Here is a 57671-nt window from a genome sequence, read left to right as displayed (position 1 = left end):
ACGATCGAGGCGTCGGAACCGTGCGGAGAGGCCCGGTGACATGCGCAGGCCGGTCACGAGCGCGATCGGCGCCGCTATGAACACCACGACGAAGTAACTGAGCAGTTGGAGGGCGTTGTAGTGCACCCAGCCGCCGTCGGTCGGCCAATTGAGCGAGGCATACTGCAAGCCGGCCGACACTGCGTTAGGAAAGACGTCCCAGTTGGTCGGGACCAGGCGCAGCCATTGACCGGTCGCAAACAGCAGAACGTAGAACAGGATGCCGTTGACGACCCAAAGGGAGTCAAAGACGATGTGCTGCCAGAGGTTGAGTGTGATTCGAATCGGGGGATTCTTCGTGCGGAACAAACCGGTGTTTGTGCGCGTCCAAAACACGGATGGACGTTTGGTTGTGCGCACCTGCCAGCCGGTACGAATCACGAACAGAATAAAGAAGGCATTCAGGCCGTGCTGCCAGGCCAGCCAGGCCGGTATTCCAACCGGGGTTGCGGCGGGATGCGTCGAGACACCGGCGTAGCCACGTGTGAACGATTCGACCGGCGGAAGGCCACGAATACCATTCGCCGCGAGCACCAGGAGTGCCAGCGCAACGAGCACGGCAGGCACAACCCAGGCCAGCCGAAACCACCGGTTCGGACGGCTCGGACGAAACAAGCTCAGCCGGGAGGAACCCGTCGTCATCGTGATCCGATCTCGTCCGGGCAAATTGCCGGAGCGTCACCGCAAGGCTACTTGCCACCCCGCCACGCGATGTCGATCACTGACGCGGTAGGTCACATTGCTTGCGCCAAGCACTCTCCACAGACAGGCCGATGGCTACTTAATGACACAGGGCCTTCGATTTCGCGGAGGGCCCTGACTGTTCGCATGGATTGTGCGGCTATCCGCACCCATCCGCAGTGGGTGTTTCAACAGTGCATCTGATGTTCCGGTACGCCCCTGCAGTACTTTCCATAGCGATCGTCCTGCCGAGTGAACAGCTGGCCCACACAGTAGGGAAACACGGAGATAATCTCGCGGTGGTGCACGCCGATGTGTGGCTGACGTGGAGCCAGGTTGAGGAACCAAGTTGTCGCATCGCCAAGGCGTTCCTCGAGTCGCGCCCACCCCGCGCTGTCCGAAAAAACCACCCGGCACCGACTTTCCCGTGCCGGAGATTGCGCTCCTCAACTCTGCCATCTTCACGTTGCTCTGGTGCGCAGGGCGACCGGCCAGCGCACGAAGGGCTACGACTCGCGCGACTATAACTCAACTTTCCACAGTTGGCTAGTCACCAGAAATGCCGACTTATGAGTCCACCCCTTTTGCGGGGAACCTGTAAAGCGTTGAGCACACGATCGATGCGGGGGGGGCTATGAGTTTGATTCGAGACCTGCTGTTGGAGAGCTTCGGCCTCCCGGGGAAGCACGATTCTAGGCGGTGCCAACGCAAAGCACGAGCTGTCGAAAACTGCGGGATATGGTCCGATTTCACTGGTGCTGATGCTCGTGATTCGCAACTGTGTGCTGGGCGGTTTCGTTCACCTCATAATCGTCATCGCCAAGTGCATGAACCTGCGGAATTCAAGCATCATCACCATGCCTACCGTAGGCAGATAGTCAGGACAATAACTGCCTGGAGACGTCAGCCCCGCCATCGGGTGAGTACCGCTCTGACCAGAAACAGTAGGGCTCCACCCATGGCCTTGCCGGTCCCAACGACCGCGTCGTTGGGACCCTGCACCTGTGAAACGAGATCATCGCAAAATCTGAGAATCGGTGTAGAAATGTGGACCGCGAGGAGCAGCTTCGTCCCACGACACGCACCCGAATTTCCTCTGCACATGTGTCAATAATCGTGAACTGGAGTAGTTGATGAAAAAGAAATCATCCATGTATATGGGCCTCTTGTCCGTCCTGATCCTCACAATCACCACGGGCGTCGGTGCTTCCGCAATAGCTGCCAGCGGGGAGCCACCCAGTGGTCTCCCCCTCTCGGCCAAGTCGACGTCAGTCGCTGCCCCCGTCTATATGGAAGGCACGGGCGCACGATTAGGTGCTGCGTCGCCGTACACCCTGAAGCAGCTTGATCAGATGGGCGGAGATCCACGAGTCGATGCGTATTGGACTGAGGAACGGATGGCAAATGCAATCCCGGTCGAAACGCCAGCTATTGATGCCGATATCGAAACCGATGCGCGTCAATACTTTGAGCAAGAGTCCGCCAATGGCAGCCCGGAAGTTGTGACGGAGTCGGCCGGCGCAGTCGATGAATCCGTGTCACCAACTGCGGTGACTCCGGTAACCAACTTCTCAAAGACCAACGGAAAGGTCTTTTTCCACGACCAATCGGACGGCAGGGACTACATCTGCTCCGGTGCCGCCGTCAACAGCAGCTCAAAGAGACTCGTGGCTACAGCGGGACATTGTGTTCACGGTGGGCCTGGAGCGACCTGGCATGCCAATTGGGTTTTTGTACCTGAATACAACAATGGCTCCCGGCCCAACGGCACCTTTCCCGCCTATACCTTTCGAACAATGAACGACTGGATCACCTACGGAGCGACTGGCCGTGGATTCAACTCTGATGTCGCCTTCGTCACGACCACGACCAACGAAGGTGGATCGGCTGTTGTCAACGCTGTAGGCGGTCATGGGCTTATCACTGGGGGTGCTGAGTACGTCTTTGATGCCACCCTTTTTGGATACCCAGCAAATCTCGACGGCGGCGAGGTCATGTGGGCGTGCTGGGGGACCACTGGAACCCGCAGCGTGGACAACTATAAATTTCATTCAATCAGCGGATGCGACTTTGGTGGCGGAGCCTCGGGAGGTCCTTGGCTCAAGGACTACAGCAACGATTCCGGGCTCGGTAATCTAAAGTCTGTCAGTTCGTTTGGCCCATCGGGCAGCACTACTTATATCAGCGGCCCGTTCTTCAGAAGTGACATTCGGACTATGTATGTATCGGCAGATGCAGATTGGTAGGGGACAGATTTGTTGGGATCGACACGACTCGTGGCGGGAGCGTTTTTAGCTGTGTGCATGTTGGGAGCATCTGCGTGCTCAACAAACACCTCTGGTGACTCGCTCGGGGTCGAAGAGGGCGGTTCCACTGCAGTGCCAGCTCCCTCTACAAGTGGAAGTCCAGCACCTAAAGATGAAATTCCACGCGATGATCTCGTCGAGGAAAGAGTCCTGCCCTGGACGGATTCGGTGAACGTCTCGGACACGCAGGTTCGTGTGTTCTTCGTTGGAGGAAATCCCGCGTGCTACGGAACGCGCGCAATCACTGAGCAAACCGGCACGGAAGTCGCTGTGGCGCTCATCCAAGGCACCTTGCCGGAAGCGCCGGAAGCGTGCACTGCCCTGGCGTTTCAGGGCTCGTTGCTCATCGATCTCGACGCACCTCTCGGGGACAGGCCTGTAGTCAAACTTTCGATCGACGGCGCCATTCCACCATCGAAATAATGCAAAGTGCCCAGATCTGTCAGGAATGTCACCATTACGAGCGGTGCTGAAAGTACAGGCCGGGGCAAGATAGCGGAGTAAACACCAACATGCTGTTACATCCCGTCTTTTAGTGGCCCACGAGAACTACTGCCAGTGAGTGCCGCACACACCGTTAAAAACCGAAGGCCGGTCGAGTATTTCTACTCAACCGGCCTGTTCGCTTGGATTTCATGAAAACGAAACTTCAATTTCCTGAAACACCCGCAGTGCGCGAGAGGGGACTTGAACCCCTACGTCCTTTCGAACACTGGCACCTGAAGCCAGCGCGTCTGCCAATTCCGCCACTCGCGCGAACTTAGGAATGCTAACACTGCGAGGGGGGTCAGCGCCATTCGGCGGCGCGTCGCGAGAGCCTGCCCCCGCTTTCGAGCGCGGGCGCGCCCACAACGGATGCCGTCGCCGGGCCCGGCCGCACCGCATCCGCTTGCCGCCACCACCACCGAAAAAGTCCCACGGAATGGCCATAATGGGTGCGGAATTCGGTCAGGGACCCTCCGCAGGTAGTATGGCTGTTCGTGCCGTTTGCGCCCTCAAGGTGGGTTGTCACCCGAGACAAGTAACATGCTCATAGCCAAACGGACCGGATCGGGAGACCTGTGGGCATACTGGATAACTTTGAAAAGGGCTTAGAACGCGCCGTCAACGGAGCGTTCGCCAAGACCTTTCGATCGGGCTTGCAGCCGGTGGAGATCACCTCCGCGCTGCGTCGTGAGCTCGACACCAAGGCCGCTGTAGTCTCGCGGGATCGCATCCTTGCGCCCAATCGCTTCACCGTGCGCATGTCCCACGCTGACTACGCCCGCATGAGCGCGCTCGGCGTCACCCTCATCGATGAGCTCACCGCCCTCGTGCAAAAACACGGCGCCGAACAGCGCTACCAGTTCACCGGCGGCATCACGATCACCCTGCAAGACGACCGCGGCCTCAGTGAGGGCATGGTGCAGATCGACTCCAGCTCGGCCAAGAGCACCGTGTCCTGGACGCCGGTGCTCGACATCAACGGCACCAGGCACCCGCTGATCAAGGCCCGAACCGTGATTGGGCGCGGTTCTGACGCCGACATCACCGTCGACGACACCGGCACCTCACGCCGTCACGTCGAAATCCTCTGGGACGGCGCCCGAGCCCAGGTGCGCGACCTCGGCTCCACCAACGGGTCCCAGCTCAACGGTGCCCCCGTAACCCAGGCCATTCTCGAGCCCGACTCGATCGTCACGATCGGCCGCACCCGCATCGTATTCCGCGTGCTTGCCCAGGCCTCGCCAGACTCCCGCGAGTACCCGCGCGCCGCACCATCGGTCGATCCGGCCACTGAACGCCACGACATGGGCGGATTCTGGGGGCCGAACGCATGAACGTCAGCGAACTGACCCTGCTGGTGCTGCGCATCGGCTTCCTCCTCCTACTCTGGATGTTCATCTTCGGCATCGTCTATGCCCTGCGCAGCGACCTGTTTGGGCAGCGCGTGCGCAAGATGACAGCGGATGCAGCCCCCGCGCCGGCCTCCGCCGTTCCCGCCGCAGTCCCCGCCCCCGCCCCCTCCGCCGAGGCCTTCACGGCACCGGTAGCGCGCGCCAGTCCGGCCACCGACGCTGGAATGGCGACGAGTCAGAACACCACCCGTCTGGTCATCACGAGCGGCCCGAAAGCCGGCACGGAGTTCCCGCTGGGCACCGACACCATCACGATCGGACGTTCGAGCGACTCCAGCCTCGTCATCCGCGATGACTACACCTCCACGCACCACGCTCGCCTCATGCTCTGGAACGACGAGTGGATGCTGCAAGACCTCGACTCCACCAATGGCACGTTTCTGGCCGGCTCCCGCGTCACCGTGCCGACCAAAATTCCCCTGAACGCCACCGTGAAGATCGGCGCCACCAGCTTCGAGCTTCGGCGGTAGGTCATGGCGACGGTAAGTCACAGCGCAGCCACGTCCCACGTCGGCAGGGTTCGCTCCAACAACCAGGACTCCGGTTACGCCGGACGTTCACTGTTTGTGGTCGCCGACGGCATGGGTGGCCACGCCGGCGGTGACGTCGCGTCATCGATCGCGACCAAGCGCATCATCGAGGCCGACAAGCCCTACGCGAGCGCCCAAGACGCCGAATTCGCCCTGCAGGCCGCGCTCATCGGCGCCAACGCCCAGCTGGCCGAGACCGTGTTCGAGCACGCCGAGCTCACCGGCATGGGCACCACCGTCAGCGCTATCGTGGTGCTCGAGAACGAGGTCGCGATCGCGCACATCGGCGACTCGCGCATTTATTTGTTGCGCGACAACGAGTTGTCCCAGATCACCATTGACCACACCTTCGTGCAACGTCTGGTCGACAGCGGCCGCATCACCGAGGCTGAAGCCATGGTGCATCCGCGCCGCTCCGTGCTCATGCGCGTTCTCGGCGACGTCGAGGCGAGCCCCGAGATCGACACGTCCATCCTCGCCACGATCGCCGGCGACCGCTGGCTGCTCTGCTCCGACGGTCTCACCGGCGTCGTCTCACACAACGCCATGGCCTCAGCCCTGGCGAGCGGGGCGAACGCGCAGGATGTCGCCGACCTTCTCGTCAAGGAGAGCCTCGACGGCGGCGCTCCCGACAATGTGACCGTCGTCATCGTCGATATCGGCGAAGGCGTCGCCCGCACCGACAGTCCGGTCATCGTCGGTTCCGCGGCGAATCCGCTCGCGTTCGGTGAAGAGCCCAGCCGCAATCGGGCCCTGCGCATCCCGGCCCTCCGCCTGCATCCGGTGCGCGAAACGCATTTCGAGCCCGATTCCCAGGACTACCTGTCCGAGCTGATCGAAGAGGATGCCCGCCGCGCCCGCCGCCGCAAGGTCACCTGGCTGGTCGGAGTCATTCTGCTCGTGCTCAGCATCGTCACGACCACTATTCTCGGCTACCAATGGACCCAGACCCGCTACTTCGTGGGCGTTGACGGTTCTAACGTCGCTATTTATCAGGGCGTGCAGCAGGACATCGGCCCGATCAAACTGTCTAGTGTCTACGAAGATACCGACCTCAATCTCTCCGACCTGCGCGTCTACGACCGTCAGCAGGTGGAGCAAACCATCAACGCCGGCTCCCTCGCCGACGCCCTGGCCATCATCGAGCGGCTGAAGGGGGCAATCGTTGAGTAAGACATCCGCTCAAACAGCGCGCCCGGCGGTGACCGAGCCGGTACGTCGCCTGCACCTGCCTCAGAAGCTGCGCAACCTCGAACTTTTCCTGCTGCTGATCGCCTGCTTCATCAATGCCAGCGCGGTCGTGCTGGTGCAGCTGGGCGCGCTCGGCGAACTCGACCCGACCCTCGTGCTGCTCGGCGCCGGCCTGTCGGCCCTCGTGATCAGCCTGCACGTCGTGCTGCGGTTCGTCGCCCGCGATGCCGACCCGTTCATTCTGCCGATCGCTACCGTGCTCAATGGCATCGGCATCGCCATGATCTACCGCATCGATATCGCCGACCAGCAGAGCGGCTGGGCCAGTGCCGCCGTGCGCCAGACGGTCTGGAGCGCCCTGGCCATTTTCAGTGCCATCGTCGTGCTCCTGGTCATTCGCAACCACCGCGTACTGTTCCGCTACACCTACATCGCCGGTCTCGTCGGCGTGCTGCTGCTCTTCCTACCGCTCGTTCCCGGCCTGGGCAAAGAGGTCAGCGGCGCGAGGGTCTGGATCAGTGTTGGTAGTTTCGGTACCTTCCAGCCCGGTGAAATCGCCAAAATTGCTCTCGCAGTATTCTTCGCCGGCTATCTTGTGCGTAACCGCGACAGTCTCTCCATGGTCGGCAAGAAGTTTCTCGGCGCCCGTTTTCCCCGCTTTCGCGACCTTGGCCCGATTCTCGTCGTCTGGGCCCTGTCGATGTCCGTCATCATCTTTCAGCGCGACCTTGGTACCGCCCTGCTCTACTTCGGCCTGTTCCTGGTCATGCTCTACCTCGCCACTGGCCGCCTCAGCTGGGTCATCCTGGGCATGGGCCTATTCCTCGGCGGAGCCCTGATAGCCAGCCAAACCCTGAACTACGTCAATGGACGCTTCACCAACTGGCTCGATGCGCTCAATCCAGATGTCTACAATGCCAAGGGCGGCAGTTTCCAGCTGGTGCAGGGCCTGTTTGGCCTCGCGAAGGGAGGCCTGCTCGGCACCGGCTGGGGCCAGGGGCGCCCGGAGATCACCCCGGTGCCGCAGAGCGACTACATCATCGCAAGCCTCGGCGAGGAGCTCGGGCTCGCCGGAATCTTCGCCATTCTCGCCCTGTACCTTCTGTTCGTTGCCCGCGGGTTTCGCATCGGCTTCGCCGGGCAGGATGACTTCGGCAAGCTGCTCGCTGTCGGCCTCGCCTTCGTCGTGGCTTTGCAGTGCTTCATTGTGATCGGCGGTGTCACCCGGGTCATTCCCCTCACCGGCCTGACCACCCCGTTCCTGGCCGCGGGCGGCTCATCGCTCGTAGCTAACTGGATCATCGCGGCCCTGTTGCTGCGGCTCTCCGACACCGTGCGCAATCAACCCAGGCTGGTGGTCTAAGTGAACCGCGAACTCAAGCGCGTCAGTATCGTCGTGATGCTGATGTTCGTCGCCCTACTCGGCTCCACCTCGGTCGTGCAGGCTTTCCAAGCCGACAACCTGTCGGCCGACCCGCGCAACACCCGCACGCTCTACGACAGCTACCAGGTCGAACGCGGTGCCATCCTCGTCAACGGCGAGCCGATCGCGCAGTCGATGCCGGCCGACGACGAATTCAAGTTTCTCCGCACCTACACCAACCCCGAGCTCTACGCGCCGATCACCGGCTATATCCCAATCAACGGCGAACCGACCGGGCTGGAGTTCGCTCTCAACGCCGAACTCACCGGCACGTCAAACTCCCAATTCTTCGACAAGATCAGCGCCCTCGTCACGGGCCAGGACCCGAAGGGTGCCGCCGTCGAGGTCACCATCGATCCGGTCGCCCAGCAGGCCGCGTGGGATGCCCTCGGCGATTACACCGGATCCGTCGTCGTTACGGAGCCCGCCACCGGCCGCATCCTGGCCATGGTCTCCAAACCAGGTTTCAACCCGAATCTGCTCACCGTGCACAACAACTCCGAGGTCATTGCGAGCTACGACGCCCTCCTGGCCGACCCGAACGACCCCCTGGTCAACCGGGCGATCAATTCGCTCAACCCTCCCGGGTCGATCTTCAAGCTGGTCGTCACCACGGCCGCGCTCGAATCGGGCAACTACACCCCGGAAAGCACTTTTCCAAACCCTTCCGTCTACACGGCGCCCGGCACGACGAGTGAGATCGAAAACTCCAGCGGAGGACCCTGCGGCGCCGGCGAGACGGTCACCCTCGCGACCGCACTGCGACTCTCCTGCAACATCCCATTCGCTGAACTCGGCGTAGAGCTCGGCGACACGGCCATTCGTGAGACGGCCGAGAAATTCGGTTTCAACAGCAACTACAGCATTCCGATGAACGTCTCCGAGAGCATCTACCCGCGCGGGCTCGACGACCCGCAGACGGCGCAGTCGGCGTTCGGCCAGTTCGACGTTCAGGCGACGCCGCTGCAGATGGCCATGGTCAGCGGTGCCATCGCCAACGGCGGGGTCGTGATGGCGCCCAACCTGGTGCAGGAAATTCTCGCGCCCAATCTCAGTGCCATCCAAACCTTTGAACCGGCCGAACTTGGGCGCGTGATGAGTGAAGAAACCGCCGCGACGATCACCGCGATGATGATCAACGGCGTTCAGGATGGTGCGGCAAGCAATGCAAGAATAGACGGGGTTGACGTGGCGGGAAAAACAGGCACGGCGCAAAACGGGTCAACAGATCCGTTCACACTGTGGTTCACCGGTTTCGCACCGGCGAACGACCCGCAGTATGCCGTCACCGTTCTCGTAGAGGACGGCGGGGGAGAAGGACAAACCGGGTTCGGCAACAAACTTGCCGCACCTGTCGCAAAGAAAGTACTAGAGGCGGTGCTTAACAAATGAGACCCACAGCAGGCCTCACCTTCGGGGGACGATACGAGCTGCAGTCGCGCATTGCGATTGGCGGCATGGGCGAGGTGTGGAAGTCCACCGACCTCGTCATCGGACGAAGCGTCGCTATCAAGATTTTGAAAGACGAGTACCTCGGCGACCCGGGCTTTCTCGAGCGCTTCCGCGCCGAAGCCCGCCACGCCGCGCTCGTCAACCACGAAGGCATCGCGAATGTCTTTGACTACGGCGAAGAAGACGGCAGCGCCTTCCTGGTCATGGAACTCGTTCCCGGCGAAGCCCTGTCCACCATTCTCGAACGCGAACACGTCTTGCCGACCGACAAAGTGCTCGACATTGTCGCGCAGACCTCTGCAGCCTTGCACGCCGCTCACGCCGCGGGCCTCGTGCACCGCGATATCAAGCCCGGCAACCTGCTCATCACGCCAGAGGGCCGGGTGAAGATCACCGACTTCGGCATCGCCCGCATCGCAGACCAGGTGCCACTCACCGCCACCGGCCAGGTCATGGGTACCGTGCAGTACCTCTCACCCGAGCAGGCCAGCGGCCACCCGGCCTCACCGACCACCGACATCTACTCGATCGGCATCGTCGCCTACGAGTCCCTCGCCGGCCGACGTCCGTTCACGGGCGAATCGCAGGTGGCCATCGCCATGGCGCAGATCAACGAGATCGCGCCCGATCTGCCGGTAACCGTGTCCGAACCGGTGCGCAACCTCGTCTTCGCCTGCCTCGCCAAGAACCCGGCCGACCGGCCGGCATCGGCGGCACACCTGGCGCGCGCGGCATCCGCTCTGCGTCGCGGCGACGTGGCCGCAGCCGCGGTGGCCGTGCCCTCGGTTTTGGGCGGTCTCACGGCCACCAGTGCCACTATGCTCATGCCCGGTGCTGGCTCTGACCAGGCCACGACCATTCTTCCGGCCAGCGGTGCCCCCATCACCCGCTCATCCGCTGCTGCAGCAGAGGCGGAGAAGAAGAAGCGCAGCAAGTGGACCTGGCCGCTCATCGCCCTCGTCATACTGCTCGTGATCGTGCTGACCGGCACGCTCATCGCCCTGGTCACCCAGAACAACGAGACCCCGGTTCCTGCCGAGACGTCGGCGGCGCCGTCGCCGACACCGACACCGAGCCCAACGCCGACACCAACACCGAGCCCAACGCCGACACCAACACCAACCAATACGTCGGTCAATCCCGATGACTTCATTGGAAAGCCAAGCGCCGAGGCCGCCGCTTTGCTCGTTGAAATGGGATTTGTCGCTGACGTCGAACCCGGTAATGCGGCTGCGACCGGGGAGGATGTTGATCGGGTGTATCTGGTCAACCCCAGGGGCCCGGTTCCGGCCGGCGCAACGATCACCCTCACCACCTACGGGCCGGTTGCGACGCCGAGCACGCCAACAGCGCCTCCGACCGCGACACCGTCACCGGCCGCTCCGGCCGGTACAGTCACTGTGAGCTGGAACGCCCAGACCTGCCCGACCGGCCAAACTCTGGCCGGCTATGAGATCGTCACGGAGGGCGGTGCCGCCGCAATCACCTCGGCAAACCCGACCAACGCTCAAACCACTACGGCTACGATCACCGCTGGTACAGAAAACTTCACGGTAAAGTTCCGCTATTTCTGCGGTCAGATCGGTTCTGAATTCTCCCCGGCTGCCGAAGTGCTCGTCACTGGTGACGCTGCTCTCGGAGAGTAATTCCCCAATTCCGTGCGGTAAAGTAGCGGTCACTGTGTCCAACCCGAATACGGTGTCTGATTGTGGGGGAGTGCGTACGTGGCTGACTCTGGTCGTTTGATCGCCGGTCGCTATCGTGTCGGGGCCCTGCTGGGCCGTGGTGGCATGTCCGATGTGCACATCGGCACCGATGCCCGGCTCGGTCGCACGGTAGCAATCAAGCTGCTCAAGTCGACCCTCGCGGCCGACCCCGCGTTTCGCACCCGCTTCCGCCAGGAAGCGCAAGCCGCCGCGCGGATGGCGCACCCCACGATCGTGCGCGTGTTCGATGCCGGTGAGGAGACCGTCACCGACGAGTCGGGCCACGACTCGCAGATTCCGTTCATCGTCATGGAACACGTTGACGGCCGACTGCTCAAGGACATCATTCGTGAGGGCCCGATCGAAGCCGCAGAGGCTGTACGCATCATCGACGGGGTTCTGACCGCACTCGAGTACTCGCACCGGGCGGGCGTCGTACACCGCGACATCAAGCCAGGCAATATCATGATCACCAAGTCCGGCCAGGTGAAGGTGATGGACTTCGGCATCGCCCGCGCGATCTCCGACTCGGCCACCACTGTCGCCCAAACCACGGCAATCCTCGGCACCGCTGCCTACTTCTCCCCCGAGCAGGCCAAGGGTGAATCCGTCGATGCGCGCACCGACCTCTATTCGACCGGTGTGGTGCTGTTCGAAATGCTCACCGGGCGAGCGCCGTTTCGCGGGGACACACCCGTGGCAGTTGCCTATCAGCACGTCAGTGAGATGCCGGTTAAACCGTCGGAGCTCAACCCCCGGGTGTCACCCGCCCTCGACTCGGTCGTGCTACGCGCCCTGTCCAAGGACAGATTCGCTCGATACCAGAGCGCCGTCGAGTTTCGGGGTGATGTCGAGACCGCCGGATCCGGCCAGATTCCCATCCATCATGCCGGCGAAGAGGTTGGCGCCGGACTCTTCGGCGCTGCGCCCACCGCCGTCACCGGTTCAGCCCTGGCCCTCAAGCAGCTCTCCGAAGATACGACAATGGTGCGCACACAGCGACGCCCTCCGGTGATCTGGGTCTGGGCTGGAATCGTCTGCGTCGTCGTCATCGTCGTGGCGGTCATGATCTGGGTCGCGAACCTGCAACCCTCGGTGGAACTGCCCGACAGCTCACGCCAGGTGCCCTCACTCACCGGCCAGAGTTACGACGAGGCCCAAAACATGCTCCTCGACCTGGATCTCGCGGCCACCCGTGCCGAGGAGTCGAGTACCACGGTGCCCGCCGACCAAGTCATTCGCACCGACCCTCCGGCCGACACCATCGTCAACCCCTCAGACGTGATCAAGGTCTTCGTCTCCACCGGCCCCGTGCCCGTTGTGGTTCCCGACGTCACGAACCAACCCATAACGGATGCCCAGGCCGCGATCGAAGCGCTCGGTTTCGTTTCCGGATCGGTCACCGCCGAAAACTCGCCCACAGTGGCAGCCGACGTCGTTATGCGCACCGATCCGGCCGCGGCAGCATCCGAGTTTGCCGGAGTCACCGTGAACTACACCGTCTCAAGTGGGCTCGTCACCATCGGGGACCTGACCGGCCAGTCCCTGGTGGCCGCGATCGACCTCGTCAGCAATGACAGCCTCACGCCGGTTTCCCAGGCGGATTACACCTGCGCCCAGGCGTCCGGTTCTCCGATCAAGACTCAGTCACTGGCGCCCGGCGACGTCCCCCAACGTTCCGAGATCATCCTGACCTACTGCGCCGGCTCCTAGCTAGCACCACACGGACGGGGCCCGGGCCCCGTCCGTGGGCCCAGTTTATAAACTGGGCCCACGGTCACAAGGTGGGCCCAGCGCTGCTCAGCGCGGAGTGGATTCAAGTGAGGCGCAACAACGGATGCAGCGTCTTCGCGGTCTCCTGGGCACCCTCCAGACCGGCCAGGGCCAGCCAGTTACCGAGCATGAGGTAGCCGCCCTCGGTGAGCACAGACTCCGGGTGAAATTGCACGCCCAGAATGGGAGCGGATGCGTGCCGCAGCCCCATAATGACGCCGCCCTGCGTGCGTGACGTCACGATGAGGTCACTTGGAACGGTCGACGCGACGACGGCGAGCGAGTGGTACCGAGTGGCCGTGAACGGCTGCGGTACGCCGTCGTAGAAGTCGCTGCCATCATGCGTGATGACCGACGTTTTGCCGTGCATGAGTTCTTCGGCATTGGTCACCGTAGCCCCAAAGGCCTCAGCGATGGCCTGATGGCCCAGGCATACGCCGAATAGGGGCAGGTCGGTGGCCAGGGCCGCCTCGACCACGGCAATAGACACGCCGGCATCTGAGGGCTTACCGGGACCCGGCGAGATCAGAACGCCGTCGTAGTCGGCGATGCGGGAGACGGCATCCGCTTTGTCGAAGGAGTCGTTGCGCACAACCTCGGTATCCGCGCCGAGCTCCATCAGGTAGCCGTTGAGCGTATAAACAAAACTGTCGTAGTTGTCGATCACGAGAATACGGGTCATGAGCCGCCCACTGTCGCTTCCTGGTTGTTGATAATGCCGTCGATCCACGGGTACACCCAGGTGGCGAGCACGGCGAGCACCGCCACCAGCAGGATCAGTACAAGAATAATACGCGCCCAGACGGGCCCGGGAAGAACACGCCACAGCGCTGCGTACATGGAGCCTCCTAGCCCTGTGCTGCGATGATCGGTGCCAGTTCGGCTGGAGCGCCGGCCGAGAGCGGCTGCCACGCTTCGAGCACGCCGTAAGCGATGATGCGTTCCGCGGTGGAATAGAGCGGATTGCAGCTGGTCAGGGTGATGATGCGGTCGACCGCGCTTGCCTCGGGATGGTTCGGCACGGATGCCAGCACCTGCACCTGTGAGGGCGCCACATACTCGGTATCGCGATACCGATACGAGTAGTAGCCGTCCGCAGTCTGAACGTAAATGGCATCCCCGAGCTGAAGTTCGTTGATCAGATGCATCCCACCGCCGAAAGCGCTGCGGTGGGCGGCTACGGCGAAGTTGCCCACCTCCCCTGGCATCTGCGTACCCGTATAGTGCCCAATGCCCAATCGGTTGCTGTTCAAGACGTCATGGCCGGTGCCCTCGGCAATGGTGCGGCGGTAGTCAGCGCCGAAACGGGGAACGTACAGCACCGCGAAAGCTGTGGCCTTCGCCGGAACGTCAGCCACGATCGGCGCTCCGTAGTCGACGGCGACCGGTACGGCGCTCGGCTCGGCCGAACCAACACTTGGAACGAGTTCCGGTGTTAGCGTGTTCGAATCGATCCAGTCCTGGCTGATCTGACTTGCAGCTGAGGACTGCGAGTTGGCCATAAGCAAGTCATTCCACCAGAGCTGCCAGCCCAGAAAGAGCAACACGAGGGTGGCCGCGGTGATGAGGAGTTCGCCCAGCACGCCGACCACGCTGAATTTGCCCGATTGCGCCCGGCGCGGGCGCTTGCTGACGATCACGATGAGATCGTCTGCCTGAGGACACATACCGCGATTCTACCGACCTGATTGGCAGCCAGAACCCGCGCCAAATCCACTAAAACAGGCGGAGACGCTAGGATCGCAGAATGGCACGTAAGAATCCCCGCACCCGGTCCGCCCGCACCGACGTTGCCCGCTCGAACGAGGACGCGCCCAACGCCGTCTGGTTCAAACCGGTCATGTTCGGTTTCATGCTGCTCGGTCTGGCCTGGATCATCGTGTTCTACGTCAGTGGCAGCCAGCTTCCCATCGCGGGGCTCGGTGCCATGAACATTCTGGTCGGCTTCGGAATCGCCTTCATCGGCTTTCTCATGACCACCCGCTGGCGTTAACTCTTCACCACGACCGATCACCGGTCTCAGACTGTTCATGGAACGCTAATCTCCCGGTCACCTGGGCCCTGTATTGAGGGTAATGACACCGGTGTAATTATCCCCATGTGGATAGACCTGTGGATAACTCGAGATGCGAATGGCGAACGAGCCCGCCGCCGGCTATCCCACCGGTGCGAGCAGGCTCAAAATCCGGAGTACGGCAATAGCCACAAAGAGAACGGCAACGGCGGCGATCAGAAGGATTTGCAAACCCTTTTGGTTTGGTCGACGGGTACGCATGAGCACGAATCCGATCAACGCGCCCCCGACGATGCCGCCGAGGTGGGCTTGCCACGCGATCCCGGGAATAAAGCTCACCACGACGTTGATTCCGAGGAGCAGCAGCAGTTGCCTGGAGTTTCCACCCAGACCTCGTTGAATAATCAGGAACGCACCCATGAGCCCGAACAGTGCCCCTGATGCCCCAACGACGGAGGTGAACGGGGCCAGAACCAGAACGCCGACCGAACCCGCGAACCCGCTGATCAGATACAGTGCCAAAAAACGCCCGCGACCGAGCAGTCCCTCCAACATTGGTCCGAATATCCAGAGCGCGTACATGTTCAGTAGCAGGTGAAACGGCAGTCCGCCCGGCGAATGCAGAAAGACACTGGTCAGCATTCGCCAGGGCTCAATGATGGTCAGGGCTGGCACGTATGCGAATCGCTGGGTGATCCCCAAACCCGGGATCCATTGCAGGACGAACACGAATACGGTGAGCGCGATAAGCGCATAGGTCACCGTCGGCTGGCCGCTCCCGGTCAATCTAGTGAAGACGGCTGGTTTGGTACGGGGAGCGTTCTTACGCTGGATTTTCATGCACTCGGGGCAGATAACCCCGACAGCGGCCTGGGTTTGGCACTCGGCGCAGATGGTTCGGCCACAACGCTGACACAGAATGAAGCTCTGCCGCCCCGGATGGCGGTAACAAAAATTCGCCGCCGAGACCGGCAGATCACTCATTCTCTGTAGAGGGGGTATTGGTTAGACGGACTCGACAGAGACACTCTGAATGGAAACGTCTTCGAGGGGACGGTCGCGACCATCCGTGGCGACGGTGGCGAGCTTGGCAACGATTGCGCGACTGTCTTCGTCTTCGACGGCACCAAAGATGGTGTGCTTGCCCTGCAGCCAGGTGGTCGGAACGACGGTGATGAAGAACTGCGAGCCGTTTGTGCCGTGGCCACCCTGGATTCCAGCGTTTGCCATGGCGAGCACGTAGGGCTGGGTAAAGTCGAGGTCGGGGCTGATTTCGTCATCGAACTGGTAGCCCGGGCCACCGGTACCCTGGCCGAGCGGGTCGCCGGCCTGGATCATAAAGTCTTTGATAATGCGGTGAAAGATCGTGCCGTCGTAGAGCGGCGTAGAGGAGGCGACGCCCGTTGCGGGGTGCTTCCACTCGATATCGCCGGTCGCGAGGCCGACGAAATTCTTGACCGTCTTCGGCGCGTGATTGCCGAAGAGGTTGACCTTGATAGGTCCGAGGGTTGTGTTTAGGGTGGCGACAGCGGTGTGCTTAGACATACACCGATTCTTGCACAGCAATCTCCACCGACTCTGACTACCGGCACGCGCTCCCAGTGCATTCGCTGGCAACACGGAGATTGAGTGGCAAGATGGGCACTCAGTGCCAAGATAGATACACATTCGCCACACGACATCGATGGAGGGTCCAGATGAGCCTGTCACGCAAGCGCCGCAAGGAACTCACTCGGCTGCGCAAAAGCGCAGACGAACTATGGAGCCACCAACAAGAGGTTCTGGAGCGGGCCAATGTTCTCGCTCGCCAAGCCGGTCATCAGGCCAGCGTTCTCGCGCGCGAAGAAGTAGGTCCGCGCGTTCGCGAGGGTTATGACCACTACGTTCGCCCGAGCGTAAACGCCACCCACGACGCCGCTGACGGTGTGCGACGCCGCGTGGTCAACGACGTCCTTCCCGGTATCGGAACGGCCATTGGAACGGTCATGTCCGTCGGGGACGTCGCGCGCGACGCCCGCGTTCGGGCAGCGATCGGCCGCATCCGCTTTCAAAAGCCCGTTGTGGTCGAACCGAAGGGCCCCGGGGCAGGTACCTACTTCGCCCTCGGCCTGGCCGTCGTCGCCGCCGTAGGCGTCGCGTACGCCGTCTGGCAGACTTTTCGCGCTGACGACGAGCTCTGGGTCACCGACGATGAGGTCGAACCGACCACGGCGCAGGAAGACTAGGGCAAACGCCCACCAGCTCGAGCAGAGCCCGCATCCATGGGATGCGGGCTCTGCTGCGTTAAGCGCTCCGCTGGCCACCACGGCTCTATTGAGGGCGTAAGAGAAGTGCTAAAAGTGGATGCCCACCGTTGGCGAACGATATCGCCGCACCCCGATACCGCACGGATACACGAAAGGCCCGTCCGAAGACGGGCCTTGTTCCTGAACTGTGGAGCCACGGGGAATCGAACCCCGGACCTCCTGCTTGCAAAGCAGGCGCTCTACCAATTGAGCTATGGCCCCGCGCGCTGGAGCTATGAGAAACGCGCCAGCGTTTCTGCGACGCCAGCGCCGATGAAGCTGTGCTTCATCGGTACAAACTTCGCAAAGTGGGGATACCGGGATTTGAACCTGGGACCTCTTCATTATCAGTGAAGCGCTCTAACCAACTGAGCTATATCCCCCTCTTGGGCAGATTGAAGACTACCGGAATCTGGCCGGAACCTGAAATCGAGTCACCCTCCAAAAGGAGAAACAACGTGAATTCGACTTGCGAGGGCTGTTTTTTTGGGCAAAAACAGCCCTCAATCGCGCAAAAGGACGATTAGTTATTGGTGAAGCCGACGAGCAGACCACCGGTGATTTTGACGCTCAGGTTATATAGCACGGCGTAGATAGCACCGAGGGCGGTGATCACGACCATGTTCAGCACGGCCACGACGACCGCAAAGCCCATGACATTGCCAATCGAAAGGATGGCTGTCAGATCGGCCGATTCTCCCGCTACGGTCGCGTACAGCTCGTCGACCGTAGTCAACACCTCAGTCTGCACCAGAACTGTATAAGTGAAGAATGTGGCCACGATCGTGACGATAGCGAGGCAGATCGCAATCAGAAATGACAGTTTTACGCTCGACCAGAAGTCGACGTAGACCAACTTGAGACGAACCTGCTTACTCGCGGTCTTGCGAGTGGACTTCTTGGCGAGTTTTTCGGCAACGCTACTCATTCGGTGTCTCTACTTTCTCTGAATCCGCGTGCGTAACAGCCTCTTCCGCAGCAGTGGTGTCGATGGCACCAGCTGGTGCGTCGGCATCCGTCACGCCTTCTTCGTCGGCGGCGACCAGATTACGTTCGATGTTTTTCGCGATGGAAATGATTCGGTCTTCATCCGCGAACTTCGCGAACACAACGCCCATCGTGTCCCGACCCTTGGCGGGAACCTCAGCGACGTCAGAGCGTACCACCTTGCCACTGGCAAGAACCACAAGTACTTCATCCTCGGGGTTCACGATCAACGATCCAACCAGGTCGCCACGGTCATCGTTGAGCTTTGCCACCTTGATCCCCAGACCGCCGCGATTTTGCAGCCGGTACTGGTCAGCGGCGGTGCGCTTGGCGTAACCACCCTCTGTCACCACGAAGACATAGCCGTCGTTGTTGATAACGGATGCGTCCAGCAGGGTGTCCTCGCCGCGGAAGTGCATTCCGATCACGCCGGACGTGCTCCGTCCCATCGGGCGCAACGCCTCATCGGTCGCGGTGAAGCGAATCGACATGCCCTTGCGAGAGACCAACAGCAGGTCGGAATCATCTTCAACCAGCAGAGCGGAAACGAGCTCGTCGCCCTCTCGCAGCTTGATCGCGATGATGCCGCCGGTACGGTTGGTGTCGTACTCACTGAGTGCGGTCTTCTTGATCAATCCGTCGCGGGTAGCGAGGGTCAGATACTGGGCCACCTCGTAGTCGCGAATATCGAGGATCTGCGCGATTTCCTCCCCCGGCTGCAGCGCGAGCAGATTGGCCACGTGCTGACCTTTAGCGTCGCGGCCCGATTCCTGGGCTTCGTAGGCCTTCGCCCGGTAAACCCGACCGGTGTTGGTGAAGAACAGCAGCCAGTGGTGCGTCGTGGTGACGAAGAAGTGTTCGACCACGTCGTCTGCGCGCAGTTGGGCACCCTTTACTCCCTTGCCGCCGCGGTGCTGGTTGCGGTAGTTGTCACTGCGGGTGCGCTTGATGTAGCCGCCGCGCGTGACGGTGACCACCATCTCCTCTTCGGGGATGAGGTCTTCGACCGACATATCGCCGTCGAAACCGAACATGATCTCGGTGCGGCGGTCGTCACCGAACTTTGTGGTGATCTCGGCGAGTTCTTCGCTGATGATCGTTCGCTGCCGCTCGGGGCTGGCCAGAATCGATTTGAATTCCGCGATCTGCAGTTCGAGTTCGGCAGCCTGGTCGATGATCTTCTGGCGCTCCAGGGCAGCGAGGCGACGTAGCTGCATGGTGAGAATCGCATCGGCCTGCAACTTGTCGACGTCGAGTAGGGCCATAAGGCCTTCACGAGCGTCGTCGACCGTGTTTGAGCGACGGATGAGCGCGATCACTTCATCGAGGGCGTCCAGGGCCTTGAGGTAGCCGCGCAGAATGTGGGCATCCGCTTCGGCCTTGTTCAGGCGGAACTGGGTGCGCCGAACGATGACCTCGACCTGATGAGCGACCCAGGCCGAGATGAAACCGTCGAGGGCGAGCGTACGCGGCACGCCATCGACGATGGCGAGCATGTTCGCACCGAAGTTCTCCTGCAACTGCGTGTGCTTATAGAGGTTATTCAGCACGACCTTGGCGACGGCATCGCGCTTGAGCACGATGACAAGGCGCTGGCCCGTGCGACCACTGGTCTCATCGCGGATGTCCGCAATGCCGGTGACTTTGGCGTCTTTGACCAGGTCCGCGATCTTGATCGCGAGGTTGTCGGGGTTCACCTGGTACGGCAGTTCGGTGATGACGAGGCAGGTTCGGCCCTGTAACTCTTCAATACTCACGACCGCGCGCATGGTGATCGAGCCACGCCCGGTGCGATAGGCGTCCTGAATACCCTTGACACCCAAAATCTGGGCACCGGTAGGAAAGTCAGGTCCCTTGATGCGGGCAATCAGCGCTTCGAGCAGCTCATCGCGCGTAGCGTCGGGATTCTCGAGATACCACTGGGCGCCGGCGGCGACCTCACGCAGGTTGTGCGGCGGAATGTTGGTGGCCATACCGACCGCGATACCGACCGAGCCGTTGACCAACAGGTTCGGAAAGCGGGCCGGCAACACGGTCGGCTCGAGGGTACGGCCGTCGTAGTTGTCCTGAAAATCGACGGTGTCTTCATCGATGTCCCGAACCATTTCCATGGCCAGCGGGGCCATCTTGGTCTCGGTATATCGCGGGGCAGCTGCGCCATCATTGCCGGGGGAACCGAAGTTTCCCTGACCGAGCGCGAGCGGATACCGCAGGCTCCATGGCTGCACGAGACGCACCAGCGCGTCGTAAATCGACGAGTCACCGTGCGGATGGAACTGCCCCATGACGTCTCCGACGACGCGGGCGCACTTGGAGAAGGCCTTGTCCGGGCGGTAGCCGCCGTCGAACATGGCGTAAATCACTCGCCGGTGCACTGGCTTCATACCGTCACGCACGTCGGGCAGAGCGCGCCCGACAATGACGCTCATGGCGTAGTCGAGGTAGGAACGCTGCATTTCCAGCTGGAGGTCGACCTGGTCGATCTTGCCGTGCTGCACGAGGTGGGCTGCCGCAGCGGCCGCGGTTGCAGCCGTCTCCTCGGGGTTAATCGAGGCGGAGTTGCCCGTGGTGTCATCAGATGTCAAGGAAACGCACGTCCTTCGCGTTTTTCTGGATGAAGTTACGTCGTGATTCGACGTCTTCACCCATCAGGGTGGAGAAGATTTCGTCGGCGGACGCCGCGTCATCCAGGGTGACCTGCAGCAGGGTGCGGGACTCGGGGGCCATGGTGGTTTCCCACAGCTCCTTGTAGTCCATCTCGCCGAGACCCTTGTAGCGCTGAATGCCGTTGTCTTTCGGGATGCGTTTGCCGGACGCTGCTCCGTCGGCCAGGAGCGCGTCGCGCTCCACGTCCGAGTACACGTACTGGTGCGCAGAGTTGCTCCACTTGAGACGATACAACGGCGGTTGCGCCAGGTAGACGTAACCAAGGTCGATCAGCGGGCGCATGTAGCGGAACAGGAGGGTGAGCAGCAGTGTGGTGATGTGCTGCCCGTCGACGTCGGCGTCGGCCATAAGAACGATCTTGTGGTACCGGACCTTATCGGGGTTGAATTCTTCCCCCATGCCGGCGCCGAAGGCCGTGATCATCGCCTGAACCTCAGCGTTACCGAGGGCACGGTCAAGACGAGCCTTCTCCACGTTGAGGATCTTGCCGCGAAGGGGCAGGATGGCCTGGAATTCGGGGTTACGCCCCTGCACGGCCGAACCGCCGGCCGAGTCTCCCTCCACGATGAAAATCTCGGAGAGTGACGGGTCTTTACTCTGGCAGTCCTTGAGCTTGCCTGGCATGCCGCCACCCTCGAGCAGTCCCTTGCGGCGCGCGGTTTCACGGGCCTTGCGGGCTGCCATTCGAGCGTTCGACGCCTGCAGGGACTTGCGGATGATTTCGCGGGCCGGGTTCGGATTGCGGTTGAACCAGTCGGTGAGCTGGTCGTTGGCGACCTTCTGCACGAAGGATTTCGCCTCGGTGTTGCCGAGTTTGGTCTTGGTCTGGCCTTCGAACTGTGGTTCGGCAAGCTTGATCGATACGACCGCTGTCAACCCCTCGCGCACATCGTCGCCGGTGAGGTTGTCATCCTTCTCTTTCAGGATGCCTTTCTCGCGGGCGTACTTGTTGACGAGCGTGGTGAGCGCAGCGCGGAAACCTTCTTCGTGCGTTCCACCCTCGTGAGTGTTGATCGTGTTCGCGTAGGTGTGCACGCTCTCGGTGTAGGCAGTGGTCCACTGCATGGCCACTTCGAGGGCCATCTTGCGTTCGTGATCTTCCCACTCGAACGAGATGATCTCATCGTTGACCAGGTCGGCCTTCTTGGCGCGGTTGAGGTACTCGACGTAGTCGACGAGTCCCTGGTCGTACTTGAAGGTGTTGCTGATGGCTTTGCCATCATCGGTCTGGTGGTCGTCACGCTCGTCGGTGAGGGTGAGGCGCAGACCCTTATTGAGAAAGCCCATCTGCTGAAAACGCGCGCGCAGGGTTTCGTAGTCGAACTCGATCGTCTCGAAAGTTTCAGCACTCGGCCAGAACGTGATGGTCGTGCCGGTTTCGTCGTTGGCTTCGCCCTGTTCCAGGGGAGCGTTCGGAACACCGTTAGCGAAGCTCTGACGCCAGATATGCCCCTGACGGCGCACCTCGACCTCGAGACGACTCGACAGGGCATTGACGACGGAACTTCCCACGCCGTGCAGACCACCGGAGACGGAATAGCCGCCGCCGCCGAACTTGCCGCCGGCGTGTAGCACGGTGAGTACGACCTCTACGGTCGATCGTCCCTCTGCCTTATGGATGTCGACCGGAATTCCGCGGCCGTTGTCTTCGACGCGGATCGCGCCGTCGGCCAGGATTCGAATGTCGATGGTGTCGCAGTGACCCGCGAGGGCTTCGTCGACGGAATTGTCGACGATCTCATAGACGAGGTGGTGTAGGCCGCGTGGTCCCGTAGAACCGATGTACATTCCGGGTCGCTTACGAACGGCTTCCAGACCTTCAAGTACCTGGATATCATCGGCACCGTATTCATGCTCCGGCTCCCGCTCCCCCTGCTGCTGGGACATGACTGGGGCTATATCTGGGGACGTGCGTTCGGGCGTCGGTTCAACTGTCATCTTAAATTAGGCTCCTGACCATCGCACGGGCGACCATTCAGTCTACCAAACGGGGGGAGATGAACCGGCCACAATCGCCGTTTGACGCGTTTTGTTCAAGGGGTTGACCTTAAATGTTGGGTTACCCGTAGGTATCGCGTGGACCACGCCCTGGAATTGATCTGGGGCCCTTTTTCCAGGACGGCGCGTTGGGCCCCTGGAAACGAATTGATTGAATACCCGCATCCGGATACCGATTCGCAATGTGTTCCATGATCACATTGCGCATGAGCCGTAGTTGGGTCGCCCACGCTGTAGATTCACAGCGCACGGTGAGCACACCGTCATCGATGCCGGCCGGGGTCGAATGATTGGCAGTTTCCTCACCTGCGAGTTCTGCCCACGTCGCGAGAAGTTCGGACTGCGCCAACGGTGAGTTCCACCCCAACTGCAGGGTCAGCGAATTGATCGTGTCGCCGAGACCGCGCGGGTCGCGTCCAATCCCGAACGGCACACTCGATCCAGCAACCGGCGCAATTCGCTTACGACCGCGCGAGCGCCTGGCGTTGGGATCGCCGAAAATACTCTTGAAACGCAAGTAAACGTTGGCTGCTTCACTGGTACCGGATTCCACCGAATCGTCGCCCTCGGTTGTTTCACGTGGAACATTTTCGTCAGCCATCGGTGACGATTCCGGCATGAATGTGAATAGTGTGCGCCACGAGGGCGGCCGGAACGTCTTCGAGCACAGCGGCCGTAATTAAAACCTGTTCGAATGACTCGATCGCCGCGGCCAACCGGGCTCGACGGTCCAGATCCAGCTCGGCAAAAACGTCATCGAGAATCAACACCGGGTCGCCACTAGCAGACTCTTGCCGCAACAGCGAAGCGGATGCAAGTTTTAACGACAGCGCGAACGACCACGATTCCCCGTGACTGGCATACCCCTTGGCCGGCAGTGCGTTGAGCATGAAGACCAGGTCATCGCGGTGCGGTCCGGCCAGGGTGATACCCCGTTCCAGCTCGCGCTTTCGCAGTCCGACCAGCGCTGCGCGAAAGATCTCATTGGTAGACGACTCCACTAACCCCGCCGGCTGAGAGGCGGTCGGCGTGACCACGCCGAGATCGACGTCTTCGTCGGCACCGAGGATACTCAGGCTCGCGACCAAGGCCGGACCATGGTCCTCATTGACGACGGCCCGATACGCCGCGCGCAACGGTTCACCGAGCTCCCGCACGAGTTTGGCGCGCTCGTCGATGATTTCGGAACCGAACTCGACGAGCCTTTCATCCCAAATTTCGAGGGTCGAGAGCTGGTTGCCGCGCACTCCAGAGGCCCGGGCCGACTTAAGTAGGGTGTTGCGCTGCTTGAGCACCCTGTCATAATCGCTGAGCACTGCGGCCAGTCGCGGATTGCGAAGCACCAACAGCTGGTCCAGAAACTTGCGACGACCCGATGGGTCGCCACGTACCAGGGCAAGGTCCTCCGGTGCAAAGACCACACTGGAGAAATAACGGGGCAGATCACGCGTCTTGATTACTGACCGATTAACCTGTGCTCGATTTTGCCCGGTGCGGTTAAGCTGCACCTCGGCCAGGATATCCCGGCCGTTGTATTGAAGTCGGGCCCGAATTATGCCGGCATCCTGGCCAGCTCGAATCATGGCTTTGTCCGTGGAGACTCGGTGAGATCCAAGCGTACTGAGAAAGCCCAGCGCCTCAACCAGATTGGTTTTACCCTGTCCGTTGCGCCCGACGATGAGGTTCGGGCCCGGAAAAAAACCAACCTCGGCGTTCGCATAGTTTCGAAAGTCGGTTAGTGAGAGGTGGGTAACCCGCACCGGCGTTAGCGCAGCAGCAGGTTCGGCTGAAGCAGGTACTTGTAGCTGTCCACTCCGGCCTGTTCGCGCGAGGTCTGGCTGGTGATCAACACCGGTCCGGGTTTATTTGGGTTCTCTGTTTTCGTGAACGAGATACGCACGAATTCGGAGTGGACAGCACTGAGTCCGTCCAAGAGGAACTGCGGCTTGAGTGAGACCACGGTCTCAGTGCCAGACAGGATGGCATCGATGGTTTCCGAGGCCTGCGCCTGCTCAGAGCCAACAGCTTCCAAGGTGACGCCATCAGTGGCGAAGGTAAAACGGAGTGCGGCTTCACGTTCCAGTACAAGTTGCACCCGCCGGGTGGCTTCGATGAGGTCGGCCGTGTTCATCACCGCGTAATTGTCGACGGTGGCGGGAAACAACCGGCGAACCGGAGGGAAATTGCCCTTGATTAGCAGCGACGTGACGGTTTTCTTGTTCGCGGTGAACGCGATCAATTCGCGGTCGTCGGTGTTGGTGATGGATACGGAAATGGTTCCGCTGTGGCCGAAGGTCTTGCCGACTTCCTGCAGGGTGCGAGCGGGTACGAGGGCCGTGATGGTATCCAATGCGGTGTCCGAGGTATTGCTTCCCGGATCCCAGTCAATTTCTCGAACCGCAACGCGGTACCGGTCGGTGGCGACCAGACTCAGGCTGTTTTCAGTCACCTCAAGCTGCACGCCGGTGATAACAGGAGTGACGTCATCTCGCGACGCCGCGACAGCGACCTGGGCTACAGCCGCAGCAAATTCCTCTGCCGGCACTAGGCCGGATTGGGTCGTAACAACAGGAATACTGGGATATTCCTCAACGGGCATTGACAGCAGTGTGAAGCTTGCTGAGCCGCAGCTGACCTTGATTCGCGAATTTTCCGTGGAAAAACGAACGGGGGCGTTGGGGAGACGACTGGCAATTTCGGCGAGGAGACGCCCCGAGACGAGAACCTTGCCGGTCTCTTCGACCTCGGCCAAGATCTCTGTCTGGGCAGAGACCTCGTAGTCGAACGACGAGAGGATTAAGCCGGTATCGGTGGCTTCGATGAGGACACCGCTGAGGATAGGCAGGGTCGTGCGCTGGGGCAGAAGTTTGACCGCGAAGGAAACTGCTTCGCTGAAGACATCCCGATTGGCCTGAAATCTCACGAAACATTCCTTGCGTTCGACGGGCGGATGGGTGGGCCTCAATGCTAGCTGTGTTCACGGGCTGGTTCGTTACCGTTGTGCTGCGTGGGCCGTGGCAGTCAAGGTTGTCGGCTGGATCAAGGTTAAGGAATTCTTGTTAATCTTCTTAACCGTTGTGGAAACTGTGGATAACTCTGTGAAAACCGCTCAGACATTGGGAATTACACGTTTGTAAGTTGTGGGCGAGGTGTGGAAGTTTGTCATTCGTTTGAGCAAGCGCGCCGCGCGGAAATTACAAGTTTCTACAGGATGGCCCCGAGTTTCTACAGGCGACGACCGGTTGTGTGAGTTAATTCCACAGGGTTATCCACAGGTGTGAAAACTAAAAAAAAATCGGCCCCTCCGGGTCTGAACAGGTAGTTCCTGCTTAAAACTCCCGGAGGGGCCGCTCAAATTTTCACGCCACAGTGCTGCTTGTGACCTACTTATACCGGTGATCCTGCTTGATGCGGTTGGTCAATTCGGTCACCTGGTTGTAAATCGAGCGACGTTCCTTCATCAGTTCACTGATCTTCTTATTGGCATACATCACGGTCGTGTGGTCCCGATTACCGAACAGTTGGCCGATCTTCGGCAGGGAAAGATTCGTGAGCTCACGGCACAGGTACATGGCGATTTGGCGAGCGGTGGCGATCGCTTGTGACCGGCTGGAGCCGTAGAGATCGTCGACGGACAGCTTGAAGTAGTTCGCCGTGTTCGTGATGATGTCCACAGGGGCGATGACATTGTCTTCATCCAGCGTGATCAGGTCTTTCAACACCGTCTGCACCAGATCCATATCCACCGGCGTACGGTTCAGACTCGCGAAGGCGGTGACGCGAATCAAGGTGCCTTCGAGTTCCCGAATGTTGGACGAAACCTTCGAAGCCATGAACTCGAGAATGTCGTGGGGCACCTGCAACTTTTCGCTCTGAGCTTTTTTGCGCAGAATGGCGATGCGGGTCTCGAGGTCGGGAGCTTGGACATCCGTGATCAGGCCCCACTCAAAACGGCTGCGCATGCGGTCTTCGAAGCCGGTGAGGTGTTTGGGCGGCAGGTCGCTTGTGATCACCACCTGCTTGTTGTGGTCGTGCAGGGTATTGAACGTGTGAAAGAACGCTTCCTGGGTTTCCGCTTTGTTCTGCAGAAACTGGATGTCATCGATCATGAGGATGTCGATGTTTCGGTATCGAGCCTGAAATGCCGAGCCGCGGTTGTTCGCGATGGAGTTGATGAAGTCGTTGGTGAACTCTTCCGAACTGACGTAACGAACGCGGATTCCTGGGTACAGGCTCATGGCGTAGTGGCCGATTGCGTGCAGGAGATGAGTCTTGCCGAGTCCCGACGATCCGTAGATGAAGAGCGGGTTGTAGGCCTTAGCCGGCGCCTCAGCCACTGCGACGGCGGCAGCATGGGCGAATCTGTTGGATTGCCCGATTACGAAATTGTCGAAACTGTATTTGGGGTTGAGTCGGGTTTCGTGGGGCTGCGGCGCAACCGCACCCTCAAACACCGATTGGGGCGGGGCGGGGGTGATGACATCCGGCGGGGTCAACGTTTGTTGCACTGGCCGTAACGATTCCTGTTCGAGCTCGGGGTTGACGACCACATAGAAGGTTGAGACGGCAGTTGCTTCATCGAGCTGGCCCATCGCGGTCAGCAGGGGCACCCTCATCCGCTGGTTGAGCATGCTTGCCGTGAACTCGTTGGGGACCTCGAGATAGAACGTACCGGCCGCGATGCCCTTCGGCTCGACCAGGCTGAGAAACCCGTACAACATGGGTGTGATGGTGGCGTCGGATTCCAACGTGGTCAGAACGGATCGCCAAGTTTCGGCTATCGGCGCTTCTACGTCTGCCATTGTTCCTACAATCTGTGCATTTCGAGTTTTCACTGTTGAGCGACCGGCGGATGCGCGTGGCTCTGGTGGTGGACACTGACACGCCCGCTCTCACCGGCCCGAGTGGCGCGAGATGGGGTCAATTTGAGTTCTTGGTCCGAACTCATCGTTAAAGTTATCCACCGCCTGTGTACAAAATCAGTCGAATTCTCAGGTTGATGCTACCAACCTGTGGATAACTTGTCCTTACGGTAGTCAATCCCACTGAGTGAGGCGAATTCAGCGCGGGTGACGCATTGTTTGTTTGGCACTTGCGTTGGAGTCATTATTGTCGAGAATCCGCTGATTCGGGGGTCTGAGTTTGACCAGACGTGGCCGAGGCCGTAGTTTTAATCAGTTGACCCCATCCCGCGGGCTTCCGACTTCTGTGCGCGCTGCTATTTTGGCCGAAGGGAATTTGGCCAGCGGTGATTCAAATACGTGGAGATTGAATTATGAGCAAGAGAACCTTCCAGCCGAACAACCGCCGTCGCGCCAAGGTGCACGGCTTCCGTCTGCGCATGCGTACCCGTGCGGGCCGTGCCATCCTCGGTGCACGCCGTCGCAAGGGTCGCACCGAACTCTCAGCGTAGGCCAGAGTCTGCCCAGGTTCGTTGTGGTCGCCAGGTTCTCGTGCTCGCTCACATAAATCGCGTTACGAGCGGCAGCGACTATCAGGGCGTCGTTCGGCGCGGTGTGCGGATCGTTGGTGCGCACACCGTTCTTTATGTACGAAAAAGTGCTGAGATTCAATCTGGCACCGTTGGTGTTCCGGTTCGTTTCGGCTTTATTGTCGCAAAGAATGTGGGCAATGCCGTGAAGCGCAATCTCGTTCGCCGCCGCCTCAAGGCGGTGACGTTCGAACTGCTCTCCCTGGTTCCGGCAGGAACGGATGTTGTCATCCGGGCTTTGCCGGGAGCGCGCGATGTTGCATGGCAGACGCTGCGCGATGAAGTTCACCGTTCCCTCTCTCGCCCCCACCCAGCGCGAAAGAAGAGTGTGGGCCGATGAACCGAGTACTCGCGACGATCATCCTGATACCCCGGAACGTGGGTGTCGTAATTCTTCGCGTGTATCGTGCCGTGATCTCTCCGCTCTATGGAGATGTGTGTCGGTTTTACCCGTCTTGTTCTGCCTACGCACTGGGGGCCGTTCAGGAACACGGACTAGCGTGGGGCTGCATCCTTGCTGCGCGCAGACTGAGCCGTTGTCATCCGTGGTCACCAGGCGGCATTGATGATGTACCACTCAAGAGCAAGCGTCGCTTTCGCGTGACGTCGTTCGGTTTTGTTGTCGCACCTAGCCACGGAAAGGGCTAACCCACAGTATGGACCTCATAGGTACGATTCTCTGGCCTCTGAAATGGGTGGTCGAGCTGCTGCTCGTGGCCTTCCACTGGCTCTTTTCCAACCTGGGCATGGGGTACAACGACGGCATCACGTGGGTGCTGTCCATCGTCGGCCTCGTCCTGGTCGTGCGTGCCGCCCTGATTCCTATCTTCGTGCGCCAAATCAAGAGCCAGCGCAAGATGCTTGAGGTTGCGCCGCAGCTCAAAAAGATCCAGGACAAGTACAAGGGCAAGAAAGACCAGTTCTCACGCGAGGCCATGTCCCGCGAGACCATGGCCATGTACAAGAAGACCGGTACCAACCCGTTGAGTTCGTGTTTGCCTCTGCTCCTGCAGATGCCGATCTTCTTCGCCCTGTTCTCGGTGCTCAATGACGCCCAGCGCTCCACCCGCGGCGTCGGCCCCCTCAACCAGAGCCTTGCCGAGAGCTTCGGCAACGCCAAACTGTTCGGCAATGCGCCGCTGCACGACACCTTTGCCTCGCAGTGGTCGCTCTGGACCGCCGGTGACCCTTTCAACGGGACCGTCATGATCATCGCGGCCACAATGGTCGTGCTGATGACCGCCTCGCAGTTCATCACCCAGTTGCAGATCGTCTCCAAGAACATGTCGCCGGAAACCAAGGCGAGCCCCATGTTCAAGCAGCAGCGCATCATGCTCTACCTGCTCCCCCTCGTCTTTGCCTTCTCCGGTGTCGCGTTTCCGCTCGGCGTCATGTTCTACTGGCTCACCTCAAACTTCTGGACCATGATTCAGCAGTTCCTGGTCATTCGAAACATGCCGACGCCCGGCAGTGAAGCTGCCAAGGCTCGGGAAGAGCGTCTGGCGCGTAAGGGTAAGCTCATCGCGACCGATGGTGACATCATTGTGGTCGAGGAGCCCGCCAAGCCCGTTCAGCGTCAGCAGCCGGTCGGTAAGGCCCGTGCCAAAAAACAAACCGGCCCGAAGAAGTAGTGGAGATCACCGTGACGGACAAAACCGGCCTCACCGAAGTGGACACTGTCACTGCTGACGGTGCAGTTGTCATTGCCACCAGCACGATAACGGATACCTCCCCCGCCGTTCCGGAAGCCGAGAGCGGTACCGAGGCCCCGCTTACGACCGATCAGCTCGAGCGTGAAGGTGACATTGCCGCGGACTACATCGAGGAGTTTCTCGATATCTGCGATCTCGACGGCGACATTGACATCGATGCGCGCAATGGCAGGGCCTACTTAGCGGTCAAAGCGTCGGACGCCGACAATCTCCGCGTGCTCTCCAAGCCGGAAACGGTCAACGCCCTGCAGGAACTGACTCGCCTCGCGGTGCAGAATAAGACGGGTTCTTTTTCGCGGCTGATTTTGGACATCGGCGGATCCCGCGAGGCGCGCGAAGCTGAACTCGCCGCCCTTGTGGCCCGGGCTATTGAGCGGATTGAGGGCGGCGCGACCGAAGCCGACCTGCCGGCGATGTCTTCTTACGAGCGCAAACTTGTACACGATATCGTCGCGGCCAGTGGTGGTTACCGGTCGGAGTCGTCCGGTGAGGGCCGCGATCGCCACACCGTCATTACCGCAGCCTAGTCTCGTTGGTCATGTCGCAATCTGTCACGCCGGAACCGAACCGTGCCGCTGGGAACGTGCCTGAATCAACGGCGGCATCAGGAAGCACGGCTGATCCAGTCGCGTTGGAGATTGAACCGCTGGCGGCGATCGAGCTTTTGGGTCCACAGATCGATCTCATGAGAGCGTTTACCAATAATTTGGCTGATCAGGGCGAAATTTTGGGGCTAATTGGTCCGCTGGAACTCCCGCGTCTGTGGTCACGGCACATTCTCAATTGCACCATTGTGGCGCCACTCCTGCGTCCCGGTGTCGTGGGCGACGTGGGTTCCGGTGCTGGCCTTCCCGGTGTCGTGTTGGCCATTGCGCGACCAGACGTGAACTTCGTGCTGATCGAACCGATGGAACGTCGAGTTGCCTGGCTGAATGACCAGGTTGCCGCCCTGCACCTCTCGAATGTGACCGTGGTGCGTGCACGTGCCGAAGAAGCACGCCTGACGCAGCCACTTGATCAGGTGACTGCTCGAGCGGTGAGTGCCTTTAGCAAGCTGATACCACTGACCGCTCCCCTGCTGCGCAGTGGCGGTGAACTCATCCTGATGAAGGGTGAAGGAGCGCAGCGTGAGATTGAGGCGGCGGCGAAACCGATTCGCAAGTATCGCCTGCGTGATGTTGAGGTAATTACCCTTGGCGCTGGCGTGCTGCCCGAGGCAACCCGGGTCATCAGAGCTACAGTGGAGTAGTCCCGAATGGCACTGAATTTGGTGTTCGGGGGTCCCTTTCGGGTGGCTCATCAACCGTCGAGCGTAAAGGTTTCACGTGAAACATCCTGCTGAAGATCAGCACAACGGCAAGGCGGCAGGGTTCGACGGGACAACCCCGCTGGCCCGAGAAATTGCGGAACTGACCCGTCGTCGCCAGGTCATTGCTGCCGGAGACCTGCCGAAGCCCGAGAAGACACGGGTACTGACGATCTCCAATCAGAAGGGTGGGGTTGGCAAGACTACGACCGCGGTCAACTTAGCCGCGGCTTTGGCGCGCCAGGGAGCACGTGTTTTGGTCATCGACCTGGACCCGCAGGGCAACGCGTCTACTGCTCTCGGCGTTGAACACCGTGCCGAGACGCCGAGCGTTTACGACGTCATCATCAACGACATGCCCATGGACGAGGTCGTACAGAAGAGCCCGGAATTCGGTGCCCTGTTCTGTGTTCCCGCCACGATTCACCTGGCCGGTGCCGAGATTGAACTGGTTTCACTCGTCGCGCGCGAGCAGCGACTTCGCCGCGCCCTCGACCTTTACCTGGCTGAGATGGTCGAGCCGTACGACTATGTCTTTATTGATTGCCCGCCGTCGCTGGGCTTACTGACCATCAACGCTTTCGTCGCCGCACGCGAGGTTCTTATTCCTATCCAGTGCGAGTATTACGCACTCGAGGGACTCAGCCAGCTGCTCAAGAACATCGCCCTGATCGAGAAACACCTCAACCCCGACCTCGTCGTCTCCACCATTCTGCTTACGATGTATGACAGCCGCACCAATCTGGCGACCCAGGTTGCCAAGGAAGTGCGCGACCACTTCCCCGACGAGGTCTTGAATACCGCAATTCCACGCTCTGTACGGGTTTCTGAGGCCCCGAGCTATGGCCAGAGCGTCGTGAGTTACGACCTCAACTCGGCAGGTTCGCTCTCCTACCTGGAAGCAGCCGCAGAAATGGCACATCGCGGGGCACCACGTACAGAAAATAAGTCCCAAACGAAAGAACTGCACTAATGGCGAAAAGAACAGGCCTCGGCCGCGGTATCGGCGCACTCATCCCCGTGCAGGACGACGCCTCGGCCCCCCGCCCGGTCGACGTGTTCTTTCCGCGTGGTGTGACCACGGTAGCGGACGCCTCCCCCGAAGTCGTTCCCGACGTTCCGCTGATAGCTGGCGCCCGGTTGGCGCACTTGAATCCGCACAACATCGTTCCCAACCGCGCCCAGCCGCGTACCATTTTCGATGAAGACGACCTTGCTGAACTTGTGCACAGTATTCGCGAGGTCGGGGTGCTGCAACCCATCGTCGTACGCCCATTAGCCGATGAACCGGGTAAGTATGAGCTCGTCATGGGTGAGCGTCGTTTGCGAGCCACCAAAGAAGTCGGGCTCGACACCATTCCGGCAGTCGTGCGTGAGACCGCAGACGTCGATATGCTGCGTGACGCGTTGCTGGAGAACCTGCACCGCGCGCAGCTGAATCCACTGGAAGAAGCGTCTGCTTATCAGCAGTTGCTCGCGGACTTCGGCATAACGCAGGAAGAACTAGCCAAGCGGATCGGCCGATCCCGTCCGCAGATCACGAACACGTTGCGACTGCTGAAACTGCCGGAGCCGGTGCAGTTGCGCGTTGCCGCTGGTGTACTTTCTGCCGGTCACGCGCGCGCGATTTTGTCGGTGGGTGACCCGGCCGGCATGCTGCGCCTGGCCGATAAAATTGTCGAGGAAGACTTGTCTGTTCGCGCGGCCGAGGCTGTTGCGACTGCCGTTCCACGGGCAGTGAAGGTGAAACCGCTGCCTGGGCGACGTCAGGGCCATCTCGATGAGATCGCGGAGCACCTCGGTGATCGACTGGATACTCGCGTGAAAATCAGTTTGGGCACTAGAAAAGGCCAGATCACGGTGGATTTCGCGACCATCGGTGATCTGAACCGTATCCTAACGGTTCTCGGTGAGCCGGGCTTCAGCGCGAGTTAGTAGTGGGGCCTTCTGCGCGATGTTTCACGTGAAACTTGTTCAGAGTAGTTAGGTTACGTTAGTGAGGGTTGCCCTCTGTGGTTGCCCTCTGTAGCTGCGTCCATAAGAAGCGCTCGTTGTGTTTAGTTGCCCTTGGCGGAATAGCTATCCGTGTCTTCTGACTGTCCGGACGAGGCGGTCCAAGTATGTTTCACGTGAAACGCGACGATCGCCTCGAAGTATGGGCGACAATGTTTCACGTGAAACGGGGTCGCCTGGTGGGAGCGCGAGAGTGTTTCACGTGAAACTAGGAGCTACTGGGTGACCAGGGCGTTTGCGGCCAAGGCGGAGTAGGTGGCGCCGAGAGTGTGGCGGTCGGCCTCGATGGCCTGAGGAACCAGCGACGTCTCGGTCAGTCCGGGCAGCACGTTGGCTTCTAGAAACCAAGGGGTGCCGGCGGCATCGACGATGAGGTCAACTCGGCTGAGGTGTCGCAGGCCGAGAAGAGTATGTACGGCCACTGCGGCCGTCGCGACGGTATTGGCAACGTCGGCGGAGAGACGGGCCGGGGTATAAAAGTCGGTCTCACCCGCGTTGTAGCGGGCCTCGAAGCTGTACACGCCGTCAATGGGGACTATTTCCACGATCGGGAGAGCTGTAGCCCCATCTCCAATGTCGACTACGGCGACCGTTACCTCGGTTCCGTCAATGTAGGCCTCGACCAAGGCGGTGTCGGCGTAGGTATACGCGTCCACCATGGCGCGGGGGAGGTCGGCAGGGGTGCGCACGATCGTCACTCCCTGTGACGACCCGCCCTGGGCTGGCTTAACGACGAGCGGCAGGCCGATCGCCTTCACCAAATGCGCGAGCACACTCGTGGCGCCGAGATCACGAAAGGTCTCGGTTGACAGTGCAATCGCTGGCGGAGTTGCGAATCCAGCCCGGAGCACGAGCTCTTTGGCGATGGCTTTGTTCCAGGCGAGAGCGGCCGCTGGGCCGCGCGAACCGACAAAAGGAATTCCCGTGGTTTCCAGCAGGGACAGCAGGGCGCCATCCTCGCCCGTGGCGCCGTGCAGGGTAGGCCAGATAAGGTCGGGGGCCAGTTCGGCCAAGGTGCTCAGCAAATTGGCGCCGGGGTCAAGCACGGTGACGAAGTGGCCTTCGTCGGTGAGGGCGTCCGCTACGCGCCGGCCCGATCGCAGCGACACGTCACGCTCGTGGGAGATGCCACCGGCCAGCACGATGATTTTAAGTGCGAAAAATTCGCTCATGATCAGGTTTTTTCCTTGCTGAGTGTCGGTCGTAGGGCGTATTTAAGAAATATTGGCCGGCGGGCCACCGAAACGCTGATTCTGGGTGCCGGGCCGGTCGGGGACAGCGCCGAGCGGTCCTGTGCCCGCAAAGGTATCGAGTAGGTCGAGTTCGCCGCGAATCACAGTAGCCAAACGCCGTATGCCAAGTCGAATATTGTCGGGGGTTGGGTAGCAGAAAGCGAGACGCATGTTCTGGCGTCCATCTCCGTCCGCGTAGAACGCGGTTCCCGGCGTGTAGGCGACCAGTTCTTTGACCGCACGGGGGAGCATGGCCTTGGAGTCGAGTCGCTCGGGCAGGGTCACCCAGACGTAGAATCCGCCGGTTGGATTGGTCCAGCTCAGGTCAGGCAAATACTCATCCAGAGCGCCGAGCATGGCGTTCTTGCGCTCGTGGTAGACACCGCGAAACGTGTTCACTTGCGCTTTCCAGTCGGCCGTCGACAGATATTCCGAGATGACCATCTGGGTGAAGGAGCTGGGGGAGAGCACGGCCGCCTCGTTGGCAAGGACGAGTTTCTCGCGGATTGCGTGCGGGGCGAGTGCCCAGCCGACTCGGAAACCGGGGGCGAGGGTCTTGGAGAAAGTGCCCAGATAGACGACGCCGTCGCGCTCGAGCGAGCGGATGGCGTCCGGTGCCGGCTTGTCAAAGTAGAGCAGCCCGTATGGGTTGTCTTCGAGTACCAAAATGTTGTTCGAGCGACAGATCTCAAGAATTTCCAGGCGTCGTGCCCAACTGAGGGTTACGCCCGCCGGGTTGTGAAAGCTGGGGATCGTGTAGAGAAACTTGATGGTGCGTCCGGCCGCCTTGAGGGCCGCAATGTGTTCGATTAGTGCGGCCGGGATCAGGCCGTTCTCATCCATCGGCACGTGGTCAACCTCGGCCTGATACGACTTGAAGATCACCATGGCGGTGACGTAGCTGGGGCCTTCGGAGATGACGACGTCGCCGGGGTTCAGGAACAATTTGCTCACCAGCTCCAGAGCATGCTGGGAGCCGGTCGTGACCACGACGTCATCGGCGTTGGCCTTAATGCCTTCGAGCGCCATGACGTCGAGAATCTGCTCACGGAGCAGGGGAACTCCCTGACCAGAGCCATATTGCAGGGCAGTGGCACCCTTCTGGCGCATGACGCGGTCCATTGCATCGATGACGAGCTCCTGTGGCAGGGCGGCGACGTATGGCATGCCGCCGGCGAGGGAGACCACCTCGGGGCGTGAGGCCACGGCGAAGAGTGCTCGCACCTCGGAGGCCTTAAGCCCAGCGGCTCGGTCGGCGTAGTGGTGATACCACGGGTCGAGGTTGTTGCCGCCCTGCGCAGTTGTTGTCTGCACAGCGCCGGCTTGCGGGGAACCCTGAATAGTCACGTCACATCCGTTCTGCTGTCTTCTTTATCGTATGGGGTGTCACCGGGCACGAAAAAACCCGCCCGGCTAACGCCGGACGGGCTTCATCGTGTGGGAACTGGTTAGACGAGGAAGTCGGCCAGGTCCTTCTCGAGCTGCGGCTTCGGCTTGGCGCCGATGACGGTCTTGACGACCTCACCCTTCTGGAAGACCTTCATCGCGGGGATGGAGGTGATCTGGTATTTCGCGGCCAGGGCGGGGTGCTCGTCGACATTGAGCTTGACGATGTCGAGCTTGTCGGCGTTCTCGGTTGCAATCTGGTCGAGGATCGGGCTGACGGCGCGGCAGGGGCCACACCACTCGGCCCAGAAATCCACCAGAACGGTCTTCTCGTTGTTGATGACTTCTTGTTCGAAGTTGGCTTCGGTAACGGATCGTGCGGTCATGTAATGCTCCTTAGTTAACTGATGCGAGTTCGGTGTCGCCGGCCTGGGCCAGCAAGGCGGGGGGAAGGGTGCTGAGGTAGTGCTCCGCGTCAAGAGCAGCCGCGCAGCCGGAGCCAGCCGCAGTGATGGCCTGACGGTAGCTGGAATCGATTACGTCGCCGGCTGCAAACACACCAGCCTGGCTCGTGAGCGAGGATCGGCCGGCGACGGCGATGGTGCCTTCCGGGGTGAGGTCGAGCTGCTTATGCACGAGGTGCGTGCGCGGATCGTTGCCGATCGCCACGAATACGCCGCCAACGGGCAGGCTGGTCTCGTTTCCGGACACGGTGTCGCGCAGGGTAAGACCGTCGACGGCGTCGGTGCCGGTAATGCCGACGACCTCGGAGTTCCAAATGAACTCGATTTTGTCGTTTGCGAAGGCACGCTCCTGCATAATCTTTGATGCGCGCAATTCACCCTTGCGGTGAATAACGTGCACCTTCGAGGCGAACCGGGTTAGGAAGGTGGCTTCTTCCATGGCGGAGTCGCCACCGCCGATCACGGCGATTTCTTTGCCCTTGAAGAAGAAACCGTCGCAGGTGGCGCACCAGGAGACGCCACGGCCGGAGAGACGTTCTTCATCGCTGAGGCCCAGCTTGCGGTAGGCGGAACCGGTGGCGAAAATGACCGTGAGCGCTTGCTCAACGTCACCGTTGCCAAGGGCGACCGTCTTGATTGGGCCAGACAGGTCAACAGATTCGACATCGTCGTAGACAACCTCGGTGCCGAAGCGTTCTGCCTGCTCCTGCATTTTGGTCATCAGGTCGGGTCCCTGTACGCCTTCCGGGAAGCCGGGAAAATTTTCAACGTCGGTAGTATTCATCAACTCACCGCCGGCCTCGACCGAACTGGCGATCAGAAGCGGTTTGAGGTTGGCCCTGGCGGCGTAAATCGCCGCCGTGTAGCCGGCCGGTCCGGAACCGATGATGATGATCTGACGCACGCGCACACTCCTTGCAGTGGTGGGCAAGACGGGCAATATCCCGCCTCACGTTTCGATACAACACATCCTAATCGGCTGCTATTCCATGGCCTCCCAGCTTGGAGGTGCTGCACAGTCACGGGCACGGGTCGGGAAAACCGGGGTGAAGCGTTCACCCCGGCGCTGTGGGCAGCTGTGACCGTCGCGGTACTTAGTGGCGCAATCGACCGCGCAAGGGCGTCAGGAACGCTGTGAGCTCGCCGCTGCGCATGAGCAGCAGCAGACCGAAGTAGCTCGCGGCCATGATCACACCGGTCAGAGCCATGGAGACCATGGCCGTGAGCCTCGAAGACACCGCGAAGCCACCCTCGACACCGCCCCCCAGAATGACCATGAGGGTCAGGCCAGCAGCCAGGGGAATGATGACGGCGACCAGATATTTCACGAGGCTGCGCAGAATGCGACGCCCGTCGATACCGTGCATTCGTCGGCGCAAGAGCAGGGCAGCCAGAATGGCCTGCAGCGTACCGGTCACAGTGATCGAACCGGCGATGCCCACGGCAATCCAGTCTGTTGGCAGCCACGCGCATGCCAACACGGCGCAGATCAGCAGAACGACCTGAAACAGGGTGAAAAAGAACGGTGTACGTGTGTCGCCGAGGGCGTAAAAGGTTCGCTGCAGAACAAACAACACGCAGAAGGGCACGAGCCCCAGAATAAACGCGATGATGACGTTGCCAATGGCTTGAACCTGGTCGAATGGTGCCACGAAGACGGCAGCGAAGGGGTAGGCGCAGACGGCAATGACGGCCGCAGCGAGCACGATTACCAGCGACGTTCCCCGAATCGCGCTCGAGGCATCCGTTTTGACCAGAGCCCAATTACCGAGTGACGCGTGTTCGCTCATGCGGGTGAAGTATGCCGTCGCGACCGATACGGTAATCACTGAGTGCGGCAGCATGAAGATCAGCCAGGCGGTGGCGAGCACGGCAACGGATGCTTCACCGTGCGCGCGGGTGACAACCTGGGTTTCGACAATTCCCGCAAAGGTCGTGACCAGAAGCATGCCGAAGGTCCAGCTCGCCATTTTACCCGCGGCCCCGAGACCGACGCCGCGAAAGTGAAAGTCCGGGCGATAGCGCAAACCGATGCGACGCCAGAAATAGAACAGTACGACGGCCTGGGTGATCACGCCGAGGGTGGCACTGCCTCCCAGCACAGCGACCATGGCCGATGTGATCTCGGCAGCTGATCGATCACCGATAGGGTCGGGGCTGAACAGCGTCGCGAAAACGACCAGGCCGGCGATGGCTACGACGTTGTTGAGTACCGGCACCCAGGTGAATGGTCCGAAGGATTTGCGGGCGTTGAGGACTTCGCCGAGCAGCGTGTAGAGGCCGTAGAAGAACATTTGCGGAAGGCACCAGTATGCGAATGCCACGGCCAGTGCCTTCTCGTTCTCGGGCAGGTTCAGGCCGATGAACCTCGTTATCAGCGGGGCCAACAGGGTAGCCGCGAGGGTCGCCGCGAACAATACGACCAGGGCTAGCGTGAGCAGCTTGTTGATGTAGGCAGTGCCGCCGTCGGCGTGCAGGCTGGCACGAACGATTTGCGGAACCAGAACGGCCGTCAGTATTCCGCCGGCCACGATCACATAGATGGTATTCGGCAGCTGATTGGCGATCGCGAAGGTATCAGCAGTGGCGCCGAACTGGCCGATTATGGCGGCGAGGACAATGACCTTGACGAAGCCGAGAATGCGCGACACGATCGTGCCGGAGGCCAGGAATGCGCTGGCTCGACCTATTCCGCCGTTGCCGGTCGCGGTGTCAGACATGGGGCTCCGTCACGGGGACCGTCGCTGGTTCTCTAGCGGATGCCTCACCCGCGCGCTCCCGGCGCCGGCGCACGATGTTACGCCAGATGCCGAAACCGAAGAAGCTGACGACGAGGATCGCGAAGATGCTCGCGCCGACTCCTTCCCAGTCGGCGCGCACGCTGACGTCTATGGGGGCTGGCTGGCCCAGCGGAGTGCCGTTGAGGGTGAATAGGGTGACTCGCAGGACGACGTCGCCATTACCGACGGCGGCGCTGAGTGGCACGGAAACCGCCTGGGAGGAGTTGGGCTGAATGATGGTCTCGAGGGTGTCACCGACAATGAGTCGGCCGTTGGAAGGCACAATCTCGGCGCGCACGGTGACGGCTTGGTCAAGGGCATTGTTGAGCGTGATGCGCAGGTCGACCTTGCTGCCCACCACAATAATTGGCCCGCGGGTGGTGACGGTCACGGCGTGAATCAGGTCGAAGGAGGCAGCGAGACTCGCCCGGACCTGCTCATCCCAAGCCGACGTCTGCGAAGCCCAGGTCGTGTCGAGAAGAGCGAGCACATTCAGTCGTGCCGGCGCGGTGAACGCGATGGGATCGGCCAAAATGGTGGCAAATTCAGCGATCGACCCCTCGCGCTCCAACAGGGATCGGGCGAGTGCGACCCGGTTGCTGTCAATCGCCTGGTCTTGAAACGTCACAGTGGTGGCCGGGGCGGCCTCCAAGGCTGACTGCAGCGGAGCCGCGTTTGACCAAGCCGTAGAATCGAGCGCCGCGAGCGTCTGAGAGATCCGGGTGGCACTCGCCGGGCTACTGCGATCGAAGGTGACCAACATCGTGCGTGCCGAATTGGGGTTCTCCGCAGACACGATCGCCAAAAGCGAAGCCGCCTCGGAGACATTAGCCCGCCACTCGTCCTCGGTCGTTGCCTCGGCGGCGGCACGGACGGCGGCCGAGAGCACGGAGTCACTGACGAGGGCCAGCCCGCCCGCAAGAGCGAACGCTGTATTGGGTGTGAAGACATCGGATTGCTCGACGTTGCCGCTGGAGAGGATGGTCGTCGTCTGGCCGCTCGCGGCAAACACGTCGAGGTCGGTGCGCGCAACATTTCCGGCGACCGGCCAGCCGATCGCGGTGCTCGTGTAATCCCAGGCCAACAGGTCGCTGGTCGAGGGAATGACCGTTGCGCCGGGTTCCAACTCGGGAGTCGGGGTGGGCGTTGGCGAGGGGGTAGTTTCGGCCATGGCGCGGGATGTGATGCTGGGCACAGCGGTCGGGCTGGTCGTGGATTCAGGGATGGGTGTGGCCGGTGGCACGACAAACAGACTGGCATCAATCGCCGACAGGAAAGAGGTTGGCGTGAGCAGCGTCGTGGCTCCGGCCTGCGCTTGCAAGGCGATGTCGGCATCCGCGTAGCCGAGCGGAAAGATGTCATTGCTGGCCCCGGCCAGGCGGTCGAGCCAAGCGACGGCCGATGCCGGAGCTTTGCTGCCGAGTACCCGAATCGAGGCGATGATCTGCGGATCAAGGGCGATCGTTGCCGTGGGGGTATCTATGGCGGCATCCAGTTGGCGAGAGAGCAGACCGACCGAGCTTGTGTACGACTCGAGCGACTTCGTGGTGATCAGCCCGGTCGCGCTTTCTGGGGTCGTGATCGGCAGGATGGAAGCGAGCCCGACCGGGGTGATCGCGCTGCCCTGCGACCAGACAAATGTGCCACGGCCCTCTCCCTGAATCACGTCACCCACACTGAGAATCGCGGCGAGCCCACGCGATCCCCACGCGTTTCGGTCGGTCAATCCCACGGCCTCGGCCGAAACCGTGATGCTGAGGCTCGTGCTGGCACGAGCCGGAATGACTTCCGTCGTTGGCACGCTCACCAGCTGGTCGCCGGAATTTGTGTCCTTATCGGGCCGCAGCCAGCTATCGAGCGCAGCTCGTGTGGTCAGCGCGAGGTGCGCGAGGTTCACATCGACGCGGCCGGTCGGAATGCCAGCGTCCGTGTTGTTGTGCACGGTCACCGTCAGAACCAGATCCTGGCCAGGCGACAATTGCGGCGAAGTGGTTGGAGATACGGTGACGCTGATGGTGTCTTCGAGGGTTGTGGCGCTCGTGACCGTGTTGTTCTCCGTGGCGGCCTGGGCTAATGGGAAAGAAAATATCGGTGCAAAAACCAGGGGCGCGAGGGTCAGGAATCCCACCAGAAACGCCATGATCGGTCGCAATCGTCGATGACGTAACACGCGCCGGGCCGGGCGCACGGCAGTGCGCGGAGCAGCCGGGAGCGCGGGCCGATGCGCGGAATTTGACTCGGCCACCATAGGGGGATTCTACGGCGTGCCAGCCTAGAGCCGCCTGCACAGCGACTGCGCGTCCCCAATGGCAACTAATATGGGGCATATGCAGAGCGTCGCGGCAGCCCTCGCACGACTGGGCGACCTGGCTGCCACTCCCACGGTATCTCGTCTGGCGAACGCATTTGCGGCGGCCGGCCATGAGCTTGCCCTGGTCGGTGGCCCGGTTCGTGATGCGTTCCTGGACCGGCCGCTCCACGACCTGGATTTCACCACGGATGCGACACCCGACCAGATCCTCGCGCTCGTCAAGCCACTGTCAGAAGCGCAGTGGGACATCGGCCGGGCATACGGCACGATCGGTGCCAGCCTGGCCGGCGAGACCGTGGAAATCACCACCTATCGAGCCGACAGCTACGACGGCGCTACCCGCAAACCCGACGTCGTGTTCGGACGCCACCTGGAACCGGACCTGCTGCGCCGAGACTTCACCGTCAACGCGATGGCACTGCGCCTGCCCCAGCTGACGCTCGTTGATCCGGCCGGTGGCATCGACGATCTGCTGGCCAAACGACTGCGCACCCCGAGCACTCCGGAGGTTTCTTTCGGAGACGACCCGCTGCGGATGCTGCGCGCGGCCAGGTTTACCGGACAGCTGGGTTTCACGTTGGACCTCGACACCGCACTGGCCATGGAGAAGATGCGGGACAGCATCCGTATCGTGTCGGCCGAACGCATCGGTGACGAACTGTCGAAACTGTTGGTTTCGAAGGACCCACGCGCCGGCATCGAAGTGCTGATGGAATCGGGCCTGGCCGAGATCGTGCTCCCCGAGATTCCCGGCCTACGGTTGGAGATCGACGAACACCACCACCACAAGGACGTCTATCAGCACAGCCTCACCGTGCTGGAGCAGGCGATGGGCTACGAGAAATCACGCGGCAACCTCGATTCTCCCGACCTGATCGTGCGCCTCGCCGCCCTGCTGCACGACATCGGCAAGCCAGCCACCCGCAAACTCGAACCGGGCGGAGTCGTGAGTTTCTACCACCACGACGTGGTCGGGGCAAAGCTGGCCAAGAAACGACTGCGCGCCCTGCGCTTTGACAATGACACCATCAACGCCGTCGCTCGCCTGATCGAGCTGCACCTGCGATTTTTCGGCTACACCGAGGGCGCCTGGACCGATTCTGCCGTGCGCCGCTACGTGCGCGACGCGGGAGACCAACTGGAACGGCTGCATATTCTCACCCGCGCCGACGTCACGACCCGCAACCGGCGCAAGGCAGACCGGCTCGGCTTCGCCTACGACGACCTGGAACAGCGCATTGCCGCGCTGAACGAGCAGGAAGAACTCGGCGCGGTACGCCCCGACCTCGACGGCGAACAGATAATGGCCGTGCTCGGTATGAAACCGGGGCGCGAGGTGGGCGAGGCCTACCGTTATCTGCTCGAGCAACGACTGGACGACGGACCCCTCGGCGAGGACGAAGCTACCCGCCGGCTCGTGGGCTGGTGGGCGGAGCGTGTCCAATAAGGGCAGCCTGCGTCGACGCAGGGCGATCACCGGCTATGCGCTGCTCGCTCCCAGTCTGTTCGGCGTGGTCTGCTTTCTCCTCCTTCCGGTGCTCGTCGTACTCTGGCTCAGCTTTCAGAGCTGGGACCTGATCGGCCCGATCACCTTCGTCGGTTTCGACAACTACCAATCCGTTCTCAGTGACGGCGTCTTTGGAAACTCCCTGCTGGTCACGCTCATCTTCGTTGCGCTCGTGGTGCCGATTCAAACCCTGATCGGCCTCGGCGCGGCCAGCCTGCTCACCCGCAGCCTGCCGGGGTCAGCCTGGTTTCGTACGATCTACGTCCTGCCGTGGATTTGCGCTCCGCTTGCGCTCGGCGTCGTGTGGAAGTGGATCCTCGCACCCACCGATGGGGCACTCAACACCCTGCTCGGTCAGCGGGTCGAGTGGCTCAGTGACCCCGCACTGGCGCTACCGGCCGTGGCCGCCGTGGTGATCTGGACCAACGTCGGCTACGTCACCCTGTTCTTCATGGCCGGGCTGCTCAACATTCCTGGGCAGATTCTCGAGGCTGCCCGCATCGACGGCGCCGGCGCGGTGAAGATGTTCTGGCATATCAAGCTGCCATTGTTGCGCCCGACCATGTTCTTCGTGCTCGTCACCACGGTCATTTCGGCGTTTCAAGTCTTCGACCAGGTATACGCGCTCACCCAGGGCGGCCCGGCACGATCGACGGATGTTGTGGCCGCGCGCATCTACTACGAAGCTTTCGACGCCTTCGACCTCGGCCGCGCGGCCGTCATGGCCGTCGTACTGCTGGTCATCCTGGTCGTCATCACCCTCGCCCAGCAGCTCTATTTTCGCCGGAGGGTCACCTATGAAATGGACTAGATTCTCCTCCACGGCCGCCGTCTACCTGGTGCTGGTGCTGGGCGCCCTATTCACCCTCGGCCCGTTCCTGCTGAGCATCCTGACCGCCTTCAAGACGCGTGAGCAATTCGCGCAGCAGTCGGCGCTGAGCTGGCCTGACCCGTTCACGCTGGAGAATTTTGCGCTCTTGCTGAACGGTCCGGCCCAATTCGGTCGCGCCATCCTGATCACGGTACTCGCGGCCGTGCTGATTCTGGTCGGGCAGCTGATCTGCTCGATTCTCGCCGCCTATGCCTTCGCCAGGGTCGATTTTCCCGGCCGTCAGGTGTTGTTTTGGGTGTACCTGTCGACCCTGATGATCCCGCCCGTCGTCCTCGTCGTTCCGCTGTACCTCATGATGACCGAGGCCGGGCTGCGCAACTCGTTTTGGAGTCTCGTGCTGCCATTCGCGTTCGCCTCCCCCTACGCGATTTTTTTGTTGCGCGAATATTTTCGTGGGATTCCCCAGGAGCTCATCGATGCTGCCCGGCTCGACGGCGCGAACACCCTCGACGTGTTGGTCGAGATCGTGGTGCCGCTGTCTCGCCCGATTATCGCCACCCTGACCCTCATCACAATCGTGAGCCACTGGAACAGTTTCATGTGGCCGCTCGTGGTCACGACCGGCACCGAGTGGCGGGTCGTGACCGTCGCCACCGCGAGTCTGCAAAGCCAGTTCAACGGCAATTGGACGCTCGTGATGGCGGCCACAACGCTCGCCCTGGTTCCGCTCCTGGTGCTGTTCCTGATGTTCCAGCGCAGCTTCGTGCGGTCGATCACCATTGCGGGTTCTGCGTAGGCTAGTCGACTGGGGAAGGTTCGATCCGTCAACAGAGGACATCATGGCCAAGCGTTCCACCATCATTGCCGCCGGCGCGCTCGCCGTGCTTCTCGTCATCACCGGCGCTGTCGCCGCACTGAATTTCTCCGACTCCGACACTGGGGACGCGGCGACCACGGTGACCGTGCGACTCTGGGACGAACAGGTCGCCGCCGCCTACGAGAAGTCCTTCACCGCCTTTGAACAGGACAACCCCGACATTCACGTCGACGTCGAGATCGTGCCGTGGGACGACTACTTCGAGAAGCTGCGCACCGACGTCGCCGGTGACAGTGCCCCTGACGTGTTCTGGGTCGATGGTGGCAGTTATCCCGCCTACGCCGACGCGGGCGCACTGCTCGACATTACGACCGCCATTCCAGCGGATGCCCAGGCCGGCTGGGTTCCAGCCGTCGTCGCCCAGTACACCCGGGATGCCACGCTGTGGGGAGTACCGCAGCTGGCCGACCCCGGCATCGCGGTGTACTACAACGCCGACCTGCTTGGTGATGCCGGTCTGACCGTCGAAGACGTGTCTGCGCTGACCTGGGATCCCACCGGTAATAACGACACCCTCATCAGCGTGCTGCAGAAACTCACCAAGGACTACAACGGGAACACGGCCGACAGTGCAGAGTTCGACGGCTCCAACGTTAGCCAATACGGCTACAACGCTGGCTACGACCTGCAGGCGATGGTGCTGAACTATCTGGCCTCCGGTGGTGCCCAGTTCCAGGATGAATCTAATCAGTACGCCTTTGCGTCTGACGCGGGCCTCGCTTCATTCCAGTACCTCGTCGACCTCATGAACAAGTGGCACGTCGCTCCGTCAGCCGCCGATACGAATACCAACGGCGATTTCAGCCGCGAGCAGTTTCTGCAAGGCAAGATGGCCCTGTTCCAGAGCGGGGTGTACAACCTCGCCAATGTGAGTGCTGGGGCGAACTTCGACTGGGGCGTCGTGCAACTTCCCAGCGGTCCTGCCGGCTCGATCAGCGGGGTCGACGGCATCGCTGCTGCTGGAAATGCTGCGTCGGAGCACCCGGCGAAAACCGAGCGGGTGTTGGAATGGCTCGGGAGCGCTGCCGGCTCTGAATTTATTGGCGCTTCCGGCGCAGCGTCTCCGGCCGTGCTGGCCGCGCAGCCCGCCTACGCTGCCTACTGGGCGGCCGAGAAGGTTGACATCAGCCCGTTCTACGATGTTCTGGCCGGCGGAACGGCGCCGGCGCCGCGCGGTGCTGGCTGGCCGGCCGCCGAGAACGCCATGCGGCCGCTGCTTGACGAGGTCTTCCTCGGTCGCGCTCCGGTGCACCAGGGTGTGCTCGCAGCCCAGAAAGCAGCGAACGCGACCCTGACCGAGTAGACCAGCTGATCGACTGGCGCAACGACGTGGTATCCGGTAGTCTGGGCAGGTTGCCTGCGTGCCGGATTCCCGGCCTCCGCGTTCAGCACATGCACAACCCTCCTGTTACAGAAAGTCTGTAGCCGTTTTAGTCCGAAGGAGGTGGGTTAGTCATGCATCAGTACGAACTAATGGTTATCCTCGATCCCGAGATCGATGAGCGCACCGTAGCTCCCAGCCTTGACAAGTTCCTCAACGTTGTTCGCAACGATGGCGGAACCATTGACAAGGTTGATGTCTGGGGTCGTCGTCGTCTCGCATACGAGATCAACAAGAAGACCGAAGGCATTTATGCCGTCGTTGACTTCACCGCGAACGCCTCAGCCACGGTCGAGCTCGACCGCCAGCTGAGCCTGTCCGAGGCAGTCATGCGCACCAAGGTGCTCCGCGCCGAAGAGGGCATTGCCCAGGTCGTCGTCGCTACCAAGCTGGCCGCAGAAAAGGCTGCCCGCAAGGCTGCCAACCCCAAGGTCATCGCGGCCAAGGCTGACGCTGCTGCTGCAGCCGCTGCCGCTCCGGCGGCCAAGGTTGCTTCTGCTGCCAAGCCTGTCGTCGCCGATGCAGTCGAGGCTCCGGCCGCTGCTGCTCCGGTTGCCGCCAAGGTCGAAGCTTCCGCTCCGGTTGCTGCCGCCTCCACCGCGGTTCCCTCCGCGAAGGTTGCTGCCGCCAAGCCTGCTGCTGCCAAGGCAACCCCGGCTCCGGCCGCTGTTGCCGACAAGGCAAGCGACAAGTAGCCCATGGCTGGCGAGACCGTAATCACCGTGGTGGGCAACCTCACCAGCGATCCGGAACTGCGTTATACGCAGAACGGGCTGGCGGTTGCCAACTTCACCATCGCTTCTACTCCGCGCACATTCGATCGTGCGGCTAACGAGTGGAAAGATGGCGACGCGCTGTTCCTGCGTGCGAGTGTTTGGCGTGAATTCGCCGAGCACGTGGCGGGTTCACTGACCAAGGGGTCGCGTGTCATCGCTTCCGGGCGTCTCAAGCAGCGTTCGTACGAGACGAAGGAAGGTGAAAAGCGCACGAGCATGGAGCTCGAGATCGATGAAATCGGCCCCTCGCTGCGCTACGCCACCGCTTCGCTCACTCGCGCGCAGTCGTCCGGCCCCCGTAGCGGCGCTCCCGCTGTCGGTGGCCAGGGCAATGATGAGCCGTGGGCACCCAGCGCCCCCGCCAAGACTGCTGCGCCCGCAGCGTCCGGCGGAGACGTCTGGAACAGTCCAGGCAACTTCAGCGACGAGACCCCCTTCTAAGCCACGCCACGCGCGTAGCTAACACCTTTTGAGAAAGTAAGGAAATCATGGCTGGAAAGTCGAGCGGCGACCGCCGCAAGCCGCTTCGCGGAGCTAAGGGTGGCAAGAACGCCGCCCCCGCGAAGTCGATTCGGGTTGGTGTCATCGATTACAAAGATGTCCCCACCCTGCGCAAGTTCATCTCCGAGCGTGGAAAGATCCGCGCCCGTCGCATCACAGGCGTTTCCGTTCAGGAACAGCGCCTCATCGCCCGTGCCGTCAAGAACGCCCGCGAAATGGCTTTGTTGCCCTACGCAGGCTCAGGCCGGTAAGGAAACCAAATGTCGAAATTGATTCTGACGCATGAGGTCTCCGGCCTCGGTGCACCCGGCGACGTCGTAGACGTCAAGAACGGGTTTGCTCGTAACTACCTCGTTCCCAAGGGCTTCGCTGTGGCGTGGACCCGTGGTGGCGAGAAGCAGATCGAACAGATCAAGGCCGCCCGCGCAGCCCGCGAGCACGCCACCTTCGAAGAGGCCGAGGCACTCAAGGTCAAGCTTGAGAACACCAAGGTCACCCTGGTCGTCAAGGCCGGCGCCGGCGGACGCCTGTTCGGTTCGGTCAAGACCACGGACGTGGCTAACGCCGTCGCAGCCGCTGGCCTCGGCACCGTCGACAAGCGCAAGATCGAACTCACCGCGATCAAGCTGACCGGTGAGCACAAGGCAACGGTTCGTCTTCGTGACGAGCTCAGCGCCACGATCACCCTCGTGGTCGTCGCCGCCAAGTAACAACACACCTCGGTAGGCCGGTGCCATACGGCCGGCAGCTTTTACCTACTCGCGTAGCGGGGGATTCCCTAGGGAATCCCCCGCTACGCGGCGTTAACGATCGATTTTTCGGGCACTGACCCACTGCTTTTGTGCACAGGTGAGCATTCGTATCGACAAGGTTCAAGGGTTCATTGAAGGAACTTTACTCACAAGCCAGTAGGGAACTTAAAGCCCTGATCACGACCGTTTTCCTCGAAAGATTTTAATGTTTGTCCACAGGTGAGTGCACAGGTTCTGCACAATCTCTACGGCGTTTCGCGCAGATTATCCACAGCGTTATCCACAGGGGGGTTTGTGGCGGGTGCTACCGGCTCCCTAGGGTGAATCAGTGTCGGCATCTCGCCTCAGGCTGGTGTGTCCCGTCCCGTGTCGGTGGGCACTGATACACCTATACGAACGACAGAGAAAGAGGTGCCGAGTGTCAATCGCTCACCTGGGCCTGGCGAATCAGCCAGCGTCAAATGAGTACGGTCTGTCAGCGAGTGGTGGCCCTGGCCGCGGAGAGCGGCCCGCTGAAGCCTGGAAGTCCGAGCGAGCACTGCCCCACGACCTCCTCGCAGAACAGAGCGCCCTCGGCGGCATGATGCTCAGCAAGGACGCTGTCGCTGACGTTGTTGAGACCGTACGGGGCGGCGATTTCTACATTCCCAAGCACGAGATAATTTTCGACGCCATTCTCTCGCTCTATGCCCAAGGTGAGCCGACCGACGTCATCACCGTCACCGATGAGCTCACCAAGGTCGGTGAACTCTCGCGGGCGGGCGGTGCCGACTACCTGCACACCCTGACGAGCCTGGTGCCTACTGCTGCCAACGCGGGGTTCTACTCGACCATCGTGGCCGAACGCGCGCTGCTGCGCCGTCTGGTCGAGGCAGGAACACGTATCGCCCAGATGGGCTATGCCGCAGAGGGGGAGGTTCTTGACCTCGTCAACACCGCGCAGGCCGAAATCTATGCCGTCACCGGAGGAACGCAGACGGAGGACTACGTTCCGCTCACCGATGCTGTGACGGCGGCGATCGAAGAAATCGAGGCCGCCAAGCTCAAGGACGGCCAAATGAGCGGCGTCCCCACGGGATTTGCGGATCTCGACGAACTGACCAACGGATTCCACGGCGGCCAGCTCATCATCGTGGCGGCTCGGCCGGCGTTGGGTAAGTCCACCCTCGCCCTCGACTTCGCACGCTCGGCGTCCATCCACCACAACATGCCGAGCATCTTCTTCTCGCTCGAAATGGGCCGCAGCGAAATTGCGATGCGCCTGCTCGCGGCCGAGGCTTCCGTTCCTCTCCAGAGTATGCGCAAGGGCACCGTTGAGGCCCGGGATTGGACGACGATTGCCGCCACTCGCGGGCGCATCAACGACGCACCGCTCTACATCGACGACAGCCCGAACATGACTCTGGTTGAGATTCGCGCCAAATGCCGCCGACTCAAGCAGCGGGTCGGCCTCAAGATGGTCATCATTGACTACCTGCAGCTGATGACCAGTGGCAAGAAAGTTGAGTCACGTCAACAAGAGGTCAGTGAGTTCTCGCGCGCTCTCAAGCTGCTCGCGAAAGAGCTGCAGGTTCCGGTGATCGCGCTATCCCAGCTCAACCGCGGGCCAGAGCAGCGCGCTGACAAGATGCCGGCCATCTCCGACCTTCGTGAGTCGGGTTCACTCGAGCAGGATGCCGACATGGTTATTTTGCTTCACCGCGAAAGCGCCTACGAGAAAGACAACCCGCGCGCCGGTGAGGCCGACCTCATCGTGGCCAAGCACCGGAATGGCCCGACGCGCACCGTTACGGTTGCCTTTCACGGCCACTACTCGCGCTTCGCCGACATGGTGGCGGGCGGGTAGTTCGGGCCGCCCGCGTTCGGTATCAGCGCGTGCAGCGCGCTCGCAGATCCGGACGGTGTCGCCGCGTAGACTGAGCCTGACAAATTTTGCAACGAAAGAGGTCGTGCGTGGCAAACGCGCAGGTACCATCAGGCGTCGGCCCACGCTACTGGGCCGTGCCCGTTGGGCGCGCCATGATCGCAGTCATCCCGGCCGTCATCATTACATTCAACCGGGATCACTCCGCGCAGCTGGGTTTAATCGTTTTCGGCGCATTCGCCCTCGCGAGCGGACTCCTGCTCGTGTTGGTCGGACCTCGCACCCTGACCGTTGCTACCGACCGCAGCCTGTTTCTCATTCACGGCGTCGTGAGCATGATCGCTGGCGCACTAGCCCTCGGTTTCCACACGGGTGGACACGGGTTCTTTCTTTTCATCGTGAGCGTCTGGGGAGCCGTCACTGGTTTTCTCGAAATCTATGCCGGCATCCGGTTGCGCACACGTCCTCTACCCGCCAAGGATTGGCTTTTCACCGGCATTAGCGGGGCGGTACTCGCTTTGTTCCTTCTGCTGCTTCCGCCCAACCCGGTTGTCTCGGTCGGGTTGTTCGGCGCCTACCTGGTCTTTCTCGTTGTATTCCTGCCGATTGCCGGGCTGTCCCTTAAAGGGGATTCTCCCCGACAGCGTCCTCGCGCAACGGCAACAGCGGACCCCGCCCCCGCGAACACCGCAACCAATGATTCGGACTCCCTGTGACCAAAAAGACTCCTGATACCCCCAACCCGGCGCACCAGCCGAGCCGCTCCGATCGGTTGAAGCCGGTCGAATTGCTCGCAATCTCTGCGGGGATGGCTTTGTTCGTCGGGTTGACCATTCTAGGGACCACACGCGAACTCATGCTTTCGGTGATCGGGCTCGGTGTGACGTTTATCGTGGCGCTCGTGGTCATCGCGATGCTTGTGCTCGGTATGAAGCCAAACGCGTCGGAACAAACTGACCTTGATGAGCAGAACGGCCACTAGCCAACGTTCAGAAATACAGGAGCACCGTCATCGAAACCGATGACGGTGCTCCTGTATATCCGGCGGATGATCAGGGCAGATAATCAACCAGGGTGTCGGCGAGGCCGACATAGCTGGCCGGGGTCAGAGCCAGGAGGCGGGACTTGGCCGCGGCGCCAATGTCGAGGGCAGACACGAACTCGGCCAGGTCGTCGCTCGTGATGCGCTTACCGCGGGTTAGCTCCTTGAGCAGCGCGTACGGGTCTTTGATCGATGAGCGTCCCGCCGAGACCTCGGCACGAATCACGGTCTGAATCGCTTCGCCCAGGATTTCCCAGTTGGAGTCGAGGTCGCTTGCGAGAAGCGCACGGTCAATATCGATCTCGCCGAGGCCCCGCAGAATATTATCGAGCGCGAGCAAGGAATGCCCAAAACCGACACCGATGTTGCGCTGGGTGGTCGAGTCGGTGAGGTCACGCTGCAGACGACTGGTCACGAGAGTCGCCGCGAGCGAGTCCAGGATGGCGCAGGACAGTTCGAGGTTGGCCTCCGCGTTCTCGAACCGAATCGGATTGATTTTGTGCGGCATGGTGGAAGAACCGGTGGCGCCAACCTGGGGGATCTGGCGGAAGTAACCAATGGAAATGTAGGTCCAGATGTCGGTGGCCAGGTTGTGCAGAATGCGGTTCGCGTGGGAAGTGCGGGAATACAGCTCAGCCTGCCAGTCGTGCGATTCGATCTGGGTAGTAAGCGGATTCCACCCGAGGCCAAGACCCTCGACGAACTCGCGCGAGAGCGCGGGCCAGTCGACAGAGGGCTCCGCAGCTACGTGAGCAGCGAAGGTTCCCGTAGCACCGCTGAACTTGCCCAGATATTCACCGGCGGTGATCTGACGCACGATGCGCTCGAGCCGGTAAACGAACACAGCGAGTTCTTTTCCCATGGTCGTCGGCGTCGCTGGCTGCCCATGGGTGCGCGCCAGCATTGCATCCGCTCGAAATTCCAGCGCGCTGCTGCGCAGCGCGTCAATGACCAAGTTCAGTTTGGGTAGCCAGACAGTCTGGACGGCGTCACGAACGGTCAGGGCGTAAGAGAGGTTGTTGATGTCCTCGCTGGTGGCGGCAAAATGGGTGAGTTCGCTGATGTGATCGAGACCCAGTTTTCCCAGGCGTCGACGAACGAGGTATTCGACGGCCTTGACATCGTGACGGGTGGTGGCCTCGAGGGTGGCCAGTTCGTCAATCTCGGCCTGACCAAAGTCGGTCACGAGGGAGCGCAGGGCGAGCTTTTGTTCGGCGGTGAGGGGTGCGGAACCAAACAGACTGCGGTCGGTGAGGGTGATCAGCCACTCCACCTCGACGCGCACGCGGGCGCGGTTAAGACCGGCCTCGGACAGGAATTCGCCCAGGTCGGAAACGGCGGCTCGGTAGCGGCCATCTAGCGGGCTCAGAACCTGTACGGGTAGGTGACTCATCGGACTCCCTGTCGAATTGCGGGTGCAAGTTGTTTCACAAGTGCGTGACTTGCCCTCTCAATCATGCCCAATACGGCGTCAAACAACGCATCGTCGGAATAGTAGGGGTCTGGCACGTCGAACAAGGCGGCCTGCTCGACGTCAAAGCTCAGCAGTAGGCGCACCTTGGCGCGATCGTGATCCTCCACGGCCCAGTTACGCAGAACGCGCTCCTGGCTGCGGTCGAGGACGACGACAAGATCGTGCTCGGCGAACCACAGCGGGTCAAACTGACGGGCCCGATGGTGACTGCCGTCGTAGCCGCGCTTGGCCAGGGCCGTGATCGTGCGACCGTCGGCTTGCTCACCCACGTGCCAGTCTCCGGTCCCGGCTGAACTGCTCGCGATGAGACGACCAAGACCAAGTTTCGTGACGAGGTCGCGAAGCACGACCTCGGCCATGGGCGACCGGCAAATGTTACCCGTGCAGACGAAAATAATTCGAAACGGCGTCGCCTCATCGGGAGTGAGAGACGCAAAGGGCATGCCTCCCATTGTGGAGCAGTTTCGTCTTCTCCACACGCCCAGTTTTCGGCGTCTGTGCACAGCTTGCGCGCTGGTCAGCAGGTCGAGTCGCTGGTCCTGCGACGATCATCCGTGACTAGGAGGTGTCATGGACCGTCTCGACGGGGTGTGGACTCCCCCCGCTCACACTGACCAACTCCCGGTGCTGCGATCTCAGCGGGCGCTGGTAGCGAGTCTCATCACCGATGTTGTCGAGGTGAAACGGCGGTTGGTTAGCGTCGACCCCAGTGAATTCTGGCGGTCGAGCGCGCAGTTGGCATACCGAGAGAGGGTGGGCGAGATTGTGGCAGATTTGCAGATCGTGTTGAATCTTCTGGACGAGGCGCAGGACTACCTGTGGCAGAACATCGTCCACCTGGAGTCGCAGTAATGAACGAGATCCCCGGTGACGGGGGAAGCGGCCTGACTGTTTCCGTGGGGGGAACCACGATCGTGTCAACCGATGTCGTCCTTGTCGCGGCCGAGATGCTTCGATTTACTGCGGGCCAGGCCGAAGACTTCCGCATGAGGCTAAACAATATCCGCGAGTTGGACGCCCCAGGCGCAGACTGGAGGTGGACCCCGCGGGACGCCGGATTGCCGCTGCTCTGGGCTAGTGCGGCGCTCGGGAGAATGCAGCAGCGCAGCGGTGACGTCTCTGCAGCCCTCGTCCTTGCGGCCGAACTCTACGGCTGGGCTGAGAGCAGCGCTCTGCGATTGGCCGTGCTGGGGAGCGCGAAGGTCGGCCATGACATCGGGACTCTCCTGAGGCTGTCGTTTTTCATTTGGCCCGCGCCGCTGGCACTGGGAGTCGCGACTGCACTGGGGCTGTTTACCAGGGCAGCGTCATCGGGGCTGGGAAAGAGCGCGGCGGGCAAGGGGCTCGTTGTCGACCAAAGGTTCCTCACGGACCCGCGGACGGTCATGTTGGCGAGGCTACTCGTCTCCTCGCTTGACGACGTGGCCCTGGGCGCATTGGGAATGCCTCTGGGACTTGACCTGTTGCTCGGCGATACCGGCCTGGGCGTGACGGGTGTCTCCAGTACTGCACTCCTCGTTCTGGCCAGTGCGCGCGCTCAAGGGCTGTTTCGGGAGGGGCCGGTGACTGTGAAGCCGGTAAGCCTTGTGCCGTCAGTGGTGCCGCCCACCGGAGTCGCAGATCTGGCCAAGCGCATTCCGAAGGCTGTCCCTGGACAGCCTCAGGTGCGCATCGAAAAATATGTCGACGGTGGCCAGGCGTCATGGGCTGTGTATGTCGGTGGAACGGTCGACTGGGAGGCGGTCGCTACGACCGAGCCGTGGGACCTCACCGCGAACGTGGCTGCGATGGCCCAGGAGAATGCCGGATCATTCGACGCTGTGATGGAGGCGATGCAGGCCGCCGGCATTCAAACAGATGATCCGGTGGTCGTGGTCGGCCATTCGCAGGGTGGCCTGGTCGCTACTCAGGTAGCTGCCACCGGCGCGTATGACGTTCAGGCGGTTGCGACCTTTGGAGCACCCGAAACGGCGGTGCCGGTGCCGTCCGGCGTGGCCACCCTCACCGTTGAGCACAAGGACGACATCATCACGGCGGCGGGCGGGGCCAGCATGGTCTACTCGGATGACCGCGTGACCGTGCGCCGTGAGGTCTTCGCGACGACCGACCCACCCGCCGATACCGCCCTTCCGGCCCACCACCTCGACACCTACCGCGAGACGGCGCTGCTCATAGATGCCTCTCCGGAGGCGAACCTGCAGGGCTTTCGCGACACCGTGACCGGACTTCTCGGGAGCGCGCCGGGCGAGGCCGTGTTGTGGCGCGGCGTTCGCTTGCCGGGAGGACCTGCGCAAGAGTAGGACGCGCGCGGGTGCGGCCCGATCAGTCGCGCGCGGTGACCGGGCGCAGAATGAGTCCGAGCAGCCAGGAAACAATACCGAGTACCAGTGCGCCGAGCACGCCCCACCAGAAGCCGTCGACGACGAGGCCGAAGCCCAGAAACCCGGAGAGCCACGCCACCAGGAGTAGGAGCAGTCCGTTGACGATGAGTGAGAACAGGCCCAACGTCAAAATGTAAAGTGGAAAAGCCACGACGCGCAGCACACCGCCGACCACGGTGTTGACGAAACCGAAGATCAGCGCAATGAGCAGATACGTGAGCACGTTGGCACCCACGTCCGGCGCGTAGGGCGTGACGTGCACGCCGGTCACGAGTAGTGCGGTGAACCACAGGGCTACCGCAGTGACGATCAGTTGGATCAGAAATCTGGCCATGCCCCCACTATCTCACCGGCTCGTGGCGAGCGAAAGTCCGACGAACATTCATTCGTCATTGCGAATATATCCGGGCGTAGACTCGCCGAGTGAGCCTCTCAGACCGACCCTCCGTCCGCCTGCGCCCGGAGATTATCGCCCTCCCGGCCTACAAGCAAGGCAAGCCGGCCGATGCCAGTGCCTACAAGCTCTCCAGCAACGAGAACCCGTTCGACCCGCTGCCCGGGGTCATCGCGGCGGTCACGGCTGAAACGGCCTACAACCGGTACCCGGATGCCTCTGCACTGGTTCTGCGCGAGCACCTCGCCGCCAAGCACAGCATCGGCGTCGATCAGGTGCACATCGGTTCCGGGTCGGTGGCCCTGCTGGCCCAGCTCATTCTCGCGGCCGCTGGCCCTGGCGATGAAGTGCTCTACTCCTGGCGGTCGTTTGAGGCCTATCCCTCACTCGTGACCGTTGCGGGTGCTGTCAGTGTGCGCGTGCCCAACCGCACCGATCACGCCCATGACTTGCCCGAAATGGCCGCCGCGATCAGCGAGCACACCCGGGTCGTAATCGTGTGTTCGCCGAACAACCCCACCGGAACGATCGTGACCAAGGACGAATTCGAGGCTTTCATGGCCGTCGTCCCGACCGACCTGCTGGTCATTCTCGATGAGGCATATATCGAGTTCGTTACCCAAGTGGATGCCGTCAGGGGTCCGCCGCTGCTCGCCCGCTACCCCAACCTGGTTGTCCTTCGCACTTTCTCCAAGGCGTACGGCCTCGCCGGGCTGCGGGTCGGTTATGCGCTCGGTCCGGTAAACATCCTCGACGCCGCCCGGTCGACCGCGATCCCCCTCTCGGTCACCGCGCAGGCAGCAGCAGCCGCGATCGCCTCCCTCAACGCGGAAAAAGAGCTCCTGGATCGGGTTCGAGTCATCGCCGCGCGTCGCGATTCGACCTGGCAGACGCTGATCGACCAGGGCTGGAACATCCCTGCACCCCAGGGCAACTTTCTCTGGCTGCCCACGGGCGCCGAAACGACCAGTGTGGCCGAGACACTCGGCGCGGCCGGCCTGGTTGTGCGTCCCTTCGCGCTCGAAGGTATTCGGATCTCGATCGGTGAGGAGCAGGCTGTGGCGACACTCCTGCTAATGAGCGCGGATCTTGTCGACGCTCTTCCCGCCGGTCACCCGGCACGAAAGATAGGTTAGTACCGTGTCAGCCACCCGAAACGACGCGACTGCATCACGCACTGCTGCAGCGCCCACACCTTTTGGTCTCGATGGGGCAGAGACCTGCGTGCGCATGATTTCCCCGACCGGGGAGTTCAAGCCGAACGCCGCCGCCGAAGAGTTTCTGCCCTACCTCAACCGGATCACCGAGGCTGACCACCGACTTTTTTACCGCGACATGGTCGTGGTGCGTAAGTTCGACGCCGAGGCGGCCAATCTGCAGCGTCAGGGCCAGCTCGCTCTCTGGGTTCCGAGCCATGGCCAGGAGGCCGCACAGGTGGGATCCGCCTACGCCACCCGGCCGCAGGACCATGTGTTTCCCTCTTACCGGGAGCACGTGGTCGGCATGATCCGTGGCCTTGACGTTGTGGACATTCTGCGGATGCTGCGCGGTGTCACCCTCGGCGGCTGGGTACCCGAAGAGCACGGAAACTTTCACCTCTATACCCTCGTGCTCGCCTCGCAGACCCTGCACTCTACCGGCTATGCCATGGGCATGCAGCTCGACGGTTCGACCGCGACCGGCAACCCGGAGGCCGATCAGGCCGTCATCGTTTACTACGGCGACGGAGCATCATCGCAGGGCGACGCCAACGAGGCGCTCGTTTTCGCGGCGAGCTACCAGACGCCGCAGGTGTTCTTTCTGCAGAACAACCACTGGGCTATCTCGGTGCCCGTCGCCCGTCAGTCCCGCACGCCGCTGTACCTGCGTGCCGGCGGTTTTGGAATGCCCGGCACGCAGATCGACGGCAATGATGTGCTCGCGAGCTACGCCGTCACGGCAAAGTCGATGGATGACGCTCGCGCCGGCCACGGCCCGTCACTGATCGAGGCGCTGACCTATCGGGTCGGTGCACACACCACCGCCGACGATCCGACCAAATACCGTGACCCAGAGGAACTCGCCTACTGGGTCGCCCGCGACCCGATCGCGCGCTTTCGCAGCTACCTGAAGGGTTTAGGCGTCGAGCAGCAATTCCTCGACGACGTCGACGAGGAAGCGGCCGACTTCGCCGCCGACACCCGACGTCGTGCTCTCGAGATCACCGGCCCGGAGCAATCGGTGATTTTCGACAACGTCTACGCCG

55 protein-coding genes, 3 tRNA genes and 1 pseudogene (2 of these 59 running past the window's edge) are annotated in these 57671 nt (G+C 61.4%); 34 read left to right on the top strand and 25 right to left on the bottom strand.

The window, feature by feature from the left end; translation table 11 throughout:
* Nucleotides 1-681: the 5' portion of a cytochrome b/b6 domain-containing protein gene (locus E3T39_RS03715; protein ID WP_134513388.1), read on the bottom strand. 273 nt of this gene lie to the left of the window's left edge; the window shows 681 of its 954 coding nt (coding positions 1-681); its start codon is at nucleotides 679-681; its stop codon lies beyond the left edge, outside the window.
* Between the two features lie 1172 nt (nucleotides 682-1853).
* Here E3T39_RS03715 and E3T39_RS03710 point away from each other — a divergent pair.
* Together E3T39_RS03710 and E3T39_RS03705 are read left to right on the top strand one after the other, a co-directional pair.
* Nucleotides 1854-2966: a trypsin-like serine peptidase gene (locus tag E3T39_RS03710; protein WP_166784025.1), complete on the top strand. Its 1113-nt coding sequence runs from the start codon at nucleotides 1854-1856 to the stop codon at nucleotides 2964-2966.
* Nucleotides 2967-3194: 228 nt separating this feature from the next.
* Nucleotides 3195-3449, top strand: a complete 255-nt coding sequence (locus E3T39_RS03705; RefSeq protein WP_134513387.1) for a hypothetical protein — start codon at nucleotides 3195-3197, stop codon at nucleotides 3447-3449.
* A gap of 249 nt (nucleotides 3450-3698) precedes the next feature.
* On the opposite strand, the gene E3T39_RS03700 is transcribed toward E3T39_RS03705, so the two are convergent.
* Nucleotides 3699-3782 (bottom strand) — tRNA-Leu (locus E3T39_RS03700).
* A gap of 305 nt (nucleotides 3783-4087) precedes the next feature.
* On the opposite strand from E3T39_RS03700, the gene E3T39_RS03695 reads away from it, so the two are divergent.
* The 7 genes from E3T39_RS03695 to pknB all read left to right on the top strand — a co-directional run bounded on the left by E3T39_RS03695 (nucleotide 4088) and on the right by pknB (nucleotide 12939).
* Nucleotides 4088-4846, top strand: a complete 759-nt coding sequence (locus E3T39_RS03695) for an FhaA domain-containing protein (protein WP_134513386.1) — start codon at nucleotides 4088-4090, stop codon at nucleotides 4844-4846.
* Complete coding sequence (locus tag E3T39_RS03690) at nucleotides 4843-5394, top strand: FHA domain-containing protein FhaB/FipA (RefSeq protein WP_134513385.1); 552 nt, start codon at nucleotides 4843-4845, stop codon at nucleotides 5392-5394. Before E3T39_RS03695 ends, E3T39_RS03690 begins: the two co-directional genes overlap by 4 nt.
* Nucleotides 5395-5397: 3 nt before the next feature.
* Nucleotides 5398-6627: a PP2C family protein-serine/threonine phosphatase gene (locus E3T39_RS03685; RefSeq protein ID WP_134513384.1), complete on the top strand. Its 1230-nt coding sequence runs from the start codon at nucleotides 5398-5400 to the stop codon at nucleotides 6625-6627.
* Nucleotides 6620-8008, top strand: a complete 1389-nt coding sequence (locus E3T39_RS03680; RefSeq protein WP_241979492.1) for an FtsW/RodA/SpoVE family cell cycle protein — start codon at nucleotides 6620-6622, stop codon at nucleotides 8006-8008. Before E3T39_RS03685 ends, E3T39_RS03680 begins: the two co-directional genes overlap by 8 nt.
* Nucleotides 8009-9460: a peptidoglycan D,D-transpeptidase FtsI family protein gene (locus E3T39_RS03675; protein WP_134513383.1), complete on the top strand. Its 1452-nt coding sequence runs from the start codon at nucleotides 8009-8011 to the stop codon at nucleotides 9458-9460. It begins immediately after the preceding gene.
* Entirely contained in the window at nucleotides 9457-11166 is a 1710-nt protein-coding gene (locus E3T39_RS03670) for a protein kinase domain-containing protein (protein ID WP_134513382.1), read from the top strand. Before E3T39_RS03675 ends, E3T39_RS03670 begins: the two co-directional genes overlap by 4 nt.
* A 78-nt stretch (nucleotides 11167-11244) precedes the next feature.
* Entirely contained in the window at nucleotides 11245-12939 is a 1695-nt protein-coding gene (gene pknB, locus E3T39_RS03665) for a Stk1 family PASTA domain-containing Ser/Thr kinase (RefSeq protein WP_134513381.1), read from the top strand.
* Between the two features lie 103 nt (nucleotides 12940-13042).
* Here the strand turns inward: pknB and E3T39_RS03660 are convergent, their stop codons facing one another.
* Genes E3T39_RS03660 through E3T39_RS03655 form a run of 3 tightly spaced genes read right to left on the bottom strand, consistent with a single transcriptional unit; the run spans nucleotide 13043 to nucleotide 14666 of the window.
* Complete coding sequence (locus E3T39_RS03660; RefSeq protein WP_134513380.1) at nucleotides 13043-13681, bottom strand: anthranilate synthase component II; 639 nt, start codon at nucleotides 13679-13681, stop codon at nucleotides 13043-13045.
* Nucleotides 13678-13839, bottom strand: a complete 162-nt coding sequence (locus E3T39_RS16075; protein WP_166784024.1) for a hypothetical protein — start codon at nucleotides 13837-13839, stop codon at nucleotides 13678-13680. Before E3T39_RS16075 ends, E3T39_RS03660 begins: the two co-directional genes overlap by 4 nt.
* An 8-nt stretch (nucleotides 13840-13847) precedes the next feature.
* On the bottom strand, nucleotides 13848-14666 hold the full coding sequence (locus E3T39_RS03655; RefSeq protein ID WP_241979491.1) for a class E sortase: 819 nt from the start codon (nucleotides 14664-14666) through the stop codon (nucleotides 13848-13850).
* An 80-nt stretch (nucleotides 14667-14746) separates the two neighbouring features.
* Here E3T39_RS03655 and E3T39_RS03650 point away from each other — a divergent pair, with 80 nt between their 5' ends.
* Complete coding sequence (locus E3T39_RS03650) at nucleotides 14747-14992, top strand: cell division protein CrgA (RefSeq protein ID WP_104197275.1); 246 nt, start codon at nucleotides 14747-14749, stop codon at nucleotides 14990-14992.
* A 162-nt stretch (nucleotides 14993-15154) separates the two neighbouring features.
* Here E3T39_RS03650 and E3T39_RS03645 read toward each other — a convergent pair whose 3' ends face one another.
* Together E3T39_RS03645 and E3T39_RS03640 are read right to left on the bottom strand one after the other, a co-directional pair.
* The gene (locus E3T39_RS03645) at nucleotides 15155-15853 is read right to left on the bottom strand and encodes a rhomboid family intramembrane serine protease (protein ID WP_338145257.1); all 699 of its coding nucleotides are present in this window, start codon (nucleotides 15851-15853) and stop codon (nucleotides 15155-15157) included.
* Nucleotides 15854-16018: 165 nt separating this feature from the next.
* Nucleotides 16019-16558, bottom strand: coding sequence for a peptidylprolyl isomerase (locus E3T39_RS03640; RefSeq protein WP_104191793.1), 540 nt, complete (start codon nucleotides 16556-16558; stop codon nucleotides 16019-16021).
* 152 nt (nucleotides 16559-16710) lie between these two features.
* On the opposite strand from E3T39_RS03640, the gene E3T39_RS03635 reads away from it, so the two are divergent.
* Nucleotides 16711-17238 carry a hypothetical protein gene (locus E3T39_RS03635; protein ID WP_134513378.1) on the top strand — a complete coding sequence of 176 codons (528 nt, stop codon included), beginning with the start codon at nucleotides 16711-16713 and terminating at the stop codon, nucleotides 17236-17238.
* A gap of 209 nt (nucleotides 17239-17447) precedes the next feature.
* Here E3T39_RS03635 and E3T39_RS03630 read toward each other — a convergent pair.
* The 9 genes from E3T39_RS03630 to dnaA all read right to left on the bottom strand — a co-directional run bounded on the left by E3T39_RS03630 (nucleotide 17448) and on the right by dnaA (nucleotide 27752).
* A tRNA-Ala gene (locus E3T39_RS03630) sits at nucleotides 17448-17520 on the bottom strand.
* An 87-nt stretch (nucleotides 17521-17607) separates the two neighbouring features.
* Nucleotides 17608-17681, bottom strand: a tRNA-Ile gene (locus E3T39_RS03625).
* A gap of 140 nt (nucleotides 17682-17821) precedes the next feature.
* On the bottom strand, nucleotides 17822-18226 hold the full coding sequence (locus E3T39_RS03620; protein WP_134513377.1) for a DUF3566 domain-containing protein: 405 nt from the start codon (nucleotides 18224-18226) through the stop codon (nucleotides 17822-17824).
* On the bottom strand, nucleotides 18219-20834 hold the full coding sequence (gene gyrA / locus E3T39_RS03615) for a DNA gyrase subunit A (RefSeq protein ID WP_420898136.1): 2616 nt from the start codon (nucleotides 20832-20834) through the stop codon (nucleotides 18219-18221). The genes E3T39_RS03620 and gyrA overlap by 8 nt, the downstream gene beginning before the upstream one ends.
* 25 nt (nucleotides 20835-20859) lie before the next feature.
* Nucleotides 20860-22839: a DNA topoisomerase (ATP-hydrolyzing) subunit B gene (gene gyrB, locus E3T39_RS03610; RefSeq protein ID WP_241979490.1), complete on the bottom strand. Its 1980-nt coding sequence runs from the start codon at nucleotides 22837-22839 to the stop codon at nucleotides 20860-20862.
* Between the two features lie 172 nt (nucleotides 22840-23011).
* The gene (locus E3T39_RS03605; RefSeq protein ID WP_134513375.1) at nucleotides 23012-23551 is read right to left on the bottom strand and encodes a DciA family protein; all 540 of its coding nucleotides are present in this window, start codon (nucleotides 23549-23551) and stop codon (nucleotides 23012-23014) included.
* On the bottom strand, nucleotides 23544-24710 hold the full coding sequence (gene recF / locus E3T39_RS03600; protein ID WP_134513374.1) for a DNA replication/repair protein RecF: 1167 nt from the start codon (nucleotides 24708-24710) through the stop codon (nucleotides 23544-23546). The genes E3T39_RS03605 and recF overlap by 8 nt, the downstream gene beginning before the upstream one ends.
* 5 nt (nucleotides 24711-24715) lie before the next feature.
* Nucleotides 24716-25873, bottom strand: a complete 1158-nt coding sequence (gene dnaN / locus E3T39_RS03595) for a DNA polymerase III subunit beta (protein WP_134513373.1) — start codon at nucleotides 25871-25873, stop codon at nucleotides 24716-24718.
* 460 nt (nucleotides 25874-26333) lie between these two features.
* Nucleotides 26334-27752, bottom strand: coding sequence for a chromosomal replication initiator protein DnaA (dnaA, locus tag E3T39_RS03590; RefSeq protein ID WP_104191786.1), 1419 nt, complete (start codon nucleotides 27750-27752; stop codon nucleotides 26334-26336).
* Nucleotides 27753-28225: 473 nt separating this feature from the next.
* Between dnaA and rpmH the strand changes: the two genes are divergently transcribed.
* The 8 genes from rpmH to E3T39_RS03550 all read left to right on the top strand — a co-directional run bounded on the left by rpmH (nucleotide 28226) and on the right by E3T39_RS03550 (nucleotide 33394).
* A complete protein-coding gene (gene rpmH, locus E3T39_RS03585; RefSeq protein WP_010204566.1) occupies nucleotides 28226-28363 on the top strand; it encodes a 50S ribosomal protein L34 in 138 nt (45 codons plus the stop codon).
* A gap of 103 nt (nucleotides 28364-28466) precedes the next feature.
* Nucleotides 28467-28781: a ribonuclease P protein component gene (gene rnpA, locus E3T39_RS03580; protein WP_420898134.1), complete on the top strand. Its 315-nt coding sequence runs from the start codon at nucleotides 28467-28469 to the stop codon at nucleotides 28779-28781.
* Nucleotides 28778-29089, top strand: coding sequence for a membrane protein insertion efficiency factor YidD (yidD, locus tag E3T39_RS03575; RefSeq protein ID WP_134513371.1), 312 nt, complete (start codon nucleotides 28778-28780; stop codon nucleotides 29087-29089). The genes rnpA and yidD overlap by 4 nt, the downstream gene beginning before the upstream one ends.
* Before the next feature lie 8 nt (nucleotides 29090-29097).
* Complete coding sequence (gene yidC / locus E3T39_RS03570; RefSeq protein ID WP_134513370.1) at nucleotides 29098-30072, top strand: membrane protein insertase YidC; 975 nt, start codon at nucleotides 29098-29100, stop codon at nucleotides 30070-30072.
* An 86-nt stretch (nucleotides 30073-30158) separates the two neighbouring features.
* Entirely contained in the window at nucleotides 30159-30680 is a 522-nt protein-coding gene (locus E3T39_RS03565; protein WP_134513507.1) for a Jag family protein, read from the top strand.
* 56 nt (nucleotides 30681-30736) lie between these two features.
* Nucleotides 30737-31402, top strand: a complete 666-nt coding sequence (gene rsmG, locus E3T39_RS03560) for a 16S rRNA (guanine(527)-N(7))-methyltransferase RsmG (RefSeq protein ID WP_241979512.1) — start codon at nucleotides 30737-30739, stop codon at nucleotides 31400-31402.
* Nucleotides 31403-31478: 76 nt separating this feature from the next.
* A complete protein-coding gene (locus E3T39_RS03555) occupies nucleotides 31479-32432 on the top strand; it encodes a ParA family protein (RefSeq protein ID WP_134513368.1) in 954 nt (317 codons plus the stop codon).
* On the top strand, nucleotides 32432-33394 hold the full coding sequence (locus E3T39_RS03550) for a ParB/RepB/Spo0J family partition protein (RefSeq protein WP_134513367.1): 963 nt from the start codon (nucleotides 32432-32434) through the stop codon (nucleotides 33392-33394). Before E3T39_RS03555 ends, E3T39_RS03550 begins: the two co-directional genes overlap by 1 nt.
* Before the next feature lie 293 nt (nucleotides 33395-33687).
* Here E3T39_RS03550 and E3T39_RS03545 read toward each other — a convergent pair whose 3' ends face one another.
* The 6 genes from E3T39_RS03545 to E3T39_RS03520 form a co-directional block, all read right to left on the bottom strand.
* Entirely contained in the window at nucleotides 33688-34644 is a 957-nt protein-coding gene (locus E3T39_RS03545) for a D-alanine--D-alanine ligase family protein (protein WP_134513366.1), read from the bottom strand.
* A 42-nt stretch (nucleotides 34645-34686) separates the two neighbouring features.
* Complete coding sequence (locus E3T39_RS03540; protein WP_420898133.1) at nucleotides 34687-36051, bottom strand: aminotransferase-like domain-containing protein; 1365 nt, start codon at nucleotides 36049-36051, stop codon at nucleotides 34687-34689.
* Between the two features lie 101 nt (nucleotides 36052-36152).
* The gene (trxA, locus tag E3T39_RS03535) at nucleotides 36153-36476 is read right to left on the bottom strand and encodes a thioredoxin (protein WP_104128743.1); all 324 of its coding nucleotides are present in this window, start codon (nucleotides 36474-36476) and stop codon (nucleotides 36153-36155) included.
* A gap of 10 nt (nucleotides 36477-36486) precedes the next feature.
* A complete protein-coding gene (trxB, locus tag E3T39_RS03530; RefSeq protein ID WP_134513365.1) occupies nucleotides 36487-37458 on the bottom strand; it encodes a thioredoxin-disulfide reductase in 972 nt (323 codons plus the stop codon).
* A gap of 190 nt (nucleotides 37459-37648) precedes the next feature.
* A complete protein-coding gene (gene murJ / locus E3T39_RS03525; protein ID WP_134513364.1) occupies nucleotides 37649-39274 on the bottom strand; it encodes a murein biosynthesis integral membrane protein MurJ in 1626 nt (541 codons plus the stop codon).
* The gene (locus tag E3T39_RS03520; protein ID WP_134513363.1) at nucleotides 39267-41474 is read right to left on the bottom strand and encodes a DUF6049 family protein; all 2208 of its coding nucleotides are present in this window, start codon (nucleotides 41472-41474) and stop codon (nucleotides 39267-39269) included. Before E3T39_RS03520 ends, murJ begins: the two co-directional genes overlap by 8 nt.
* Nucleotides 41475-41661: 187 nt before the next feature.
* On the opposite strand from E3T39_RS03520, the gene E3T39_RS03515 reads away from it, so the two are divergent.
* The 11 genes and pseudogenes from E3T39_RS03515 to E3T39_RS03465 all read left to right on the top strand — a co-directional run bounded on the left by E3T39_RS03515 (nucleotide 41662) and on the right by E3T39_RS03465 (nucleotide 51117).
* Entirely contained in the window at nucleotides 41662-43092 is a 1431-nt protein-coding gene (locus E3T39_RS03515; RefSeq protein ID WP_134513362.1) for a CCA tRNA nucleotidyltransferase, read from the top strand.
* Nucleotides 43082-43963, top strand: coding sequence for a carbohydrate ABC transporter permease (locus tag E3T39_RS03510; protein ID WP_134513361.1), 882 nt, complete (start codon nucleotides 43082-43084; stop codon nucleotides 43961-43963). The genes E3T39_RS03515 and E3T39_RS03510 overlap by 11 nt, the downstream gene beginning before the upstream one ends.
* Nucleotides 43950-44780 carry a carbohydrate ABC transporter permease gene (locus E3T39_RS03505; RefSeq protein WP_134513360.1) on the top strand — a complete coding sequence of 277 codons (831 nt, stop codon included), beginning with the start codon at nucleotides 43950-43952 and terminating at the stop codon, nucleotides 44778-44780. Before E3T39_RS03510 ends, E3T39_RS03505 begins: the two co-directional genes overlap by 14 nt.
* Before the next feature lie 43 nt (nucleotides 44781-44823).
* On the top strand, nucleotides 44824-46164 hold the full coding sequence (locus tag E3T39_RS03500) for an ABC transporter substrate-binding protein (protein WP_134513359.1): 1341 nt from the start codon (nucleotides 44824-44826) through the stop codon (nucleotides 46162-46164).
* Nucleotides 46165-46316: 152 nt separating this feature from the next.
* Nucleotides 46317-46685: pseudogene (gene rpsF / locus E3T39_RS03495) on the top strand (30S ribosomal protein S6); the annotation flags it as partial.
* Nucleotides 46686-46940: 255 nt separating this feature from the next.
* Entirely contained in the window at nucleotides 46941-47459 is a 519-nt protein-coding gene (locus E3T39_RS03490; protein WP_104191772.1) for a single-stranded DNA-binding protein, read from the top strand.
* 47 nt (nucleotides 47460-47506) lie between these two features.
* The gene (gene rpsR, locus E3T39_RS03485) at nucleotides 47507-47770 is read left to right on the top strand and encodes a 30S ribosomal protein S18 (protein WP_035835236.1); all 264 of its coding nucleotides are present in this window, start codon (nucleotides 47507-47509) and stop codon (nucleotides 47768-47770) included.
* Nucleotides 47771-47779: 9 nt separating this feature from the next.
* Nucleotides 47780-48229, top strand: coding sequence for a 50S ribosomal protein L9 (gene rplI, locus E3T39_RS03480; RefSeq protein ID WP_104191771.1), 450 nt, complete (start codon nucleotides 47780-47782; stop codon nucleotides 48227-48229).
* Nucleotides 48230-48743: 514 nt separating this feature from the next.
* Nucleotides 48744-50117, top strand: coding sequence for a replicative DNA helicase (gene dnaB, locus E3T39_RS03475; RefSeq protein ID WP_420898135.1), 1374 nt, complete (start codon nucleotides 48744-48746; stop codon nucleotides 50115-50117).
* Between the two features lie 107 nt (nucleotides 50118-50224).
* Nucleotides 50225-50851, top strand: coding sequence for a hypothetical protein (locus E3T39_RS03470; protein ID WP_134513358.1), 627 nt, complete (start codon nucleotides 50225-50227; stop codon nucleotides 50849-50851).
* The gene (locus tag E3T39_RS03465; protein WP_134513357.1) at nucleotides 50848-51117 is read left to right on the top strand and encodes a hypothetical protein; all 270 of its coding nucleotides are present in this window, start codon (nucleotides 50848-50850) and stop codon (nucleotides 51115-51117) included. Before E3T39_RS03470 ends, E3T39_RS03465 begins: the two co-directional genes overlap by 4 nt.
* 70 nt (nucleotides 51118-51187) lie before the next feature.
* Here the strand turns inward: E3T39_RS03465 and purB are convergent, their stop codons facing one another.
* Both purB and E3T39_RS03455 read right to left on the bottom strand, forming a co-directional pair.
* Nucleotides 51188-52570, bottom strand: coding sequence for an adenylosuccinate lyase (purB, locus tag E3T39_RS03460; protein ID WP_134513356.1), 1383 nt, complete (start codon nucleotides 52568-52570; stop codon nucleotides 51188-51190).
* Nucleotides 52567-53094 (bottom strand): low molecular weight protein-tyrosine-phosphatase, encoded by a 528-nt coding sequence (locus tag E3T39_RS03455; RefSeq protein ID WP_134513355.1) that lies wholly within the window; start codon nucleotides 53092-53094, stop codon nucleotides 52567-52569. Before E3T39_RS03455 ends, purB begins: the two co-directional genes overlap by 4 nt.
* 127 nt (nucleotides 53095-53221) lie before the next feature.
* Here E3T39_RS03455 and E3T39_RS03450 point away from each other — a divergent pair, with 127 nt between their 5' ends.
* Nucleotides 53222-53503, top strand: a complete 282-nt coding sequence (locus E3T39_RS03450; RefSeq protein WP_134513354.1) for a hypothetical protein — start codon at nucleotides 53222-53224, stop codon at nucleotides 53501-53503.
* Nucleotides 53503-54951, top strand: coding sequence for an alpha/beta hydrolase (locus tag E3T39_RS03445; RefSeq protein ID WP_134513353.1), 1449 nt, complete (start codon nucleotides 53503-53505; stop codon nucleotides 54949-54951). Before E3T39_RS03450 ends, E3T39_RS03445 begins: the two co-directional genes overlap by 1 nt.
* A 22-nt stretch (nucleotides 54952-54973) precedes the next feature.
* Here E3T39_RS03445 and E3T39_RS03440 read toward each other — a convergent pair whose 3' ends face one another.
* The gene (locus E3T39_RS03440; protein ID WP_134513352.1) at nucleotides 54974-55366 is read right to left on the bottom strand and encodes a phage holin family protein; all 393 of its coding nucleotides are present in this window, start codon (nucleotides 55364-55366) and stop codon (nucleotides 54974-54976) included.
* An 89-nt stretch (nucleotides 55367-55455) separates the two neighbouring features.
* Here E3T39_RS03440 and E3T39_RS03435 point away from each other — a divergent pair, with 89 nt between their 5' ends.
* Nucleotides 55456-56562 (top strand): histidinol-phosphate transaminase, encoded by a 1107-nt coding sequence (locus E3T39_RS03435; RefSeq protein WP_134513351.1) that lies wholly within the window; start codon nucleotides 55456-55458, stop codon nucleotides 56560-56562.
* A 94-nt stretch (nucleotides 56563-56656) separates the two neighbouring features.
* Nucleotides 56657-57671: the 5' portion of a thiamine pyrophosphate-dependent dehydrogenase E1 component subunit alpha gene (locus E3T39_RS03430; RefSeq protein ID WP_134513504.1), read on the top strand. Its footprint extends 77 nt past the window's final position; 1015 of the gene's 1092 nt are visible here — the first part of the coding sequence; its start codon is at nucleotides 56657-56659; its stop codon lies beyond the right edge, outside the window.

The organism is Cryobacterium suzukii (assembly GCF_004403185.1).
Taxonomy (GTDB): domain Bacteria; phylum Actinomycetota; class Actinomycetes; order Actinomycetales; family Microbacteriaceae; genus Cryobacterium; species Cryobacterium suzukii.
The sequence above is the reverse complement of the archived record's forward strand: the minus strand, read 5'-3'. Positions and strand labels throughout refer to the sequence as shown.

Coding starts and splice junctions, on each gene's coding strand:
- E3T39_RS03645 (WP_338145257.1), bottom strand. CDS start 15,853: ATGAAAATCCAGCGTAAGAACGCTCCCCGTACCAAACCAGCCGTCTTC.
- E3T39_RS03550 (WP_134513367.1), top strand. CDS start 32,432: ATGGCGAAAAGAACAGGCCTCGGCCGCGGTATCGGCGCACTCATCCCC.
- E3T39_RS03620 (WP_134513377.1), bottom strand. CDS start 18,226: ATGAGTAGCGTTGCCGAAAAACTCGCCAAGAAGTCCACTCGCAAGACC.
- E3T39_RS03635 (WP_134513378.1), top strand. CDS start 16,711: ATGAGCCTGTCACGCAAGCGCCGCAAGGAACTCACTCGGCTGCGCAAA.
- murJ (WP_134513364.1), bottom strand. CDS start 39,274: ATGTCTGACACCGCGACCGGCAACGGCGGAATAGGTCGAGCCAGCGCA.
- E3T39_RS03545 (WP_134513366.1), bottom strand. CDS start 34,644: ATGAGCGAATTTTTCGCACTTAAAATCATCGTGCTGGCCGGTGGCATC.
- E3T39_RS16075 (WP_166784024.1), bottom strand. CDS start 13,839: ATGTACGCAGCGCTGTGGCGTGTTCTTCCCGGGCCCGTCTGGGCGCGT.
- E3T39_RS03690 (WP_134513385.1), top strand. CDS start 4,843: ATGAACGTCAGCGAACTGACCCTGCTGGTGCTGCGCATCGGCTTCCTC.
- yidD (WP_134513371.1), top strand. CDS start 28,778: ATGAACCGAGTACTCGCGACGATCATCCTGATACCCCGGAACGTGGGT.
- trxA (WP_104128743.1), bottom strand. CDS start 36,476: ATGACCGCACGATCCGTTACCGAAGCCAACTTCGAACAAGAAGTCATC.
- rplI (WP_104191771.1), top strand. CDS start 47,780: ATGTCGAAATTGATTCTGACGCATGAGGTCTCCGGCCTCGGTGCACCC.
- dnaA (WP_104191786.1), bottom strand. CDS start 27,752: ATGGCAGACGTAGAAGCGCCGATAGCCGAAACTTGGCGATCCGTTCTG.
- E3T39_RS03655 (WP_241979491.1), bottom strand. CDS start 14,666: ATGTGTCCTCAGGCAGACGATCTCATCGTGATCGTCAGCAAGCGCCCG.
- E3T39_RS03605 (WP_134513375.1), bottom strand. CDS start 23,551: ATGGCTGACGAAAATGTTCCACGTGAAACAACCGAGGGCGACGATTCG.
- purB (WP_134513356.1), bottom strand. CDS start 52,570: ATGAGTCACCTACCCGTACAGGTTCTGAGCCCGCTAGATGGCCGCTAC.
- yidC (WP_134513370.1), top strand. CDS start 29,098: ATGGACCTCATAGGTACGATTCTCTGGCCTCTGAAATGGGTGGTCGAG.
- E3T39_RS03515 (WP_134513362.1), top strand. CDS start 41,662: ATGCAGAGCGTCGCGGCAGCCCTCGCACGACTGGGCGACCTGGCTGCC.
- E3T39_RS03490 (WP_104191772.1), top strand. CDS start 46,941: ATGGCTGGCGAGACCGTAATCACCGTGGTGGGCAACCTCACCAGCGAT.
- E3T39_RS03640 (WP_104191793.1), bottom strand. CDS start 16,558: ATGTCTAAGCACACCGCTGTCGCCACCCTAAACACAACCCTCGGACCT.
- E3T39_RS03670 (WP_134513382.1), top strand. CDS start 9,457: ATGAGACCCACAGCAGGCCTCACCTTCGGGGGACGATACGAGCTGCAG.
- E3T39_RS03685 (WP_134513384.1), top strand. CDS start 5,398: ATGGCGACGGTAAGTCACAGCGCAGCCACGTCCCACGTCGGCAGGGTT.
- rpsR (WP_035835236.1), top strand. CDS start 47,507: ATGGCTGGAAAGTCGAGCGGCGACCGCCGCAAGCCGCTTCGCGGAGCT.
- E3T39_RS03505 (WP_134513360.1), top strand. CDS start 43,950: ATGAAATGGACTAGATTCTCCTCCACGGCCGCCGTCTACCTGGTGCTG.
- E3T39_RS03450 (WP_134513354.1), top strand. CDS start 53,222: ATGGACCGTCTCGACGGGGTGTGGACTCCCCCCGCTCACACTGACCAA.
- E3T39_RS03520 (WP_134513363.1), bottom strand. CDS start 41,474: ATGGCGTTTCTGGTGGGATTCCTGACCCTCGCGCCCCTGGTTTTTGCA.
- E3T39_RS03445 (WP_134513353.1), top strand. CDS start 53,503: ATGAACGAGATCCCCGGTGACGGGGGAAGCGGCCTGACTGTTTCCGTG.
- gyrB (WP_241979490.1), bottom strand. CDS start 22,839: ATGTCCCAGCAGCAGGGGGAGCGGGAGCCGGAGCATGAATACGGTGCC.
- E3T39_RS03710 (WP_166784025.1), top strand. CDS start 1,854: ATGAAAAAGAAATCATCCATGTATATGGGCCTCTTGTCCGTCCTGATC.
- rpmH (WP_010204566.1), top strand. CDS start 28,226: ATGAGCAAGAGAACCTTCCAGCCGAACAACCGCCGTCGCGCCAAGGTG.
- E3T39_RS03440 (WP_134513352.1), bottom strand. CDS start 55,366: ATGGCCAGATTTCTGATCCAACTGATCGTCACTGCGGTAGCCCTGTGG.
- E3T39_RS03650 (WP_104197275.1), top strand. CDS start 14,747: ATGGCACGTAAGAATCCCCGCACCCGGTCCGCCCGCACCGACGTTGCC.
- E3T39_RS03500 (WP_134513359.1), top strand. CDS start 44,824: ATGGCCAAGCGTTCCACCATCATTGCCGCCGGCGCGCTCGCCGTGCTT.
- E3T39_RS03455 (WP_134513355.1), bottom strand. CDS start 53,094: ATGCCCTTTGCGTCTCTCACTCCCGATGAGGCGACGCCGTTTCGAATT.
- E3T39_RS03660 (WP_134513380.1), bottom strand. CDS start 13,681: ATGACCCGTATTCTCGTGATCGACAACTACGACAGTTTTGTTTATACG.